This is a genomic window from Muriicola sp. E247 (assembly GCF_041358175.1).
Lineage (GTDB): Bacteria > Bacteroidota > Bacteroidia > Flavobacteriales > Flavobacteriaceae > Muriicola.
Genome location: NZ_JBGKBE010000005.1, coordinates 1 through 57,671, shown reverse-complemented (window position 1 = coordinate 57,671; position 57,671 = coordinate 1). Strand labels below are relative to the sequence as shown.

The 57,671-nt window shown below is 42.8% G+C and carries 46 protein-coding genes and 2 tRNA genes (1 of these 48 running past the window's edge); 28 read left to right on the top strand and 20 right to left on the bottom strand.

Annotation, left to right across the window (positions count from 1 at the left end; translation table 11 throughout):
* Positions 1-1,564: the 3' portion of an amidohydrolase gene (locus ACA086_RS08970; RefSeq protein WP_371002984.1), read on the top strand. The gene continues 59 nt to the left of window position 1, outside the view; 1,564 of the gene's 1,623 nt are visible here — the last part of the coding sequence; its start codon lies beyond the left edge, outside the window; it ends in the stop codon at positions 1,562-1,564.
* Positions 1,565-1,620: 56 nt separating this feature from the next.
* Here the strand turns inward: ACA086_RS08970 and ACA086_RS08965 are convergent, their stop codons facing one another.
* On the bottom strand, positions 1,621-2,166 hold the full coding sequence (locus ACA086_RS08965) for a DUF2911 domain-containing protein (protein WP_371002983.1): 546 nt from the start codon (positions 2,164-2,166) through the stop codon (positions 1,621-1,623).
* Positions 2,167-2,406: 240 nt separating this feature from the next.
* On the opposite strand from ACA086_RS08965, the gene asnB reads away from it, so the two are divergent.
* A complete protein-coding gene (gene asnB, locus ACA086_RS08960; protein WP_371002982.1) occupies positions 2,407-4,077 on the top strand; it encodes an asparagine synthase B in 1,671 nt (556 codons plus the stop codon).
* Between the two features lie 86 nt (positions 4,078-4,163).
* On the opposite strand, the gene ACA086_RS08955 is transcribed toward asnB, so the two are convergent.
* A complete protein-coding gene (locus tag ACA086_RS08955; protein WP_371002981.1) occupies positions 4,164-5,609 on the bottom strand; it encodes a DASS family sodium-coupled anion symporter in 1,446 nt (481 codons plus the stop codon).
* Between the two features lie 327 nt (positions 5,610-5,936).
* On the opposite strand from ACA086_RS08955, the gene gyrB reads away from it, so the two are divergent.
* Together gyrB and ACA086_RS08945 are read left to right on the top strand one after the other, a co-directional pair.
* The gene (gene gyrB, locus ACA086_RS08950; protein WP_371002980.1) at positions 5,937-7,874 is read left to right on the top strand and encodes a DNA topoisomerase (ATP-hydrolyzing) subunit B; all 1,938 of its coding nucleotides are present in this window, start codon (positions 5,937-5,939) and stop codon (positions 7,872-7,874) included.
* Between the two features lie 72 nt (positions 7,875-7,946).
* The gene (locus ACA086_RS08945; RefSeq protein ID WP_371002979.1) at positions 7,947-8,960 is read left to right on the top strand and encodes a DUF6588 family protein; all 1,014 of its coding nucleotides are present in this window, start codon (positions 7,947-7,949) and stop codon (positions 8,958-8,960) included.
* Positions 8,961-9,042: 82 nt separating this feature from the next.
* Here the strand turns inward: ACA086_RS08945 and ACA086_RS08940 are convergent, their stop codons facing one another.
* On the bottom strand, positions 9,043-9,414 hold the full coding sequence (locus ACA086_RS08940; RefSeq protein ID WP_371002978.1) for a hypothetical protein: 372 nt from the start codon (positions 9,412-9,414) through the stop codon (positions 9,043-9,045).
* Positions 9,415-9,724: 310 nt separating this feature from the next.
* Between ACA086_RS08940 and mdh the strand changes: the two genes are divergently transcribed.
* Positions 9,725-10,651 (top strand): malate dehydrogenase, encoded by a 927-nt coding sequence (gene mdh, locus ACA086_RS08935; protein ID WP_371002977.1) that lies wholly within the window; start codon positions 9,725-9,727, stop codon positions 10,649-10,651.
* A 193-nt stretch (positions 10,652-10,844) separates the two neighbouring features.
* Positions 10,845-13,793, top strand: a complete 2,949-nt coding sequence (secDF, locus tag ACA086_RS08930; protein WP_371002976.1) for a protein translocase subunit SecDF — start codon at positions 10,845-10,847, stop codon at positions 13,791-13,793.
* 62 nt (positions 13,794-13,855) lie between these two features.
* On the opposite strand, the gene ACA086_RS08925 is transcribed toward secDF, so the two are convergent.
* From ACA086_RS08925 to ACA086_RS08905, 5 genes are all read right to left on the bottom strand, one after another.
* Positions 13,856-14,233, bottom strand: a complete 378-nt coding sequence (locus ACA086_RS08925; RefSeq protein ID WP_371002975.1) for a hypothetical protein — start codon at positions 14,231-14,233, stop codon at positions 13,856-13,858.
* 38 nt (positions 14,234-14,271) lie between these two features.
* The gene (locus ACA086_RS08920) at positions 14,272-15,510 is read right to left on the bottom strand and encodes an ATP-binding cassette domain-containing protein (RefSeq protein ID WP_371002974.1); all 1,239 of its coding nucleotides are present in this window, start codon (positions 15,508-15,510) and stop codon (positions 14,272-14,274) included.
* Positions 15,511-15,631: 121 nt separating this feature from the next.
* Positions 15,632-18,142 (bottom strand): TonB-dependent receptor plug domain-containing protein, encoded by a 2,511-nt coding sequence (locus ACA086_RS08915; RefSeq protein WP_371002973.1) that lies wholly within the window; start codon positions 18,140-18,142, stop codon positions 15,632-15,634.
* Positions 18,132-19,043, bottom strand: coding sequence for a FecR family protein (locus ACA086_RS08910; RefSeq protein ID WP_371002972.1), 912 nt, complete (start codon positions 19,041-19,043; stop codon positions 18,132-18,134). The genes ACA086_RS08915 and ACA086_RS08910 overlap by 11 nt, the downstream gene beginning before the upstream one ends.
* Positions 19,044-19,090: 47 nt before the next feature.
* The gene (locus ACA086_RS08905; protein ID WP_371002971.1) at positions 19,091-19,615 is read right to left on the bottom strand and encodes an RNA polymerase sigma factor; all 525 of its coding nucleotides are present in this window, start codon (positions 19,613-19,615) and stop codon (positions 19,091-19,093) included.
* Between the two features lie 117 nt (positions 19,616-19,732).
* Between ACA086_RS08905 and ACA086_RS08900 the strand changes: the two genes are divergently transcribed.
* From ACA086_RS08900 to ACA086_RS08890, 3 genes are all read left to right on the top strand, one after another.
* Positions 19,733-20,809, top strand: a complete 1,077-nt coding sequence (locus ACA086_RS08900; RefSeq protein ID WP_371002969.1) for a hypothetical protein — start codon at positions 19,733-19,735, stop codon at positions 20,807-20,809.
* Between the two features lie 96 nt (positions 20,810-20,905).
* On the top strand, positions 20,906-21,382 hold the full coding sequence (locus ACA086_RS08895) for a hypothetical protein (RefSeq protein WP_371002968.1): 477 nt from the start codon (positions 20,906-20,908) through the stop codon (positions 21,380-21,382).
* Between the two features lie 298 nt (positions 21,383-21,680).
* A complete protein-coding gene (locus tag ACA086_RS08890; RefSeq protein ID WP_371002967.1) occupies positions 21,681-22,388 on the top strand; it encodes a DUF4382 domain-containing protein in 708 nt (235 codons plus the stop codon).
* Between the two features lie 63 nt (positions 22,389-22,451).
* Here the strand turns inward: ACA086_RS08890 and ACA086_RS08885 are convergent, their stop codons facing one another.
* The 5 genes from ACA086_RS08885 to folE form a co-directional block, all read right to left on the bottom strand.
* Positions 22,452-22,952: a DUF192 domain-containing protein gene (locus ACA086_RS08885; protein ID WP_371002966.1), complete on the bottom strand. Its 501-nt coding sequence runs from the start codon at positions 22,950-22,952 to the stop codon at positions 22,452-22,454.
* A gap of 12 nt (positions 22,953-22,964) precedes the next feature.
* On the bottom strand, positions 22,965-23,921 hold the full coding sequence (gene lgt / locus ACA086_RS08880) for a prolipoprotein diacylglyceryl transferase (protein WP_371002965.1): 957 nt from the start codon (positions 23,919-23,921) through the stop codon (positions 22,965-22,967).
* 107 nt (positions 23,922-24,028) lie between these two features.
* Positions 24,029-24,250: a membrane protein insertion efficiency factor YidD gene (yidD, locus tag ACA086_RS08875; protein WP_369748969.1), complete on the bottom strand. Its 222-nt coding sequence runs from the start codon at positions 24,248-24,250 to the stop codon at positions 24,029-24,031.
* Positions 24,247-25,728 (bottom strand): cysteine--tRNA ligase, encoded by a 1,482-nt coding sequence (cysS, locus tag ACA086_RS08870; RefSeq protein WP_371002964.1) that lies wholly within the window; start codon positions 25,726-25,728, stop codon positions 24,247-24,249. The genes yidD and cysS overlap by 4 nt, the downstream gene beginning before the upstream one ends.
* Positions 25,729-25,743: 15 nt before the next feature.
* Complete coding sequence (gene folE, locus ACA086_RS08865) at positions 25,744-26,424, bottom strand: GTP cyclohydrolase I FolE (protein ID WP_371002963.1); 681 nt, start codon at positions 26,422-26,424, stop codon at positions 25,744-25,746.
* A 139-nt stretch (positions 26,425-26,563) separates the two neighbouring features.
* Between folE and ACA086_RS08860 the strand changes: the two genes are divergently transcribed.
* Together ACA086_RS08860 and ACA086_RS08855 are read left to right on the top strand one after the other, a co-directional pair.
* Positions 26,564-28,369: a T9SS type B sorting domain-containing protein gene (locus tag ACA086_RS08860; RefSeq protein ID WP_371002962.1), complete on the top strand. Its 1,806-nt coding sequence runs from the start codon at positions 26,564-26,566 to the stop codon at positions 28,367-28,369.
* A 128-nt stretch (positions 28,370-28,497) separates the two neighbouring features.
* A complete protein-coding gene (locus ACA086_RS08855; protein WP_371002961.1) occupies positions 28,498-29,910 on the top strand; it encodes a T9SS type B sorting domain-containing protein in 1,413 nt (470 codons plus the stop codon).
* Positions 29,911-29,958: 48 nt separating this feature from the next.
* On the opposite strand, the gene ACA086_RS08850 is transcribed toward ACA086_RS08855, so the two are convergent.
* Both ACA086_RS08850 and ACA086_RS08845 read right to left on the bottom strand, forming a co-directional pair.
* Positions 29,959-31,467, bottom strand: a complete 1,509-nt coding sequence (locus ACA086_RS08850; RefSeq protein WP_371002960.1) for an OmpP1/FadL family transporter — start codon at positions 31,465-31,467, stop codon at positions 29,959-29,961.
* A 33-nt stretch (positions 31,468-31,500) separates the two neighbouring features.
* Positions 31,501-32,883: a hypothetical protein gene (locus tag ACA086_RS08845; protein WP_371002959.1), complete on the bottom strand. Its 1,383-nt coding sequence runs from the start codon at positions 32,881-32,883 to the stop codon at positions 31,501-31,503.
* 95 nt (positions 32,884-32,978) lie between these two features.
* On the opposite strand from ACA086_RS08845, the gene proS reads away from it, so the two are divergent.
* From proS to rpsT, 4 genes are all read left to right on the top strand, one after another.
* Entirely contained in the window at positions 32,979-34,454 is a 1,476-nt protein-coding gene (gene proS, locus ACA086_RS08840; RefSeq protein ID WP_371002958.1) for a proline--tRNA ligase, read from the top strand.
* 82 nt (positions 34,455-34,536) lie between these two features.
* Positions 34,537-34,608 (top strand) — tRNA-Glu (locus ACA086_RS08835).
* A gap of 49 nt (positions 34,609-34,657) precedes the next feature.
* A tRNA-Glu gene (locus ACA086_RS08830) sits at positions 34,658-34,729 on the top strand.
* A 48-nt stretch (positions 34,730-34,777) separates the two neighbouring features.
* Positions 34,778-35,029, top strand: a complete 252-nt coding sequence (gene rpsT, locus ACA086_RS08825) for a 30S ribosomal protein S20 (protein WP_371002957.1) — start codon at positions 34,778-34,780, stop codon at positions 35,027-35,029.
* 136 nt (positions 35,030-35,165) lie between these two features.
* Here the strand turns inward: rpsT and rho are convergent, their stop codons facing one another.
* Positions 35,166-36,785 (bottom strand): transcription termination factor Rho, encoded by a 1,620-nt coding sequence (gene rho, locus ACA086_RS08820; RefSeq protein ID WP_371002956.1) that lies wholly within the window; start codon positions 36,783-36,785, stop codon positions 35,166-35,168.
* Positions 36,786-36,975: 190 nt separating this feature from the next.
* On the opposite strand from rho, the gene ACA086_RS08815 reads away from it, so the two are divergent.
* Complete coding sequence (locus ACA086_RS08815) at positions 36,976-37,386, top strand: DUF4293 domain-containing protein (protein ID WP_371002955.1); 411 nt, start codon at positions 36,976-36,978, stop codon at positions 37,384-37,386.
* Positions 37,387-37,505: 119 nt separating this feature from the next.
* Here ACA086_RS08815 and ACA086_RS08810 read toward each other — a convergent pair whose 3' ends face one another.
* Positions 37,506-38,000: a metallophosphoesterase gene (locus ACA086_RS08810; protein WP_371002954.1), complete on the bottom strand. Its 495-nt coding sequence runs from the start codon at positions 37,998-38,000 to the stop codon at positions 37,506-37,508.
* A 41-nt stretch (positions 38,001-38,041) separates the two neighbouring features.
* Here ACA086_RS08810 and truA point away from each other — a divergent pair, with 41 nt between their 5' ends.
* On the top strand, positions 38,042-38,794 hold the full coding sequence (gene truA, locus ACA086_RS08805; RefSeq protein ID WP_371002953.1) for a tRNA pseudouridine(38-40) synthase TruA: 753 nt from the start codon (positions 38,042-38,044) through the stop codon (positions 38,792-38,794).
* A complete protein-coding gene (locus ACA086_RS08800) occupies positions 38,787-40,553 on the top strand; it encodes an ABC transporter ATP-binding protein (protein ID WP_371002952.1) in 1,767 nt (588 codons plus the stop codon). Before truA ends, ACA086_RS08800 begins: the two co-directional genes overlap by 8 nt.
* Positions 40,554-40,567: 14 nt before the next feature.
* Here ACA086_RS08800 and ACA086_RS08795 read toward each other — a convergent pair whose 3' ends face one another.
* Genes ACA086_RS08795 through folP form a run of 3 tightly spaced genes read right to left on the bottom strand, consistent with a single transcriptional unit; the run spans position 40,568 to position 42,999 of the window.
* Positions 40,568-41,335, bottom strand: a complete 768-nt coding sequence (locus ACA086_RS08795) for a DUF3667 domain-containing protein (protein ID WP_371002951.1) — start codon at positions 41,333-41,335, stop codon at positions 40,568-40,570.
* A 1-nt stretch (position 41,336) separates the two neighbouring features.
* Positions 41,337-42,122, bottom strand: coding sequence for a diadenylate cyclase CdaA (gene cdaA, locus ACA086_RS08790; protein ID WP_371002950.1), 786 nt, complete (start codon positions 42,120-42,122; stop codon positions 41,337-41,339).
* Between the two features lie 43 nt (positions 42,123-42,165).
* On the bottom strand, positions 42,166-42,999 hold the full coding sequence (gene folP / locus ACA086_RS08785) for a dihydropteroate synthase (protein ID WP_371003115.1): 834 nt from the start codon (positions 42,997-42,999) through the stop codon (positions 42,166-42,168).
* Between the two features lie 169 nt (positions 43,000-43,168).
* Between folP and ACA086_RS08780 the strand changes: the two genes are divergently transcribed.
* From ACA086_RS08780 to ACA086_RS08735, 10 genes are all read left to right on the top strand, one after another.
* Positions 43,169-43,714, top strand: coding sequence for a DUF1599 domain-containing protein (locus ACA086_RS08780; protein ID WP_371002949.1), 546 nt, complete (start codon positions 43,169-43,171; stop codon positions 43,712-43,714).
* A gap of 17 nt (positions 43,715-43,731) precedes the next feature.
* The gene (locus tag ACA086_RS08775; protein ID WP_371002948.1) at positions 43,732-44,832 is read left to right on the top strand and encodes a BT_3928 family protein; all 1,101 of its coding nucleotides are present in this window, start codon (positions 43,732-43,734) and stop codon (positions 44,830-44,832) included.
* 14 nt (positions 44,833-44,846) lie between these two features.
* A complete protein-coding gene (tpiA, locus tag ACA086_RS08770) occupies positions 44,847-45,599 on the top strand; it encodes a triose-phosphate isomerase (protein ID WP_371002947.1) in 753 nt (250 codons plus the stop codon).
* Position 45,600: 1 nt separating this feature from the next.
* Positions 45,601-46,437: a 50S ribosomal protein L11 methyltransferase gene (gene prmA / locus ACA086_RS08765; protein WP_371002946.1), complete on the top strand. Its 837-nt coding sequence runs from the start codon at positions 45,601-45,603 to the stop codon at positions 46,435-46,437.
* Between the two features lie 113 nt (positions 46,438-46,550).
* Entirely contained in the window at positions 46,551-46,826 is a 276-nt protein-coding gene (locus ACA086_RS08760) for an ATP-dependent Clp protease adaptor ClpS (RefSeq protein ID WP_369748949.1), read from the top strand.
* A gap of 71 nt (positions 46,827-46,897) precedes the next feature.
* A complete protein-coding gene (locus tag ACA086_RS08755; protein WP_371002945.1) occupies positions 46,898-49,708 on the top strand; it encodes a triple tyrosine motif-containing protein in 2,811 nt (936 codons plus the stop codon).
* Between the two features lie 363 nt (positions 49,709-50,071).
* On the top strand, positions 50,072-53,245 hold the full coding sequence (locus ACA086_RS08750) for a glycoside hydrolase family 2 TIM barrel-domain containing protein (protein ID WP_371002944.1): 3,174 nt from the start codon (positions 50,072-50,074) through the stop codon (positions 53,243-53,245).
* 11 nt (positions 53,246-53,256) lie between these two features.
* Complete coding sequence (locus tag ACA086_RS08745) at positions 53,257-54,675, top strand: glycosyl hydrolase family 16 (protein ID WP_371002943.1); 1,419 nt, start codon at positions 53,257-53,259, stop codon at positions 54,673-54,675.
* A 47-nt stretch (positions 54,676-54,722) separates the two neighbouring features.
* Positions 54,723-55,607 (top strand): family 16 glycosylhydrolase, encoded by an 885-nt coding sequence (locus tag ACA086_RS08740; RefSeq protein WP_371002942.1) that lies wholly within the window; start codon positions 54,723-54,725, stop codon positions 55,605-55,607.
* Positions 55,608-55,617: 10 nt separating this feature from the next.
* Positions 55,618-57,671: PKD domain-containing protein (locus ACA086_RS08735; RefSeq protein ID WP_371002941.1), on the top strand; the 2,054-nt coding region annotated here is incomplete at its 3' end.

The window sequence follows — 57,671 nt, the reverse complement described above, 5'->3', positions numbered from 1 at the left end:
GGATTCGGCAGACTTACTGCTAATCAATGCTAACATTTATACAGTAAATGATTCTTTTGATACGGCTGAAGCCCTGGCTGTTAGTGAGGGTAAGATCATCGCTGTAGGTACAAATGAAGAAATACAGGGAAAATACCAGGGGGATAAAGTTATCGATGCCAGTGGGAAAACGGTTATACCCGGTCTCATAGATGCACATTGTCATTTTTACGGTTTAGGGCTGAACCAATTAAAAGTAGATTTGGTTGGAACCGGTAGTTATGAAGAAGTATTGGAGCGGGTAAAAGAATTTCAGAACCAGAATCCTTCGAACTTCATACAGGGCAGGGGATGGGACCAGAACGACTGGGAAGTAAAAGAATTTCCTACCAAAGAAGAACTGGATGCGCTTTTTCCTGATACTCCCGTGGCCCTTGAAAGAGTTGACGGGCATGCATACCTCGTGAATCAAAAGGCACTCGACCTTGCGGGGATTACCGAAGCAACTACAGTTCAGGGAGGGGAGATCATTAAAAAGAATGGAAAAATAAGCGGGGTGCTGGTAGACAACCCCATGGCCTTGATCGACCGGATAGTCCCTCCTCCAACGCTGGAAATGAACATAAAGGCTTTGAAAGATGCGGAAGAACTTTGTCTGGAATATGGCCTTACCACAGTAAATGATGCCGGACTCATGAGAGGTACCATTGAGCTTATCGACAGCCTTCAGCAAAAAGGAGAACTATCAATTCGGGTATATGCCATGGTGAGCAACTCTCCGGAAAATGTAGATCACTTCCTTAAGAAAGGAATAGTAAAGACAAACCGACTCAATGTGAGATCGGTAAAAGTTTATGGAGATGGGGCATTGGGTTCAAGGGGAGCTGCTTTAAGGGAGCCCTATTCAGATCAGCCAGGGCATTTCGGAGCCATGGTTACCCCAGTAGAAGATATTGAAGCCCTGGCTATGCGTATTGCAGCTTCAGATTACCAGATGAATACACATGCGATAGGAGATTCAGCCAATATCGCAGTCCTAAGGGCGTACAAAAAGGCACTTGCAGGGAAAGAAGACAGGCGCTGGAAAATTGAACATGCGCAGGTTATTTCTGCTGAAGACTTTGATTATTTTAAGGAAGGAATAATTCCTTCAATCCAACCTACTCATGCAACTAGTGATATGTACTGGGCAGAAGACAGATTGGGGCCAGAGAGGGTGATAGGAGCATATGCCTTTAAAACATTATTGGACAAGGCTGGGATGGTGGCCCTGGGTACTGATTTCCCGGTGGAGAAGGTAAGTCCGTTCCTCACCTTCTATGCATCAGTAGCAAGGAAAGACTTAGAAGGGTATCCGGAAGGAGGCTTTCAGATGAACGATGCCTTATCGAGGGAAGAAACTCTGAAAGGAATGACTCTGTGGGCCGCCTACTCAAACTTTGAAGAAGAAGAGAAAGGAAGTCTGGAAGTAGGAAAAGTGGCCGATTTTGTGATCTTAAGTGAGGATATAATGGAAATACCACTGGAAAAAATCCCGAATCTGGAGGCGGAAAAAGTCTTTATCAATGGGGTTCAGATGAAATAGCTAAGCAAAAAAAAGCCGAAGCAGTCCGCTTCGGCTTTTTAATTCTTTTTTTGATTTTACATTACAAAAGAGATAGGTACTGCAACACGGGTTGTACCCCATCCCATGATAAGGTGAACACCGTTGTCAACTTCTTTGAAAGTCATCGAAAAGGCCTCCAGGGAATCGGATGCATTGGAAACCATTCCCTTGGCTCTTGCAACATCTCCGGAATCATCGTAGAAATATGAACCCCACTGATTCAGGTTTTTATTAAGGATGACTGTCCATCCGTCTTCTCCGGGAACGGTAAAGAGCGAATACGTACCCGCATCAACTTTTTGACCACCAACGGTAGCACCTTTGTAGAATGTAATTTCTGCCGCCTCGTTGGCGCCCGTTCTCCATACCTTGCCCGCCGGAGCGAGGTCGTCGAGAGATCGGCCTTTAAGTTGAGGTCTGCTGTAGATCACCCTGACTGCCTTGTCAGAATTTTTGTAATCTGAAGGATAAGAGGCCATATCCATTGGACTTTTATCCATTCCGCTAAATTCCTGTGCTATGGCATCACCTGAAAATACCAGGGCGCATACCATTAAAGTAAGTGTAAGTAAATTTTTCATAAGTATCGATTTTTAGTTCCTTCAAAGCTAATGGCTTCAACCGTCGTATTTTTATAAAGAGTCGTTAAAATTTTCACATCTTACAATTTTTAAGCAAATTCGTCCATCTAAGATATATACATGTTAAATTGTATAATAATATCCATATTTAGTTATAAATTATAACTATTTAATGCTATTATATTTTATAATTAAAAGTATTGCTTCATCTTTGCCTATCATAATCTAATATAGAATTGTATGTGCGGAATTGTTTGTGCCTTTGATATTAAGGAAAGTAGTGAAGTGTTAAGGCCTCAGTTATTGGAAATGTCCAAAAAGGTACGGCATCGGGGTCCAGATTGGAGCGGTATTTATTCAGATGACAAAGCTATCCTTGCTCATGAACGACTGGCGATAGTTGACCCGGCCTCTGGCAAGCAACCCTTGCTTAGTCCTGACGGGAAACTTGTCCTGGCAGCCAATGGAGAAATCTATAATCATCGGGAGTTGCGTAAACAATTTGAAGGAAAGTATCAGTTCAAGACCGAATCGGATTGTGAGGTGATATTAGCTTTGTATCAGAAAAAGGGTCCTGCCTTCCTCGATGAGATGAATGGCATCTTCGGGTTTTCGATTTACGATAAGGAGAATGACTCCTATTTTATCGCCCGGGATCATATGGGAATTATCCCTTTGTACATGGGATGGGACAAGAACGGTACATTCTATGTTGCCTCAGAATTAAAGGCGCTTGAAGGTACTTGCACCAAGATCGAATTATTTCCTCCCGGGCATTATCTGCACAGCGATGACGGAGAATTAAAGCGATGGTATACGCGCGATTGGATGGAGTACGATGCCGTTAAAGACAACCAAACAAGTATTCAAGAAATACGCGAAGCGTTGGAGGCAGCGGTACATCGTCAGTTGATGTCGGATGTCCCTTATGGTGTTCTTTTATCCGGCGGATTGGATTCCTCGGTTACCTCAGCCATTGCTAAAAAATACGCTCAGAAGAGGATTGAATCTGACGATACTACAGAGGCATGGTGGCCACAGCTGCATTCCTTTTCGGTCGGACTCGACGGTTCACCCGACCTTGCGGCGGCCAGAAAAGTGGCAGACCAGATAGGTACCGTTCACCACGAAATTAAATTCACTATCCAGGAAGGATTAGACGCCATTAAGGATGTTATTTACAACCTGGAAACCTATGATATCACTACAATAAGGGCTTCTACGCCTATGTACCTGATGGCCAGAGTGATCAAATCTATGGGAATTAAAATGGTTTTGTCAGGAGAAGGAGCCGATGAATTATTCGGGGGGTATCTTTACTTTCACAAGGCACCTAATGCAAAGGAATTCCACGAAGAGACCGTAAGGAAACTCGATAAACTTCATATGTACGATTGTCTCAGGGCAAATAAATCCCTGGCGGCCTGGGGTATTGAGGGAAGAGTTCCCTTCCTCGATAAGGAATTCATGGATGTCGCTATGCGGATCAATCCCAAAGACAAAATGATCAACGGGGAAAGAATGGAAAAATGGGTTGTGCGAAAGGCTTTCGAATCCTATCTCCCCGAAAGTGTTGCCTGGAGACAGAAAGAACAATTTTCGGATGGTGTAGGGTACAGTTGGATTGATACGTTGAAGGAGATGGTTGCAAAAGAGGTTAGTGATGAGCAATTGGCAAATGCAAAATTCCGTTTCCCGATTCAGACTCCTTCTTCCAAGGAAGAATTTTACTATCGTTCCATCTTTGAGTCGCATTTCCCTTCTGATGCCGCAGCACTATGCGTGCCTCAGGAAGCTTCTGTGGCCTGTAGTACTAAAATCGCCCTGGAATGGGATGAAGCATTTAAGAATATGAACGACCCTTCAGGAAGGGCCGTGGCAAAGGTGCATGAGGATGCCTATGTTAAATAGTCTGTTCAAGGATTGAATCAGGTTTTGTATTGAATTTTCAGGAAGCACCCCAATGGGTGCTTCTTTGATTTCTGCCTGCCCACGGCTTACAAGAATACAAAGGTGATTAAGACGATGGCAGTAATTATGAGCGGACCTAAAACTCCCATTAAAAGTCCGCCATACCTGAAGTCTTTTTGTTCAAGCCTTCCCGTACTGTACGCAATGGCATTGGGGGGAGTTGATATGGGCAGGAACAAGGCAGTTGAAGCACATAGCCCAATTACCAAAGGCAGAACAATGGGATTCTGATACGTAAGAATGATTCCCAGGGGGATCAAAACGGTGGCTGTAGCCGTATTGCTCATCACGTTAGACAAAAAGACTGTTAAAAAGGCAAACAGTAACACCAGGACAATAAAATTTAGTTCAAATTGTGCGATTTTTTCCACGTAATAATCTGCGAGCCCCGTTTCTTTAATTGCCAACCCAAGTGCGAGTCCACCCGCCACAAGCATCAGGGTGTCCCAGGGGAGTTTCCGAACGTCATCGGCCGTGACAATACCTGTCATGGTCAATAGGATAATAGGCAGCAGGGAAACTACAGAGGCTGGGATGCCATGCAATTTCTCCGTAAGCCATAAAATGAGGGTAAGTGACAGCACCCCGATCACGATACGCTTTTTGATTTTTTCAAAACGATACGATTCGTCATCGGCCTGTGGTATATCCTCGTCTATTGCGATTACAATTTTTTCTTGTTTGGCAATGTATTTTCTGGTGAGCAGATACCAGAACAAAACCGTAAGAATCAAAGCCAGGGGAAAACCAATCACCATCCATTCAAGAAAACCAATGTCGATACCATGGTTATTCAATGCCTCAACGGCGATGGCGTTTGGAGGCGATCCAATGAGCGTCCCCATCCCTCCGATTGTTGCTGCCCCGGCTATTCCAATTAAAATAGCCTTGGACATAGGGGCATTTTTATCGATAGTGTTCAGAAAGGGCAATACGGAAGCAACCATCATAGCCGTAGTGGCCGTATTAGACATGATCATTGAGAAAAGGGAAGTGGTAAGCATCAGTCCGAGGAGAACCATTGTGGGTGATGTTCCCATCCGCGATATACTTATCCGGAAGACTACTTTGTCTAATTGGGTTTTGCTCATGGCTTCGGCGATAAAAAAGCCACCGAGCATTAACCAAATTACACTGCTCGACCAGGAATTAATGTAGCCTATATAATGCGAGCGGACATTATCAGGATCTACCTGGGAATAATGGCTGTTCATCGCAAAAATGAGAAAACCAAATACCATCAGGCCAACCGCAAAAGGCGGAATGGCTTCGGTAACCCATAAGCCGATAGCCAGGAAAAGGAGAAAAAGGACATAGATCTGTGCCTGGTCAAGACCGGGCTCGTACATCGCATAGGTAAGGCCAAAGGAAAAAATAATACAGAGCAGGAAATAGATGACCCTGCTTTGCACATCGACCACCTTTTGAATATGTGACATCAGTTTCAGAGAAACGCCTCTGGAATCGCTCATGGTCTGCTATTTTAATTAGGTGTAAAATTAATCTGCGATACAGGAATAAAACCTAATAATTATCATATAAAATTAATTTTTTCCACCTTGCTTGAAAAGGCAGTAAATTGTTGTTAAAATGTTAATAACTTCATAGCTAACACCCTGCCTCATCCCTATATTTCACGGGCTTTTCTTTATATTTGTGAGATTGTAAAAATTTAGACAGTCCAAGGGGTTTTAAAGAAGATAAATCCATCAGATTTTGAAACTTTCGGGATTGTTTTTGCTTTTAGTGAAGAATGGTTCCATGCGAACTTGAAAAACAGAGAAATTTTAATCGATTTTATGAGCGAAGAGAAGAAAAATAAATATTCAGCAGATAGTATTCAGGCCCTTGAAGGGATCGAACATGTAAGAATGCGCCCTTCAATGTATATTGGAGATGTAGGCGTCAGAGGTTTACACCACCTGGTTTATGAAGTGGTGGATAACTCCATTGACGAGGCCATGGGAGGTCATTGTGATACCATCAGTGTAATTATCAACGAGGATAACTCCGTTACCGTAAGGGATAATGGACGGGGAATCCCCGTAGACCTTCACAAAAAGGAAGGTGTTTCTGCCCTGCAGGTTGTGATGACAAAGATTGGAGCCGGAGGGAAATTCGACAAAGATTCGTATAAAGTTTCTGGTGGACTTCACGGGGTAGGGGTTTCGGTTGTTAACGCACTCTCCAACACTCTTAAGGCTACCGTTTTCCGGGATGGAAAGATCTGGGAACAGGAATACGAAAGAGGGAAGTCGCTCTATCCGGTAAAAAGTACCGGCACTACCAAAGACAGGGGTACGGAGGTAACCTTTCATCCCGATGAGCAAATTTTCTCTCAGACTATTGAATTCAGTTATGAGACACTCTCCAACAGGATGCGGGAACTCGCCTACCTGAATAAAGGAATTACTATTACCATAACAGATCGCAGGCAGAAAGATAAGGATGGCGAATTTGTATCAGATGTCTTCCATTCTGAAGAAGGTCTGAAGGAATTTATCCGATTTCTCGACGGGAACCGTGAATCCCTTATTCAGAATATCATTGCCATGGAAGGGGAAAAGAACGATATCCCTGTGGAAGTAGCAATGGTTTACAATACCGGGTATACGGAAAACCTTCACTCTTATGTGAACAATATCAACACTCATGAAGGAGGAACCCATTTATCGGGTTTCCGAAGGGGGCTTACGACCACCTTAAAGAAGTATGCCGATGCTTCAGGCATGCTCGATAAACTCAAATTTGAGATTCAGGGGGATGACTTTCGGGAAGGCCTTACCGCAATTGTTTCTGTAAAGGTTGCAGAACCTCAGTTTGAAGGTCAGACCAAGACAAAGCTGGGAAACAGGGAAGTATCCTCAGCGGTTAGTCAGGCAGTATCAGAAATGCTGACCAATTATCTTGAAGAGAATCCGGATGATGCCAAAATAATAGTACAGAAAGTAATTCTTGCGGCCCAGGCCCGTCATGCGGCTACCAAGGCCCGTGAAATGGTACAGCGGAAGAATGTGATGTCAGGAGGCGGGTTGCCGGGAAAATTATCCGATTGCTCGGAACAGGACCCAGCCCTATGCGAAGTATTCCTGGTGGAGGGAGATTCTGCAGGGGGAACGGCCAAACAGGGTCGGGATCGTAATTTCCAGGCCATTCTGCCATTGAGGGGAAAAATCCTTAACGTGGAGAAGGCCATGCAGCACAAGGTATTCGAGAATGAAGAGATTAAAAACATTTACACTGCCCTGGGTGTTACTATTGGAACCGAAGAGGACAGCAAGGCATTGAATCTTGAAAAACTCCGCTACCACAAGGTGATCATCATGTGTGATGCTGATGTGGATGGAAGTCATATTGAAACATTGATCCTAACCTTCTTCTTCCGTTATATGAGAGAATTGATAGAGGCAGGACACGTTTACATAGCTACCCCACCCTTGTATCTTGTGAAAAAAGGAAGTAAGAAGAATTATGCCTGGAATGACAAGGAACGAGACGAAATAGCAGAAAGCTATAAAGGTGGAGTGAGCATACAGCGGTACAAAGGTCTTGGGGAAATGAATGCTGAACAGCTTTGGGATACCACAATGAATCCTCAGTTCAGGACGCTAAGGCAGGTAACTATTGACAACGCTACAGAATCAGACAGGATTTTCTCCATGCTGATGGGGGATGAGGTACCTCCAAGAAGGGAGTTTATCGAGAAAAATGCGGTTTATGCCAACATTGATGCATAAAAAAGAGCGTTACACAACAAAAACTCGCACCCCAGGTGCGAGTTTTTTAGTTTTAGGCAAAATTTAATCGATATGAAAAATCTATTGCTTGCTATGATGGGATTTTGTGTTCTGACCGTTCAGGCGCAATCTGATGTCAATGATCTTTTTGCAGCCGGGGTGGAGGATGCTGAAACCTTTATGAACGACTATCTCGCTCCAGTATCAGAAGGAGCTATTTACAGTATTTCAGGTTCCTGGTTCAATACCGGTGATGCCAAGCCCCTGGGGGGCTTTGAAATATCTATTATTGGGAACATAACCGGATTTAAAAACAAGGAAGATAAAAAGGCCTTTGTTCTGAACACAGCCGACTACGAAAACCTTCAGTTTGTTGACGGCAGTACTTCCAGAACTGTGTCGACAGCACTTGGGGATATTGAAGGTGTGCGCGTATTTGTGGAGGCCGAAGTTGCCCCCGGTGTAACTTCAAGAGAAGAGTTTGATCTCCCTTCTGGTTTAGCCGCAGAGAATATCAACTTCATTCCCTCGGGATTTATTCAGGGAAGTGTTGGACTTATCAAAGGAACTGAGCTCAAGGCCCGATTTCTTCCCAAAATAGATACAGACGATGTTGCGGTTAGTCTATATGGAGTGGGGATTCAGCATGAATTTACAAAGCACCTGCCTGCGGATAAGATATTACCTGTAGCTATCTCGGGCGTTATTGGCTATACCCATATTAATGGTACCTATGATTTTACAGATACCAGTATTATTGCCGGTTCTGATCAGAAAATTGATGCAAAGATCAATACCTGGGTTTTTCAGGCTGTGGTCTCAACCAAGCTTCCTGTGATCAATTTTTACGGTAGCCTTGGGTATATGTCGGGAAAATCTGAAACGGCCATCCTCGGTACATACGATGTACAATCTGGGCCATTTCAGGAGACTTATACCGATCCCTTTACTTTAAACAAAGATGCGAGTGGCGTTACAGCCAACGTGGGTACAAAACTCAAGCTGGGCTTTTTCAGATTACATGCTGATTATACCTTAGCGGAATTCAACAACTTTTCCTTCGGTCTGAGCTTCGGTTTCAGATAGAAACTACAGTTGATTGCAAAATAAAACAGCCTTCCAATCGGAAGGCTGTTTGCATTTATATAAAAAAAAAGCAGGGGATACTTTATTCTCTGAGCGCAAGGATGTTACCCTGAACATCTTCCAGTACTGTTCCTTCATCCGAATTTTTCAAGCTTACCTGGTGCGCAGGCATATCCGTTCCTGGATAAGAAATAGTATATACGCCTTTGTCCTGTGTCCAGCTAAAATCTGTTTTAACCGTTAACTGGTTTCCGTCGTAAGAATGGTATCGACCCAGGTAAACGTCGTTAAAAATCCATTCCTGCCGATTTGTTTGCCTTCCGGTTTCTGAATTTTCAGCAAATTCGACTTTTGACCAAATCCCGATTATGGGATCATTGTTTTCGGGGATTCTGGTACAATTACTCACCGAAATTATGGTGACAATGGCCATGAGGGAAAATAGCTTTTTCAAAATGTAGGTTTTTAGATTTGGGATCTGTTGCAGGAAGCTAACGCCTCAAAGTAAGCCTGTATTGCCATTTTTCGACGAACAGCACCTTCCATACCAATAAATTCGATGAACGTCATCAGCCCCGTATCAAAAAAGCATTATGAATGTTAATTGGAAAAATCAAATCATTAAAAATAATCCTTGCTTACTAACGGTCTAGTACAAGAGAATTTCCTATTTTTGCTACGCTTTTTAGTCGACAAACAAGTCCAGTAAAATAAGGCGTTTACGGCTAATTTGTAGAGTTGAAAACAAGCTAAAGAATACAGATATGAAAATTACAGTTGTTGGTGCCGGTGCCGTAGGTGCAAGTTGCGCAGAGTACATTGCTATTAAAGATTTTGCTTCAGAGGTCGTACTTCTTGATATAAAGGAGGGATTTGCTGAAGGAAAGGCAATGGATCTGATGCAAACTGCCTCCCTTAACGGTTTTGACACCAAAATTACGGGAACAACAAGCGATTATTCAAAAACTGCGGGAAGTGATATTGCCGTGATCACCTCAGGGATTCCTAGAAAACCGGGAATGACGAGAGAGGAATTAATAGGAATCAATGCGGGAATTGTAAAAACGGTAGCCACAAGCCTGATTGAGCATTCGCCAAATGTAATCCTGATTGTGGTGAGTAATCCAATGGACACTATGACTTACCTGGTGCACAAGGTTACAGGCCTCCCTAAAGAACGAATTATCGGGATGGGTGGAGCGCTTGATAGTGCACGATTTAAATACAGATTGGCAGAAGCGCTAGGAGCCCCTATATCGGATGTGGATGGTATGGTAATAGGAGGACATAGCGATACTGGCATGGTGCCTTTGGCAAGACATGCGACGAGGAACAGCGTTAAAGTATCCGAATTCCTTTCCGCTGATCGATTAGCTCAGGTGGTTGAAGACACCAAAGTAGGGGGTGCTACCCTGACCAAATTATTGGGTACAAGCGCCTGGTATGCTCCGGGTGCAGCCGTTTCCGGACTGGTTCAGGCCATTGCCTGCGATCTGAAAAAACTCTTCCCATGTTCAACCTTCCTGAACGGAGAATACGATTTGGAGGATATCTGTATCGGAGTACCTGTGATCCTCGGAAAAAACGGGATAGAAAAGATTGTTGAAATTGAACTCGATCAGACAGAAAAAGACAAAATGCAGACAAGTGCCGAAGGTGTTAGAAAAACCAACGGTCTTTTACAGGTCTAAGCAGCAGAACACAGAATTAAAAACAGCGTTCCCTACACGGGAGCGCTTTTTTTATGGCCTATTCTGTGTCTTACCCATCTTAGGTACAGGGCTGTATTTCGCCTATAAATCATTTAAATAAATTGTCAGTTCCTCTTGGAAATGATATATTTGCACGCTATTTACGGATACCATCAATTAATTCAAAACTCAGATGCAGAATAAAGGACTGATTAAGCTTTTTGCTTTTTTGTTCGGGATTGTAAGTATTTATCAACTTTCTTACACTTTCATTACAAGTAAACTAGAGGATGAGGCAGAAACTTTTGCCGCCGCAAAGATCCCTTCAACCGTAGACAATTATGTTGCAGAGCGTGAAGCCCTGGAAGCCAGTTACCTTGATTCTATAGGGGATAATCCGGTATTGGGATTCACCTCTTACAAAGAAGCCAAAAAGAAGGAGCTTAATAAAGGGCTCGACCTTAAAGGAGGTATCAATGTTACCCTGCAGATTTCTGTAAAGGATATCCTCAAAGGGTTGGCAGACAATACTAAAAATCCTGTTTTTAACAAGGCTCTGGCCGATGCAGACCAGGCTTCAAAAAGCAGTGATGATACTTACCTCGACTTATTCTTTGATGCCTTTGATAATATCAAGGGTGATACCAAGCTGGCGTCCCCTGATATCTTTGCAAATAAGGCCCTGAGTGATGAGATCAATTTCCAGATGACGGATGATCAGGTGAAACCGATTATCAGGAGGAAAATAGACGAGTCGATTGTATCTGCCTTTGAAGTACTGAGGGAACGTATTGACGGTTTTGGGGTTACCCAGCCGAATATTCAACGTGAAGGTACTTCCGGAAGGATATTGGTAGAATTACCAGGAGCCAGAGATATAGCCAGAGCTCAGGACCTGCTTTCAAGTACGGCCCAGCTCGAATTCTGGGAGACCTACGAACCGGGAAATCAGCCTTTGATCAACTTCTTTATTCAGGCAAATGAAAGGCTTAAAACCCTGGTTGAGGATACTTCAGAAGAACAGGTTAAAGAGGCGTCAGAGATAGATACCCTGCTCTCGGATGTGGCCCAGGATTCCCTGGATCTTACCGCCGAGCGCAACCCGCTTTTTGAGAAATTACAATTAAACGGCCCAGGCTTTGCCATAGGCGTCGCTGCAGTTAAGGATACTGCAGAAATCGGTTCCTGGCTGCGTATGCCCGAAATTAGAAGGTTACTCCCTTCAGAAGTACAATTCACTAAATTTCTATGGGAACGTCCCTCTCAGGATTCTGAAGTGGCTTCTCTGTTTGCTTTAAAATCGAATAGAGACGCACTCCCTCGTATTAGCGGTGATGTGGTGAGTGATGCCCGGGACCAGTTCGATCAGTTTAACCGGCCCGCTGTTGGAATGGATATGAATGTGCGTGGCGCCAAGGAATGGGAAAAACTCACGAATGAAGCCAACCTGAATAATACCGGTATTGCCATTGTCCTCGACAACAAAGTCTATACTGCACCAGGGGTTTCCCAGGTGGGAGGAATTTCAGGAGGAAGTTCAGAAATCACTGGGACTTTCACCGTTAATGAAACTAAGGATATTGCCAATGTCCTGCGAGCTGGTAAGTTACCGGCTTCTGCTGAAATTATCGACTCATTTGTTGTAGGCCCGTCCTTAGGGCAGGAAGCCATAGATAGTGGTTTTACCTCTTTCCTGATCGCCATGATATTTGTATTGATCTGGATGCTGTTTTACTATGGAAAGGCAGGTATTTTTGCTGATATAGCTTTGGTATTTAACATCGTGCTCATTTTTGGCGTACTGGCAAGTTTGGGAGCCGTACTTACATTACCCGGAATTGCAGGTATTGTATTAACCATTGGTATGTCGGTGGATGCAAACGTTCTCATCTTTGAGAGGATTAAGGAAGAATTACAGAAAGGGAAAGGCAAAGGACAGGCGATTAATGACGGATTTAACAATGCTTTGTCCTCCATTCTCGATGCCAATATCACTACAGGTTTAACAGCATTGATACTGCTGGTTTTTGGATCAGGTCCGATTAAAGGATTTGCCACCACCCTGATCATCGGTATCCTTACTTCTCTTTTTACGGCCATATTTATTACCCGATTATTAGTTGACTGGTATATCTCAGGAAAAGGGAGAACCCTTACCTTCTCAACCGCCATTACTAAGAATCTGTTCACAAATATGAACATCAATTTCTTAAGTAAAAGGAAGATTGCCTATGTCATCTCAGGGATCATTGTGATCTCAGGAATCGTTTCTCTAACTACCCGTGGTTTAGATCAGGGGGTCGACTTTGTAGGAGGGCGGAACTATCAGATCCGATTTGTGGATCCTGTAAGTCCCTCGGAAATAACTGCCGACCTTTCTGCCGCCCTGGGAAGCGCCAGTGCCAAAACCTTTGGGGATGCCAATCAGATTATGGTTACCACCAAATACAAGGTAGATGTGCAGGGAACTGAAGTAGATGATGAGATTTTAGGAATATTGTTCACTACGCTTCAAAAATATTTTCCTGACGGTGCCTCTTATGAAGACTTTGTTCCCGGGGGAACCAACGAGGATATTGGGGTAATGAAGTACAGAAAGGTTGGACCTACCATCGCCGATGATATTAAAAAGAACGCAGTATGGGCGGTATTTGGCTCCCTGGCTGTAGTATTTCTTTACATTCTATTGCGATTCAGGAAATGGCAGTTCTCACTGGGAGCGGTTGCGGCTGTATTCCACGATGTACTTATTGTGTTAGGGGTCTTTTCATTCTTTAGTCCCTATATGCCTTTTAGCATGGAAATCGACCAGGCTTTTATTGCAGCTATACTCACTGTGATCGGTTACTCTTTGAATGATACAGTTGTTGTATTCGACCGGATCCGGGAGATTGTAGCCGAAAAAGGATTTAATGCAGGTATCAACATCAATGAGGCCCTAAACAGTACTTTGAGCAGGACATTGAATACCTCTTTAACTACCTTAGTGGTACTCTTGTCTATCTTTATTTTTGGAGGCGAAACCCTGAGGGGCTTTATGTTTGCCATGATTGTGGGTATCATTGTGGGTACTTATTCCTCCTTATTCATAGCTACCCCTGTGATGTTTGATACACTGAAAGAGAAGATCACGAAAAAGTAATAAGTATTGAAATAAAAAAACCGCTCTCAGAGCGGTTTTTTTTATGTCTTTATTTTACAACATCAGGTCAACAACCATTTCCGGGCCTCCCGTTTATTCGTAAAGAGTTTCATTTCATATCCCAAATTATTCATTACGGTTTCTGTAAAGGACAAGTGTTGAAATTGCTGTTCCGTTTTTACTACCAATGATAATTTATAGTCGGGTTGCCATCCAAAGGTAGAAGCTGCATCCACCAGATTGAACTTGGAACTCGTTGAATGCTGCCCTTCCAGATCGATAAAAGTTAAAATTAAATTTCTATCCTCTTGTTTACACAGCTCAGCTACTTTAGACCATCGTTCTATAGCTTCCTTTAACTCCTTTCCTGGTATTAGGGTGCCCTTAATGTGAACTTCAAGGTATTTGGGAAGGACACGGTATTCTATGGTGTAAGGCATAGTTGAACGAAATTTCTTTAAAATAGTAAAATAAGAGATTACGACAAAATTTTTGCAATTGATCCCTGATTTGTAGGAATCAATTCCATAATTGATTCAGGCCTCAAACCCGGCTCACTTCTATGAGAGACAAATACTATGGCTGTATTGCTTTCATTTCCTAATTTGTTCACCAGATGTACTACCAATTTGGCTGCCTTATCATCGAGGTCGGCAGTAGGTTCATCAAGAATCAGGAGTAATGGCTGCTTAATCATGGCCCTCGCACACATGATCAGCCTTTGTTGTCCTTTGCTCAGATCGTGAAAGTATGTGTCCTTGAGATTTTCGAGATTGAGCAACCTGAGCCAGTCTCTGGCCAGACTTTTTTGTTGTTCTGTGGGGCGGGTGTAGAGTCCGATAGAATCTACCAGGCCGGAGATCAGCATATTTTCCAGGCTGTGGTATCCTCTGAAACTGTCGGTGAGGGCAGGTGTGATATACCCAATACGTTTTTTGATATCCCAGACACTTTCTCCGCTTCCTTTCTTTTGGCCGAAAAGTATAATGTCTTGTCCGTAAGCCTTAGGGCTGTCGCCTGTAATTAAAGATAGTAAAGTGGTCTTTCCACTGCCATTTGCACCCCTTAACTCCCAAAAATCTCCTCTTGATATCTTCCATGATACATTCTTGAGAACGGGCTTGTCATGAAAAGCAACAGAGACATTCTTTACTTCCACCAAATTCTCTTGTTGATAAGAATTGCTTTCAAGGGATTCAGGCAAATCATATTGAAATAATTCATTCTCCTCTGAACTAGTTCCCGAGCGTGACGGTATTTCACTTGTCCATTGAAGTTCCTGTTTTTGCCATAATGCATACCTTTTAATTTCAGGAAGCAAATCATCTGTACGACTAAGGATCTGGATAAGACTGGTTGTTTGGGATAAGTCGTTGATCTTATTCAAAAATTCTGCTCGTGCAGAGGGATCGAGATTTTCGAAGGGGTTATCCAGGATCAGGTAATCAGGCTTTTCAGATAATATATAAGCAAAAAGCACTTTTTTACGTTCTCCGCTCGACATGGACTGAAGGCTTTGGGTGTGGTTTCTGGTCAGTATTTTACGATCGTGTCTGCGCTCTTCATCCATCCATTTCTGAATTTCAGCAGTGGAGAAAAGTGCTCCTTTCTTGTTCTCTAATGACTTAAAACCCTCAGGCAGTGGTCCGTTGAGCAACTTATCCAGCAAGCTGGTTATGGGGGTTGAATTCTCCGTAAAAATTGCCCAATGGAGCATGGTTGACCTTATTTTCAGTTTTGCGAATTACGATAAATAATAAATGCAAATATAGGTCATGAGGGAAAAGGGAGTATATTAAGTATTGTGATTCTACCATGATCTTCACCCATTTTTCACTTTAAAAGCTTAGTCTGAATACGGCATTAGGGGTTATCCCCAGGGAGTTTTGTGAAAAAGCATTGGCTTCACCAAGGCCATTGGGCCGGTAAAATCTGCTAACTGTATTTTCCCGATTTAAGAGATTCCACACTGAAAACCCTATCTGAGCTTTCGTCCCGGAACCTGGGGTAAAGGCATATAAAGCTGATAAATCGACACGCATATAATCCTGAAAACGATCTGAATTACTGGGTTGAAAATTCACGGTATTGTTCACTACAGGAGAAGTGTCATCAGGTTGAGTTGTGGGTTTACCTGTGCGCCAGTTCCATCCCGCAGCCAGACGCAAATGATCATTTTGATAGGTTAGGCCGAAGGTCAGCGTATGGGTGATATCGTAATTACTGGGGAAAACTCTTTCGGGCAGCTCAGTAAAATTATACTCCGCATCCAGATAAGAGTAGCTTAGCCATGTATTTATGTCTTTAAATTGTTTGCGAACCAAAACATCCATTCCTGTAGCAGTATAGCTTCCCTGGGCTTTGGTAAATTCATACTGATTCTGAAATCCCTGACTTTGGGCCGTAATACCATCCACTTCCTTATAAAAGCCTACGATGTTCGTCAACCAGCCTGATCTGTTAAAACTCAGCCCTGCGGACGCCTGATTACTTGTTATGATGGGAATTTCAACTTCATCAGACAACTGCCAACGCCGTTTTTCAATACCTAGAAAATCATTTTGGAAATTGATTACCTGGGAGGTATACTGATTTTTAGATTCTCCCAGGATTTCAATATTAAACCATTTTGCAAAACGGTGATTAATACTCAGTCTCGGCTCATAAAGTTTCCGATCAAATTTATCCAGGTAATTAAATCGAAGCCCAAGGCGTGCACTGGTAGTTCTGTTCTCGGAAAAAAGCCCCAGGGAGGTGTACCCGCTGTGTACACGGAGAACATTTCCCTCCAGCCTTCTGAAAACAGGGTCGTCAATATCGTCGAGATTGGTTACTTTGGTCTCAGTGAATTGATACCCGGATATCCAGTGCAGACGGCTATTCAAGCGGATAGTTGTGTTGATTCTGGCAGCCGTTTCTGAAACCTTATTTTCCTGAAGAAAGCGTTGATTTGCCTCAATATTGGCATTAATCGCTTTCAGATTGTAATCGGTATTGTATAGGTCAAGCTCTGTACTAACTTTTTCAGACCATTGTCGCTGGTAGTTAAAACCTCCTGCAATCGTTCCCTGAATTAGGCTGCTTTCCCGGGAAACAGGGGCATTGTCAATATCAGCATTTTCATTGAAGACGAGTTCATTTCTGGCACGAATAAAATTTAATCGAACCCGATCCTTGGAGGTAGGATGCCAAAGCCATCTTAAGGAGGTGTCGTAAAAATCAAAGGTTTTATCAGAATTAACCACATTGATCGTATTGTTTTCGACCTCGGTATCCTGTGAAATTCTGGAGAAATACTCTGTATAGGTCGGACTTTCAACAAAATCATTAATTGCTTTTCTGCCAGCCACCTGAAGGGAGGAGTTATTTCCAAGAGGGGTATCGACAAAACCGCTGACATCAATAAAATTCATACCCAGGGAGCCACTGAATTTCTCATTGATCTCATTTGAAGTTTCCATAGAAATAGTACCGGAAACTCCATCAGTCATAAAGGCTGGGGTACCGTTCTTCCGCAGGGCAACTTTTTGGGTGATCATGGGGTTGAACATAGAGATCAAGCCGAAAAAATGCCCGGATTGGTACATTTTAATCCCATCCCATAACAGCAGGTTCTGATCGTTAGTCCCTCCCCTGATATTGATATCGGATACAGTCTCATTGACACTTTGTATACCGGGGAAAGCCTGTACGGCCTGTAGTACATCCGTCTCGATTAAACCGGGTAATATACTGAAGCGGTCAAAATCTATGAGATAAGATCCATCGTCGAGCTGGTCTATTCCTTTGATAAGGAAGTCGTACAAAACAATTTCCTGAAGTTCCAGTTGTTGGGGGATCAGAAGGATGTTGATGCAGGGAACGGAATCAGATTTACCAGTAGGCGCCTCATAATTTCGATAGCCAATAAATCGAACAGAAATCACATCGGATATTCCATTGATATCGAGTTCAAAATACCCATTTTCATCCGATATGGCGGATCCCAGGCTGCTTTGAACGGTTGCAGAAGTCAGGGTTTTACCGGTATTACGGTCTTTAATATAACCACAAATAGTTTTTACGGATTTTTGTATGGAGATGAATTTATTGGGTAATTCAGAATATAGTAGTCCGGTTTGATCTGAGAGATAGGTGAGAATTTTGTCAATGGTCCATTGTTTATCCGGAGGTATTACCTGAATATCACGAATGGTTGCTGTGGCGTAGTTAAAGCGATATCCGTGAGAAAGGGTAATATCTTCGAGTACTTGCTGCAGAGGCAAGGTATTTTCTGGTTCCTGAGAATATCCGGTGGTACCGAACCACAAGAGCAGGACTACAAGTATTGAAGACCACTTAATTTTCACGTTTGCTTATTGTCACCAGCTGGTTTTCCGAAATACTGAAGCTAAGGCCAAAAGGTTCCGTAACGGAACGCAGGGCATTTTCGAGGTCATTGTGTACAAAGCCTCCTGTAAAGAGACTTTCCCCGGAGACTTCATTAAGGATTACTTCTACATTATACTGCCTTTCGAGTTCCTTTATTACTTCAATAAATGGGGATTCTATAAAGTCGCTTACCCCGGAACTCCATTGAGGTTCCGCCATTGCCGATTTACTCCTGATCAATTCGCCTTTGTGTAGTCTCAGTCGGTCACCGGCTCTTAGTTCTTCGGTAAAATTCCCGGAAACTACCTTCACAATCCCTTCAAAGCAAATCACTTCGAAGTTTTCTTCTCTCTGTCTGACATTAAATTCAGTGCCCAACACTGAAACCGATCCTTTTTCAGTGATCACATCGAACCTGGCCCCTTTGGCAACATCGAAGAAAGCCTCTCCTTTTAGCGTTAACGATCTGTTTTTATTCCACTTTTTCGGCGAATAAGTGATTTCAGAAACGGCGTTAAGAGTAACCAGGGATGCATCCGGTAACTCAACGATGGTTTTTTGCCCCGCCAGGGTTTCAATTTTTACTTCAGATTTAAGTTGAAAAAAATAAAACAAGGCAAAGCCCAGGACAAAAACACTGGCTATTCTTAAGATCCACCTTGTGGGATTCAACTTTATAACAGGTACTTCTCTTTCAGGAAGACGTTGTTTGAGCGATTCAAAATTGGATAATTGTGAAAAATGGGAAGCCTTAAAAGAGGATGCATCAGCTATTAGTTTTTGGTAAAAAGGATATTCCTCCGATTTCTGAAATGTTTCCATTTCAGCCTCGGAAAGACTGTTATTCAACCACTTTTCTATTAAAGAATTCTGATCCATATTTCTTTTACCTATCTATATAACAACCATATCGCCGTTTTTCCTGATTATTTTATCCTAAAATTTTCCAATTCCTCTCTAAGCACCTTAAATGCCGAATAAATACGGTATTCAACAACTTTTCTTGTAACTCCCAGGATCTGAGCTATCTCTTCATGTTTTTTTCCCTCCACTTTATTGAGCATAAAGGCTACCCGCTGTTCTTCTGAAAGTTTGGCAAGTGTCTGCTGGTATTTTTTAAAATACTGCTCCTCTTCCATAAGAAATTCCGGATTTTCATTTGTGCGATCTACGGGTTTCTCTTTCTGGTAACGCAACACCACTTTGCGATGTTTCAGGTCGTTGAGAACCATATTGTTCGCTACTTTATAAAGAAAACCCCTGGCTTTGGAAAAGACTACCTTCTTACAGTTTTCCCATAACTTCACAAAGGCATCCTGGGTCTTGTCATTGGGATTGCAGCTTTCACCAAATTTGTAGTACAGGTAGTTGTGCAGTTCAGTGGCGTATGAATCGTAAAGATGTTTATAGGTATCCTCTTTGCAGATATCTTGATTTAGGTCCTCGGTCAAAACATAGCTCTTATTAATACGTTAAATGTAGAAATTAAATTTTTAAGTTTTTTTTCAGGAGAAAGGATTCCTTAGTTGTTTTATTAGTAAACAGTTTAATTTAAATCTTAGTATGCTATGCAAAATGTATTGAAACTATTAACCGTATTAATGTTCGTCCCCCTGCTTTTAACCTCATGCCGGGAGGAAGAATCAGTTCTTATTGAAGGGCCTCAGGAAGAGGTTCTCAAAGCCAACTCTGCCGTGGCAAACTTAATGCAAAGGACGGCAATGAACGATGGTTCGGACGATAACATCGTAGACCAGGCCAATTGCTTTTCCCTCGATTTTCCTTTTACCGTAGTAGTTAATGGAATGGAAATCACAGTAAATTCAGAAGAAGATCTCGATACCGTAGAGGACATACTGGATGAATTTGACGATGATGACGATACCATTGAGATAGAATTCCCAATTACTATAATTCTCAGTGACTTTAGTGAGGTGGAAATCAATTCCGTCGAAGAATTTGAGAATTACGCAGATGACTGCGAAGGGGAAAACGAATTCGATGATGATATTGAATGTGTCGATATCGCCTATCCCATCACCGTATCCGTATTTGACACGAATAATGAGTTAATTGATACAATTACCATTTCTAGTGATCAGGATCTGTATTTCTTCCTGGAAGAACTCGATGAGGATTTAATAGTAAATGTGGAGTTTCCAATTACACTTGTGCTGTCTGACGGCACCGAAGTGTCCGTGGCCAATCTAGACCAGCTCGAAGATGTCATCGATGACGCCAAGGATGATTGCGATGAAGATGATGATTATGACTACAACGATGATGATTGTGACAATTGCACCACAGAACAACTATCCGATTTCATTACCGGATGTGATAGCTGGTATGTGAAGGATTTTGAACGTAATGATATGGACCTCGATGAGCAATATGTAGGTTATACCTTTACTTTCCTTAGTGACGGTACCCTTACCGCAGATACAAACACCGAAAGCTTTCCGGGAACCTGGTCGGCTAGCGGATCTTCAAACGCGATTACTGTGACTATCAATATTCCTGACTTGCCAGATTTTAATGACGATTGGATGTTGCATGAACTCGGTCAGGATGGAGATGAACTCGAAGTAGACCTTCGCCTGCCAAATGACGATGAACTGGAATTCAGGAGTTCCTGTAATCCTTAAGAGAATACCCGGGCAATGATCCTGATTTGTAAAGGGAGCGAGAACAGCAGGGATCATTGCCTTCTTTATCACAATAAAACTTAAACTTTAATAACTATGAAAAAGTCTTTTATTTACTCCGTTTTAATGGGTCTGGCGATTGTACTTAACGCATGTTCTTCTGATAGCAGTGATGAAGAAATGCAAACAAATTCAGAATCTGTTCAGGCAGTTTCCAACTTAGTAATATCAGGAAGCTGGAGCATTACAAGCTATGTGGATTCGGGTACTGATGAAACCAGTGATTATACGGGTTACTCTTTCACTTTTAATGCCGATGGGAGTCTGGATGCCGTAAACGGGAGTACGATGATCACAGGGACATGGTCAGTAACCAGTGATGACAGCTCAGATGATGACGATTACAACAGTTCGGATGATATTGATTTTAATATTTTCTTTTCTGCACCCCCCAATTTTGAAGAACTTTCTGACGACTGGGATATTGTTTCCAGGTCTTCTACCCGAATTGAACTGATTGATATCAGTGGAGGGAATGGAGGAACGGATACTCTTACTTTCGAGAAAAACTAGGAACCCCTTTTTTGCCCCAGCTTTCTTACTTGTAATGCTGTGATATAAACTGCCCCATTTTTGGGGCAGTTTTCTTATGCAAAGATTTATTTCAGACGAAAAAGGCTAACAGAACTGGATAATTTCCACCGTTTCTATTCGTTATTACTCATGGTAATATGTAAGTCAGTTTAGTTAAAACTGATTTTTTATCAGGAATCTTGGCCCCGAGATTGTTTTAATTATGTGATCAGACTTTATTAGGACTTTACTTCCAAAAAACTTTTGAATATAGTTTATTAACCTATTTATCAATATTATGAAAACCTTTAACAAAATTATCGTATTTGCCTTTGCTTTTGCTATCGTTAGTTGTTCAAACGAAGACGAAGGTGGAAAAATCCAATTGAGACTGTCTGCCGTAAATGGTAATGCAGGGAAGACCGCAGTATTAACCGGGAAAGGAAATGAGAATGTTATTTTTACCGATTTTAAAATCTCAATAAGGGATGTTGTCTTTAAGAACGATGATGACCCCAATAGTAACCTGGACACCGATGAGATCCAGTTCAGAGGTCCTTTCCAGGTAGATTTGCTGGATAATGCAGATGCATTAACTCAAACCATAGGAACTGCTTTTGTCCCAGATGGAATGTATAAGGAATTGCGCTTTAAATTTCACAAAGATGAAGACCTGCCGATGGAAAATGACCTTTTTGACAAGTCGATCTTTATCGAAGGAACTATTGATGGAACTCCTTTTGTGTTCTGGCATGATACCAGCGAAAATCTTGACGTGGGAAGAAGTACAGGAGTTGAAGTGATTGACGGTACTGTGAACTTCACGGTAACGTTTGATATTTCTCAATTTCTAAGCTCTTTTAACGAGATTGATTTAAGTGCGGCTACAGACAACAATCAGGACGGACTTATTGAAATATATCCCAACGATGAGGACGGAAACAGGGAAATGGCAGATCTTCTTAAAGAAAATATTAAAGCTACAGCTGATATAATTAATAAGTAGTACCCCCTTGAGAGAATGATATTTTAAATCCAGCAGGATTCCCTGCTGGTTTTTGATTTTGGATTAGTCTGAAATTAGTCTTTGGAAGACGATCTTATCTCCATTTTCCAGCTGCCAGCGATCTGTTAGCCCCGCATTGACTTCTAACACGTACATTACCGGATTTTCAGAAGGTAATCCCGCTTCATTCATGGGTTGTGCATTTTTTACAATGCTGGTTACCATCAGATCTTTATCGATATAAATAATATCCAGAGGGAAGCGGGTATTTTTCATATAGAAACTGTGGTACGCCTCTTCAGGGAAAATAAATAACATACCCTGATTCTGTTCCATACTCTCCCGGTACATGAGTCCGGTTTGTGTCTCATAATCACTTTCGGCAATCTCTATGTCGAGTTCAGTCAGGAGGGTATCCGACTCTGCCCTGTAGAGCGAAAGTGTCCCTTCTTTGGTAAAGGTAACCGGTGTCGTGCTAACAGACTTTTTAGCCTCTTGTTTGCAGCTTCCGGAGATAAATAATACTGCGGTAAAAATCAGGAGGAAATAAAAAACTCTTTTCATCGCGAATTCCTTTTACCCTCTTCTGGGTTTAAACATAAAGAACAGCCCGATGAGGATAAAAGGAATACTCAGCCACTGACCTGTTGAAAGTAGTCCCAGGGATTCCTCAAATCCCCCCTGACTTTTCTTGACGTATTCCACGAAAAATCGGATCGTCCATAGCAGGACCAGAAACAAGCCAAAAAGATAACCGGGATGGTTTTTTTTCTCTGTCTTCCAATAGAGGAAATGCAGGATAAGGAAAACAAAGATATAGCAAATCCCTTCGTAGAGTTGTGCTGGATGCCTGTATGGGATGGCTTCCAGATATTCCGAAAACTGGGGGTTGTTCTCCAGCGCTTTATAAGCGGCATTAACGGTTTTTTCCTTAGTGATCCTCATGACTGAGGACGCCGGCATATCATCACTGTCGCGAACGAATTTAGTGGCAAAAAGGAAAGATTTCTCCACTATTTTCCCATTGATCTCTGAATTGAAGAAGTTGCCCAGGCGAACGCAGAAGGCCCCTATGGCAACAGGAATGACAACCCGATCGAGGATCCAGAGCATTTTAAAGCCTTTGTGTTTTCGGGTATAAAGGTACATGCCTATGATAATTCCGATAGCCGCCCCATGGCTAGCCAAACCGGTGAAACCCGTAAACTCATATCCATTGATAAGACCAAATAAGCTGCTTCCTGCCCTTTCTCTAATCGGGAGCAGTATCTCGAGCAAATGATTGGAGTAATACGGCCAGTCGTAAAAAATAACATGACCCAGTCGCGCTCCCAACATGGTAGCAATCACGGTATAGATAAAAAGGGAGTCGAGTTCCTGAACTGTTTTTTTCTCCTTGAGGAAGATCCTCTTCATAATGAACCAGCCCAAAGCAAAGGCTATGATCCACAGCAGGTTGTAATACTTGATCTGGAGAAATCCGATCTTAAAAAGTGTGTCAGCCGGATTCCAGATAAAACCTAGGAAATGCATAGGATATTTTTTTAAGCGACTAAGATAAGGAAATACGAAGAGAGCAAAATAGATTATCGATGCTTCTCACGGAAAAAAACAATTTTCCAGAGAAAATCACAAACGTTTTATGGAACGGGATCATAACCACTTCCACCCCAGGGATGGCAACTGAAAATTCGCTTTATAGATAACCAACCACCTTTGAACAAGCCGTGTTTTCTGAGGGCTTCAAGAGTGTACTGGGAGCAGGTTGGGGAATATCGGCAACTGGAGGGTAAATAGGGCGAGATCAATAATTGATACCCGCGTACCAGGAAAACAAATGGGGCTATGAGGATTTTTTTCATGTGATACTAAAGGTAGTACCTTCTTTTCCGTCCATGAGTTGAATCCCCATATCGGCCAATTCATCTCTGATCTTATCCGAAGTGGCAAAATCCTTATTGGCCCTGGCTTCATTGCGCAGTTGAATCAGCAGAGCTACCACCCCACCCAATTTGTCTGAAGATGCAGTAAGCTGTGTAGTGGATTCCAGTCCAAGGACATCAAACACAAATTGGTTCATGGTTTCGGAGAGAATCTTAAGGTCGGTCTCGGAAACTTGTGCTTTACCCTCTTTAATCAGATTGATAAATTTCACTCCTTCAAACAATACGGCAATCAAAACCGGAGTATTGAAGTCGTCATTCATAGCGTCATAACACTTCTGTCTCCAGGCAGGCATATCTATTCCTGATGTATTCGAACTTGTTAAACCATCGATTAAACTTAAGGCGTCCATCAATCTGTGATAGCCTTTTTCAGAAGCCAGTAAGGCCTCATTACTGAGATCGAGGATGCTGGTATAATGTGCCTGCATCATAAAAAAACGAACTATTGAAGGCGCAAATGGCTTGCTTAATATGTCGTTTTCTCCGGAAAAAATCTCATTGGGTAAAATATTATTCCCGGTAGATTTTGCCATTTTCTTCCCATTCATGGTGAGCATATTGGCATGCAACCAATATTTTACGGGGGAGTTGCCATGTGATGCCTCAGATTGAGCGATCTCACATTCGTGATGAGGAAATTTGAGGTCCATACCACCTCCGTGGATGTCGAAGGTTTCCCCAAGGTACTTTGTACTCATCGCTGTACATTCCAGATGCCATCCCGGAAATCCATCCCCCCAGGGGGAAGGCCATCGCATAATGTGCTGTGGTTCTGCCTTTTTCCAGAGGGCAAAATCCTGAGGATTTCGCTTTTCATCCTGGGCGGTGAGCTCACGGGTATTACTGATCATATCTTCCAGTTTTCGCCCGCTTAACTTTCCGTATTCATGCGTTTCATTAAATTTTACAACGTCGAAATAAACCGATCCGTTGATCTCATAGGCATATCCATTTTCAAGGATTTCTTTGATGATTTCAATCTGTTCAATGATATGCCCCGTTGCTGTAGGCTCGATACTTGGAGGGAGAAAGTTAAATTTCTGCAGAATGTTATGGAAGTCAACTGTATATCTCTGAACAACTTCCATAGGCTCAATCTGTTCCAGTCGGGCCTTTTTGGCGATCTTATCTTCCCCTTCATCTGCATCGTCTTCCAGGTGACCTGCATCGGTGATATTCCGGACATATCTGACCTTGTAATCGAGGTGTTTCAGATAACGAAAGATCATGTCAAAAGACATAAACGTGCGGCAATTCCCAAGATGTACATTGCTGTACACGGTAGGACCACATACATACATGCCTACATGACCTTCATTGATGGGGATGAATTTCTCTTTTTTTCCCGAAAGGGAATTGTAAATTCTAAGTTGTTGTTCCTGATACTTCGCCATTAGGATGCCCGGAGGTTAAAAGGTCGTATCCAGATTAATGTATTCCAAAAATTCCTTGCGTATGGCCTCTTCCTTAAATCGGCCACCGTATTCTGCTGTAACTGTACTGCTGTCCACATCCCGTATTCCCCTTGAATTCACACAGAGGTGTTTGGCGTCTATCACACAAGCGACGTCCTCTGTTCCCAGCACTTTTTGAAGTTCCCGAACAATCTGAATATTCATCCGTTCCTGAACCTGTGGTCTTTTTGCAAAGTAATCAACGATCCTGTTCATTTTGGAAAGGCCAACCACGGTTCCGGCAGATAAATACGCAATATGGGCTTTCCCTACTATAGGAAGCATGTGGTGCTCACAGGTAGAATATACAGTGATATTCTTCTCCACCAGCATTTCTCCATACTTGTACTTGTTTTTAAAGGTCGATGCTTTGGGCTTTCTTTTGGGATGTAAGCCACTGAACACTTCTTCCACATACATTTTTGCCACGCGCCTCGGGGTTCCTTTTAAACTGTCATCGTCCAGGTCGAGACCAAGAGTTAACATGATATCTCTTACGTTGTCTTCAATGCGCTCAATTTTCTCTTCATCAGACAGGACAAAGGCATCCGGTCTTATAGGGGTGTCTTCAGCTGAAGAACTGTGATCTTCCCCAACAGACTCAAAATGATCTTCCAAAGAACTCTTTATTTTCATTAAATCGGGTCTTAAACAAAGGGCAAAGATATACATAAAATGGCACTTTATGCGCCGTTACGGCCTATACACAACATAAATTAGTGTTAAGGTGACAGCTCCTTTATTTTAGGGATTTACATGTAAACCTTAGTCATTCATGAGAATACCTCTGGGTCTTCTTTGTATTTTCTTTGTTTTTATACTGAACAACGCAGCTGCTCAGGTTGCTGACGATTGCCTTAATGCGATTCCCATTTGCAATAATACGCCTGTTAATGGGGGGACCTCAGGCTATGGAACCGACGATTTCAACAATGCGCCTAACTCCGGATGTCTGGAACCTACCATAACAGGATTTATCGAATCCAATTCGGCCTGGTATAGATTCAGGACCAGTGCATCGGGTCAGCTTGGATTTAACATTGGCTTCGACACCTCCGAGGATTGGGATTTCGCCCTCTACAGGTCTTCGAGCTGTGCAGCCCTGGGGGACCCTATCCGATGTAATTTTTTTGATAACGGGGATGAAGATGCCTATATGGGAGTAGGGGAAGACCCTACAGGAAACACTGGCAATGTGCAATACGAAGACTGGATACAGGTAGCACCAGGCGAGGATTACTATCTCCTGATTAACAATTTCAGCAACAGTAATTCAGGGTTTTCTATCCAGTTTTCGGGCCAGATCTTTGTTACAAACCCCAATGATGCACTTGATTGTTCAATAATCAATAACCTGCTCGGCGCTCCCATTGCAGCCTGCGATAACGAAACTGTCACTCTGGATGCAACAACGACCAATGCCCTCGGCTACACCTGGTATAGCGATACGGGCAGTGGTTATCAGGTTCTGGCCGGTGAAGTATCACCCACATTGTCTGTAAATAGCTCCGCCATGTACAGGGTAAGAGTTAGTATGCCGGCACCTCCGGATATTATTAGTGACGTACAGGTGGCATTTTCTGTAGCCCCCGTCACCCATCCTCTTGCAGATGAAGCCCTATGCGTGGAAAACGGAACATTCAACCTGGAAGTAAAGGATGCTGAAGCCCTGGGCCCACAAGATCCTGCAACACATCTGGTAAGTTATCACTCTACCTTTTCGGATGCAGATAATGGCCTGAATCCCCTTCCAAAATTACACACCATAAATTCGGGGAATGAAACGATCTATGTAAGAGTATCAAGTCTTGAGAATCCAAGATGTTACGATGCTTCTGAACAGTTTATTTTGGAAGGAGTAGTGACTCCTGTGCTCACTTTTGAGGATGAAGTCTTTATTTGTGAAAATACAGCCGGTGAGATCATAGGCGAGTTATTTCCGAACGCCCAATACATATATTCCTGGGATAGCGGGGAGACAACTCCCAGTATTTCGGTCACACAGGCTGGTAACTACACCCTCACAGTAACCAATACTACCGCAGGTTTAAATTGCTCGGCCAGCAGGACAGTGAGTGTATCGGTATCCGAACCCCCTGTAATTTCTGAGGTCCTGATCGATGATCTTCAGACCGCAAATACGGTAGAAATTGTAAATAATGTACCTGGAAACTTTGAGTACCAACTAGACACCGGGCCGTTTCAATCTTCCCCTGTTTTCAGGGAAGTAAGCCCGGGTATGCATACAGTGACCATCAACGACCTTAATGGATGTGGCACGGTAACAGACAATATAATTGTGGTGGGTTTTGCTACCTTTTTTACTCCCAACAGTGACGGATCAAACGATTTCTGGCAAATCGTGGGTATTGAAACACTGAGGGAACCCGTAGTACAGATTTTTGACAGGTACGGAAAACTACTTGCAGTTATGGAAGAGGATTATCTCGGATGGGATGGAACTTACAACGGTGCCCCTGTCCCTTCCACGGATTATTGGTTTAAGATTTCTTTTCTGGACGACAGTAACCAACGGGTGGAAGCCAGGTACATCAACAATCACTTCTCATTAAGACGATAATTCCCATACGGGTAACTAAGACCATCCGTTCATCGATTAAGAGTCAAAAAAGTAGGATGAAATTATACTAAATTTCCCCCCTCCCAGTTATACATACTGTTTAACCCTCGTTAAATAGCCCCATTTCTATGCAAAAATACCATTGGTATACGGCTCTTGTCTTTTTTTGCACCGTTGGCCTGTTTGCTCAGAATTCTCCGGATTGCCGGAGTGCTATTCCTGTGTGCGCCGATGCTCCTATCCTCTCGTTTGCCGACGGGGGAGGGGATATAGACGATTTTGATCCTGATGTAATCAGGCAGAGTGGGTGTCTGGAAAAGGGTAGCGTAAGTTCTGCAAATATCGAGAACAACACTTCCTGGTACGTATTCCGGGCAGGAACACGGGGGCAGATCGGATTCGATATTGAAGCCCTTCCGGGAACCAGTGGAACAGTAACGGCTGAATGGGATTTTGCCTTATACGGGCCTGATGTGGATTGTGGGAGTATCAGTAATGGAACTGCCCAGCCTATACGATGTAATTATGAGGTTAATGACACCAATTTTACCGGGATCGGAGTAAATCCCGAAAACGGTCAGGAAGGTGCTCCGAACCTTACCGGCAGTCAGAATACCTACGATGAATGGCTCATTGTGGAAGAGGGTGAGATCTATTACCTTCTGATCAATAATTTTAATACCAATTTTGACGGGGATCCGGAACCTTTTTCTCTGACCTTTACAGGGTATTCGGTAGATCAGGACCAGAATACTGCTCTCGATTGTACTTTGAGAGATGAATTCCTGGGTCTGGATATTGTGACCTGTGAGGGCGTCCCCGATATAGTACTGAGTGCACTGAATTCGCCTGCCGGACCGGATATTGCCAACGTTACCTGGAGTGTGGATTACGAAGATGACGGGGTTATAGACCAGGTATTGGCTTCAGGGCCCACAGAGACCACATATACTGTTACAAGCCCAAATTCAGGGCGCTATTTTGTTGAAATCATTACCAATCTGGCTACCACCATTACTGATGATATTCTGATCACATTTTACGGCACTCCTGTTTTACAGGAAGTGGTTATCCTCGATGATCTTTCGGATAGCAACAATATTGAAATAATCGTAGACGGAAACGGCAGCTATGAATACGCTATCAATGGGGGAGATTTCCAGGATTCGGCTATTTTTTACGATGTCCCTCCGGGTGAGAACACGGTAATTATAAATGACAAAATCGGCTGTGGTACTACCAATCCTATTCCATTTCTGGTAGTAGGTTACCCCAAATTCTTTACTCCTAACGGGGACGGTATTCACGACGCCTGGAATATTCTTGGAATTGAGACCCTCACAGACCCTGTAGTCTTCATCTTTGACCGTTACGGAAAGTTGCTAAAGCAACTGGATGAAACAACTATTGGATGGGATGGGACATTCAATGGCCGACCTATGCCTTCTTCTGATTATTGGTTCCGGCTGGATTATTCTCGCGATGAACAGGGGATAGTAGTGGCAAATACCATCAGGACACACTTTTCCCTGGTTCGATAAAAAAAGCCGGCTTCCACCGGCTCATTCTTATTTCAATTATACAATTTCTTAGAGGTTGAGCGTATAGCCCAATAAGATGTTTGTATTGATATTGTTTACTAAAGAAGGAGAAGGGAACCCAGTAGAAAACAATTGCGACTGAGCATTTTGTTCGGATCTGCTATAGGCCAGGTCGAGTCTGCTTCCACCAAAATTAAAGCCCAGTCCGAAAGATACTGCTTCAAGATCACCTATGGTAACCCCGTCAACATAGGGGCTGCTTTCAAAACGATAACCGCCGCGGAGGCTCACGTTATCAATTCTGTATTCTCCCCCGATCCTATACGTGTTTACTGTACCCAACTGGGCAGCGATAAAGCTGTTTTCATCACTAAAGCTGGGATCAGACAGAGGCCTTAATTCTGCCTGGGACATATCCTGGTAGCCGTAATCAAAACTCAGTAATCCCTGGGGTCCGAAAACAATTGCCAGGCTACCGGTAAGTTTTGAGGGGGTTTTTATGGTGTATTCGTCAAATAGATTCACAATATTAAAGTCGATAAACCCGATCTCAGAATCTGCCAGATCCGAATTGATCCGCTGAGAAGTATCATCCAGGAGTCGGTACCAGGTAGGTGATTGGTAACTTCCTCCCAGGCGGACATTTTCATTTAACAAGGCAATAGCCCCCAGGCTAAAGGAAAAGCCGGAGCCTTCTGTACGCAGGTAGTTGTCAAAATTTACGAATTGAATTTCAGAACCGGCATCATATCCTGTTTCTGTAAATTCGGTATACTGATCGTAGAGAACAGTGTGAAAGTTAAGGGAAGCTCCTATAAACAGATTTTGCTGATATTGTCCTGAGAAATTCATGGTGAGTTTACTATTATACCCGTTGGTCCTTTTAAAATATTCCTGATCAACTGTATTATATTGGGCATTAGAAACATAGGCTGTGTTGTTATTATCCGATTCATCTACCGGATCAATAATTCCGCCGTAGTATCCTAAAAAGGCCTGTTGCTCCCTGAATCCCAGGTTGGCACCGATATCGAGATAGGCTTCTTCAATGAATTCTCCATCTTGTATCTGAAGTGGGCCAAATGGTACTCCATTCGCAAAGTTCAGGAAGTAATTGTCTATTCCCTGATTACCGTTTCCAAAGGTATAGACTTCATTGTCGAAATTCCTGGCCATATCATAATTAATAGCCAGGGCAATTTTCTGCCAGGGGGAATTCGAATTTCTGCTGTTAAAGACAAAGACGCCTCCCAATTGATTGATGTCTACAGAATTACGCACTTCAGAACCCAAGGAACCAAAATAGGTAGATTCGTTGTTCTGGTGATAATTTGCTCCGGTAATGGTGAAGAGACTATTGGCAAAGATGGAAGACCCGGCAGGGTTAATGTTTAATGCCGACATATCGCCACCCAGGGCCCCAAAAGCCCCCGCCATTCCCTGAAAACGAGCTGTTCCCTGTAGATTTTCTGTGCTGTACCTGAGTACGTCATCGATGTTCTGAGCCGTTGCGCTAAGGCATAACAAACCCGTAATGAACGTTAGAAATTTTTTCATTGTCCTGTCTTTTATTTATTGAACGTAAAAGGATTATTGGTTTCTTCCGCCCCTGCTTCCAGATGATCTGCCACCAGAAGATCGGCCACCGGATGATCGGCTGCTTCCCCTGGAACTGCTTCTTACACTCCCACTGGAAGATCGTCCACTACTTGAACTCCTGTAGCTTCCGGAGCTGCGACTGCTGCTGCCTGAGCTTCGGTAGTTACCTGAACTTCTTGAACTTCTGGAAGATCCTGAGCTTCTGTAGGCACCATTACTCCTTGAGCTTCTAGTGCTTGAAGATCTGTAGCCCGAAGATCGCTGGGATCCTGAGGACCTGTAAGATCTGGATGAAGGTCTTGTGACATTCCCGCTACTTCTTCGGTACATGTTACTTCTTGATGCGGAGTTTCCACTATATCTATTTTGTGCAGAACTGCGGTTATAGTTCGGGGAAACCCTGGAGCTTCTGCTTGTTCTGTAACTCCTGTTTCTGCTGATAGCATCGGCACTCACAGAACGTCTCGCTGTGGTTCCTCCCCTGTAAGCAGAGGATCTGCGAGCTGTGCTTCGTGATGAAATGTTCGATCTGCCACTGTTATTTCTCAAACGTGTACTTGCACTTCGGCTGTTAAGGTTGGACCTTCCCCTTAAAGAATTTGAAGAAAGCGTATTCCTGTTGTAATATCCTCTTCGGGAGTTGTTAGAGGCGTATCGGTTATAACCACGTCCAAATCTGTTGTAACCGTAGTAGGGATATCCAAAGCGATTGTATCCATTCCAGCCCCAATTGTTCCAGCCTCCCCAGCCGTAATTCCAGGCCCAGGCACCACCCCAGCCCCAGTTGTTCCAGCCAAAGCCTCCCCAGCCCCAGTTGTTCCAGCCGCCGCCCCAGCCGTAATTCCAGCCCCAGCCCCAGGGGTTTCTCCATCTCCACGGACTGTATAATCCACCGTAGTACCAGCCACCGGCGCCCCAGAAAGGATCAGCCCAGCCCCAGTTATTCCATCCCCAATTATCATTAAAATTAATAGTGACGTTGGTAGGATTATCTCCCCATCCGGGATTTCCGGCATAGGTGTTATTATTGTCAAAATAATTCTCATTCTCTATAAAATCGAGACTGTCATTCTCTACTCCGCTGTAGTATTCATCAACATCCGTAAAGATCTCATTTTCCATGAAATCGTCGATTTCCTCAGCCTTACGCCCGAAGTAATCTCCGTAGATACCATCTTCGTTCTCTTTAGGTGCTTTCTGAACAGTCGTTCTAGGAGTAGTGTAGACTGTTTGTCTTTCAACTCCTGAAGGGTATATTCCGTCATTATCGTAATACGATGCCTGCTGATACGATCCACAGGAGACCATCCCAAAGCCTAGAAGACCAAGGACAATCATATTGATGGTTTTTTGGCGGGGTAAGGAATCTATCATGAGTACAAATTTATATTGTTGAACATATTAAAAATAGTTAGTTTTGCCCAACTATTCTTGATAATTGATACAAGTTTTGTGCCAAAGTACATTAGATGGGAAAAAAATTAACGACGCGATCCGAGGATTATTCCAAGTGGTATAACGAGCTCGTAGTAAAGTCTGATCTCGCAGAAAATTCGGGTGTTCGGGGCTGTATGGTGATTAAACCATATGGCTTCGCTATCTGGGAAAAGATGCAGGCGGGGTTGGATAAGATGTTTAAGGAATCAGGTCATGAGAATGCCTATTTTCCAATTTTTATTCCGAAGTCCTATCTCAGTAAAGAAGCCAGTCATGTAGAAGGTTTTGCCAAAGAATGTGCTGTAGTGACACATTACAGGCTCAAAAATGCCGAGGATGGGAGTGGTATAGTGGTCGATCCTGAGGCGAAGCTGGAAGAAGAACTCATTGTACGCCCAACCTCTGAAACCATTATCTGGGATACCTTCAGACGCTGGATTCAATCCTACAGAGATCTGCCGTTGCTGATCAACCAATGGGCCAATGTGGTGCGCTGGGAAATGCGTACCCGACTTTTTTTAAGAACCGCTGAATTTCTATGGCAGGAAGGACATACAGCCCACGCTACCAGGGAAGAAGCTGTAAAAGAGGCAGAGACTATACTGGATATCTATTCGGAATTTGCAGAAGAGCATATGGCTGTACCTGTGATTAAGGGAACAAAAACAGAAGGAGAACGCTTTGCCGGGGCTGTGGAAACTTATTGTATAGAAGCCCTGATGCAGGATGGGAAAGCCCTGCAGGCCGGAACTTCTCATTTCCTCGGACAGAATTTTGCCAAAGCATTTGACGTAAAATTCGCCAACAAAGAGGGGAAACAGGATTACGTATGGGCTACATCCTGGGGGGTTTCTACCCGACTAGTGGGTGCCCTCATTATGACGCACAGTGATGATAACGGACTGGTACTACCCCCAAAACTGGCTCCCATACAAGTGGCAATTATACCTATCTACAAAGGGATGGAGCAATTGGAGACCATCTCTGAAAAGGTATTGCCTCTGGTAAAAGAGTTGAGGTCTAAAGGGATTTCGGTAAAGTTCGATGACAGGGATACGCATAAGCCCGGATTCAAATTCAATGAATACGAATTAAAGGGAGTACCGGTTCGCCTTGCCATCGGGCAGCGTGATCTGGAGAATGATACTTATGAAGTTGCGAGGCGGGATACCCTTGAAAAGGAGACCGTGGGGGCTTCAGGAATAGTAAGTCACATTGAAAACCTGCTCCTTGATATACAGGAGAACATTTACAAAAAGGCACTTAACTACAGAGAACAGCATATTACACGTGTAGATTCTTATGAGGAGTTTAAGCAACTTCTTGAGTCTAAAGGCGGATTCTTCCTCGCTCATTGGGACGGAACCGCAGCAACTGAAGAAAAAATAAAAGAAGAGACGAAAGCCACCATTCGCTGTATCCCTCTGGGAGACAAGAAGGAGGAGGGGAGTTGTATGGTTACCGGTAAGCCAAGCCAGCAAAGAGTACTCTTCGCTAAGGCCTATTAAACAGCCTATTAAAAAATAATGTGAGGGGGTTGCGGTAGTAAAAAATAATTGTATTTTTGCATCCGCAATTGCACCTACCTTTGGCCCGTTCGTCTAGGGGTTAGGACGCCAGGTTTTCATCCTGGTAACAGGGGTTCGATTCCCCTACGGGCTACTAAAATTGATCGTGCTTTGGAAAAAAGCAGGATTAGGGTTATTAATTTGGCCCGTTCGTCTAGGGGTTAGGACGCCAGGTTTTCATCCTGGTAACAGGGGTTCGATTCCCCTACGGGCTACAGGAAGACTGTCGGAAAAGGCAGATAAAAAATATAATTAATAGAAAGATGGCAAATCACAAGTCGGCATTAAAGAGAATCAGAAGGAACGAAGCAGTGCGCCTGCGTAACAGGTATCAGCACAAAACCACTCGTAACGCAATCAAGAAGTTACGAAGTGAAACAGATAAGAAAAAGGCGAATGCCTTATTGCCTTCAGTGATCAGTATGATCGATAAATTGGCTAAAAGAAACATCATTCATGATAATAAAGCGGCCAACCTTAAAAGCAAGCTGACGAAAATGGTAGCTACCATATAAGCTATTCACTAATAACATTTTGATAAAAACCCGGCAAAAGGCCGGGTTTTTTATTTTCTAAACATCCGTTAATAGGCAAAAAAAATCCCGGAACACTTTATGTCGCGTTCCCGGATTTTATATCTGGAAGATTTCCTTACTGACTCATGGTCATCAGGAATTCTTCATTGTTTTTGGTCTGTTTGATACGTTGTTCCATAAATTCCATGGCCTCAATAGGATTCATATCGGCCAGATACTTACGCATAATCCACATCCTCTGGATAGTATTTTCGTCTAGTAACAGATCGTCCCTTCTTGTTGAAGAAGAGATAAGATCGATAGCAGGGAAGATTCTCCTGTTGCTGATTCGTCTGTCTAACTGCAGTTCCATATTTCCTGTTCCCTTGAACTCTTCAAAGATTACCTCATCCATCTTGGAACCGGTTTCTGTAAGTGCCGTCGCAATGATTGTAAGGGATCCACCGTTCTCGATATTCCTGGCTGCTCCAAAGAAACGCTTAGGTTTGTGCAGGGCATTGGCGTCAACACCTCCACTTAAGACCTTTCCGGAAGCTGGCTGAACCGTGTTGTAGGCTCTTGCCAATCGAGTGATAGAATCGAGCAGTATTACTACATCATGCCCGCATTCAACAAGTCGTTTTGCCTTCTCAAGAACAATATTAGCGACTCTTACGTGCTCCGTGGCTTCCTTGTCAAAGGTAGAGGCCACTACTTCCCCTCGTACATTCCGCTGCATATCAGTTACCTCTTCAGGTCGTTCATCTATTAAAAGGATGATCTGATATACCTCCGGATGGTTTGCCGCAATTGCGTTCGCAACATCCTTTAATAACATGGTTTTTCCCGTCTTAGGTTGGGAAACAATCATTCCTCTTTGTCCTTTACCTATAGGGGAGAACAAATCGATGATCCTCGTTGAAATGTTGCTTTGCCTTTCAGCAAGCTTAAATTTTTCTTTTGGGAAGAGAGGGGTAAGGTGTTCAAAGGCAACTCTGTCGCGAACTACCTGGGGATCTTGCCCATTAATTTTATTCACCTTAATTAAGGGGAAATACTTTTCCCCTTCCTTAGGAGGCCTTACATTACCAAGCACCGTATCTCCTGTCTTTAAGCCGAACAGTCGGATCTGCGACTGGGATACATAGATATCGTCAGGAGATGATAGATAATTGTAGTCAGAAGACCTGAGGAATCCATACCCATCCTGCATAATGTCAAGAACTCCTTCACTTGCTATGATGCTGTCGAATTCGTACTCAGGTTGTTTGTATTTGTTTTTCAGGTCTTTGTCGTAGTTGCTCGACTTTTTATCCTGTCCGTTGTTCTGGTGATGCTTTTTGGGGGAACCCTGTCCTTTAGAAGTGTTCCCAGAATGTTCTTTTTTTGGATGTTCCTTTCGGGGATGTTCTTTTTTCGGCTGTTCGTTTTTTGCCGTTTCTTCCCCTTTGTCCTTGGATATAGGTTCTTTTTGTTTCTGAGCAGGCCTGGTGTCTTTCGCATCAGGGGAACCATCATTCCGACTTTTTCTCGGTCTTGGTTTAGGGCTTCGTTCTCTTGAACGGTCCTGTGGGGCAGAACCTTCTACCACTTCTGCGGTCTCTTTAACCATCTTTGGGTTGCTGGCCTGCAGATCCAGGATTTGATAAACAAGATCTAATTTTTTAAGGCTCTTGTATTTGGGAACTTTTAGAGTTTCGGCAATCTTCTGAAGCTCAGGTAGCTTCATTGCCTTTAAATCGGAAATCTCAAACATTGAGTTTTGAATAAGTTAAACGTGGTTATAAAATTTAGAAGTATTTGTTACTTGGATTTACTTGGGAATGAGATCCCAGTGGGTAAGTACTATCAAGAATAACATTGTAAAATTACAAAATATTTTCAATAATTCGTCTTTAATTTTTAAAAAGACCTTTATTTTTGCAGCGCGAACTAACAATGTCACAATGATACAACGTATTCAGACACTCTATATGGTTGCCGTTGTCCTACTGGGAGCGGTTCTGCCATTTTGGGTGGCATTGTGGACTGATGCTCAGGGAATTGTGGTTTTTGCAAAGAATGAAATTGCGATTTCGATAGCTTTTTACGGTTCGGCTTTGCTGGCAGCCCTCGCTATTTTCAGGTACAGGGATAGGAAAAGCCAGTTTGTACTGAACCGACTAAATATGATACTTAATCTTTTTTTACTGGGATTTTTCGTTTACCGGTCGCTAAACTTATCCGGAGAGGCTTTGGTCTCTGAGAAGGGTATTGGGATGCTGATTCCTGTATTTTCTATCGTTTTTCTGGTCCTGGCCAACAGGGCTATCAAAAAGGATGAGGATCTTGTAAAATCTGTTGACCGCTTACGTTAAACCTAACATCTTAGTAGTATTAGTGCGTGAAACCCCGGTTGCCATACCGGGGTTTTTTGTTTTTTGTATCGTTTGGATGACCGCAATGTTATTTTACTGCATCGGAAACTTAAACTTCTTCAGCGTTTGCCGAGCTCTATCACTTCCAGTTTCTGTATTTCTTTTTCATTGATTTCAAAGCGGAGCATGGTTCTCATCTGATGAAACCCCTGCTTCCCACAAGCTCCTGGGTTCATATGTAGCAAATTGAGCTTTTTGTCCCACATCACCTTAAGAATATGAGAATGACCGCTGATAAATAATTGAGGAGGGTTTTGAGCGATCTGTTGTTTAACACGGGGACTATATCGGTTGGGATAACCACCGATATGCGTAATCCAAACATCCACCTTTTCACAGAAAAAACGTTGATCCAAGGGATATTCGCCCTGTATCATCGCATTGTCAATATTTCCGTGCACAGCGTTTAAAGGTCTGATTGCAGCCAGCTTATCGGCAACCTCTATAGTGCCGATATCTCCTGCATGCCAGATTTCATCAGCTTGCCGTGCATATTTAAGAATTGTCTCATCTAAATGCCCGTGGGTATCTGAAAGCAATAAGATTTTGGTCATGAAAGGGGTATATTTGTACCGGACAAAAATAAGATTTCACCTTGAGATATTTTATTGAATTTTCTTATAACGGCAAAGCTTATCACGGATGGCAAAGACAACCCAAAGCCCGGAGTATTCAGCAAACTATGGAAGAGGCCATGTCCACGCTACTAAGGGCAGAGATACAACTTGTAGGAGCAGGTAGGACCGATGCCGGGGTGCATGCACGGCAACTTTTTGCTCACTTTGATGTCGACAATAGACTGGAAACGGCTGAATTGGTGCACAGACTCAATGCTTTTCTTCCTGAGGACATTGCTGTTCGTGAAATCAGGGAGGTGTTACCAAAAGCCCATGCCCGTTTTGATGCTCTTGAACGAACCTATGAATACCGTGTGGTAAGCCGAAAAGATCCTTTTTCAGCAGATTGGGCCCACTACATTCACCTTCCTCTTGATATGGAAGCGATGAATCTTGCCTCAGCGGAGTTGCTGAAGCACAGCGATTTTGAATGCTTTTCAAAATCGAATACAGATGTAAAGACATATGTCTGTCGTCTTAAAGAAGCAAAATGGCGTAGAGAAGGCGATACGCTGATTTTTACCATAACCGCAGACCGCTTTCTGAGGAATATGGTGAGGGCTGTAGTAGGAACCCTTCTGGATGTGGGTCTTGGGAAATCAACGGTTGAGAATGTTAATAGTATTATAAAAAGCAAAGACAGGGGGGAAGCCGGTGTTTCAGTGCCTGCAAAAGGGTTATATTTGATGAAGATTAGATATCCCGATACCCTATTTCAACTACATGGATAAGGAAACAGGCAAAGCCTTTGACTATAATTTATTTAAACGATTACTCGCCCAGACAAGGCCGTACAGGCTCACTTTTTACGGGGTTGCCATAGCGGGTATCCTACTCACATTTTTTGCTGTCCTTACTCCCTACATTCTTAGGAATATTATTGATGACGCCATCAATGTAAGGGATATGGATAAGTTGTTGGTTTTATCCCTCGCCATGCTTGGTGTACTCGTGGGACAGGTGGTATTTCAACTGCTGTTTAACTATTACGCAAACTGGCTTGGAGAGTCGGTAATTAAGGATATCCGGATTCTGCTCTTTAAAAGGATGCTGGGATTCAGGATGAAGTATTTCGACAATTCCTCCATTGGGGTACTGGTTACCAGGGCAGTTGCAGATATGCAACGGATAGGAGAGATATTTAGTCAGGGTTTTTTCACCATCGTCTCGGACCTGCTCAAGATGTTTGCCGCAGCCAGTATGATGCTTTGGATGAACTGGAGGTTGTCGTTACTTGTATTTGCTATACTCCCTATAATCCTTTATGCAACACGCCTCTTTCAAAAGGCCATGAAAGTCGCATTTATTGAAGTCAGGGCACAGGTCTCCAACCTCAATTCCTTTGTGCAGGAACGTCTTACAGGGATGAAGATCGTACAATTATTCACCCGGGAAAAAATTGAAAGCGCCAAATTCAGGGAGATCAATGAAAAGCACCAGAATGCCTGGTTAAAGACAGTCTGGTACAACTCTTTCTTTTTTCCCGTTGCGGAGATCGTTACCTCCATCGCCATAGGCATGGTAGTCTGGTATGGAGGACTCCAGAATATCGCTAATATTGAGGTAGACATTGCCGGAACTATTTTTGCCTTTATTCTTTATATAGAAATGCTTTTCAGGCCTTTGAGGCAGATTGCGGATAAATTTAACACCCTTCAGATGGGAATGGTTGCTGCCAACCGTGTATTTAAGATACTGGATACGGATAGCAGAATTCAGGATGACGGCACTGTACAGAAAACTCCGGTAGCTGGAGATATCAGTTTTAAGGATGTGCGTTTCGGTTACCTGGAAGACGAAGAAGTATTACATGGGATCTCTTTCGATGTCAGGGCCGGAGAAACCGTAGCCATCGTGGGCGCTACAGGAGCGGGGAAATCAACCATCATCAACCTGCTCAACCGCTTTTACGAGATCAACAGTGGTTGTATCAGTGTCGATGGGATTGATATCAGAGATTTTACGCTAGCCTCCTTGCGTAAGAATATCGCCATTGTACTTCAGGATGTTTTTCTGTTTGCCGATACGATTGCCAATAATATTACCCTAAAGGATGAGTCCATCTCTAAAGAAACCATAGAAGAAGCAGCAGAACGGATTGGGGTTCACGAATTTATCAACTCATTACCCGAAGGGTACGACTATAACGTAAAGGAAAGAGGAACGATGTTGTCAAGTGGGCAGCGTCAGCTTATCGCTTTCCTCAGGGCCTATGTCATCAATCCCAGTATTCTTGTGCTTGACGAGGCGACTTCCTCAGTGGATACTTACACAGAAAAACTAATACAAAAGGCTACCGACAAGATCACAGAAGGCCGAACCTCCATCATCATCGCTCATCGCCTGGCTACCATAAAGAAGGCAGACAAGATCATTGTAATGGATGCCGGACAGATCGTAGAGATCGGTACGCATAAGGAACTCCTTAAGAAAGATGGGTATTACAGCAAACTCTACGAAGCCCAATTCCTGGCGGAAGAAGTGGCTTAAGTTGTTTCATTTTTTTATCCCTTTGGCATATAATCTTCCAATGTTATTACACCGGATAGCAGAAAAATTATATTCAAAAGGATGCCCAGAGCAAAAAATCCCAGACCAAAACCAAAGAAAAAAAGTAGGGTCCTAAGCCAATAGAAACCATGGATTTTTGAAGCTACATATATGGCATACAATGCCATCAAAGCAATGATAGGGAAAGACAGGTCGAAATAATAATCAGGAGCCAGTAGGAGAATAATCAGAGTAACCGGTGTTGTGAAAATGCTATAATGGCCCAAACTATAGGTACCCTGAACTAGATATTCTGACAAAAGATAACTTTTCCAGTTGTAGACTACCCATCCAACCAGAGTAACGACGGGGATATAGAGTAAGAAAAGGAAGGAGTTGAAATCCATAGAAACCAGCATCATTTTTCGTGCTAATTCAGGATCGAAGTTATCAAATGGCAAATCAAAATTAATTTTATCTAAGAAGTACTTCCGAAGTAAAAACAAGAGAAGTCCCGATAAAGTAAGGGCAATACCCATATAGCTGATGGGATCCATATACTTTTTCCTAACCCCGGAAATATAACCATCAACTACAAGATGAGGCCTGAGGAAAAGATCTTTAAATGTTCGGAAAAAATTGTTGTCCAGATTTAAGACTCTTTCTTTAAAATCATTCCATAAATTTTTGAAAGTAAGTCGGTTGCGCATAACCTTTGCACCGCAACTATGGCAAAAGTTTTCATCAGTTTGTAACTGTATCTGGCAATTCTTGCAATTCATTTTATTGAAGGTCTTTTTTCAGAAGAGTTTCCAGTTCTTTAATGTCTTTATACATAATGAATTCCCCGTTCTTGATATACGATATACTTCCGGTCTCTTCACTGATCACAAGGGCAAGGGCATCTGTTTTTTCAGTGATTCCTATGGCAGCCCTGTGGCGCAGTCCGAATCTCAATGGGATATTTCGCTCCTGAGACAAGGGGAGGATTACCCGGGTGGCGATGATGCGGTTTCCCCTCAGGATGGCAGCCCCATCGTGCAGCGGACTGTTCTTAAAGAAGATACTTTCGAGCAGAGGGAGGTTTACTTCCGCATTCATTTTATCGCCTGAAGATTTGATAAAATCAAGGGAATTGTTACGTTCAATGACCAGGATAGCCCCGGTCCTGCTCTTAGACATTTTTTCACAGGCCTCGAGTACCACTCCAATATTCAGATCCGGAATGATCCCATCCTGCTTCAGCCAGCTAAAGCGTTTTCCGAAAGTGCGTTTGTTGGCCAGATTTGTTGAGCCGATCATCAGCAGGAATTTCCTTATCTCCTGCTGGAACACAACGATCAATGCGATAAGCCCTACCTGCATAAATCCGCCTACCACACTACTGATCATCTTCATCCCCAGGAGCTGAGTGAATTTCCAGAAAGCCCACACAAAAACAATCCCCAGAAAGATATTTACCGCGGCAGTACCCCGGACTAATTTATAGATATAGTAAAGAAGGATGGCGACAAGAAGGATGTCTAGCAGGTCTGTAATCTTAAAATCCAGAAAATTTAGAAAGTCCAATCCGGTCGTTTTTGTAAAATTAGAAAAAATAGTCTATTCGAAGCTATGATGTCTGTGTGTTAAGTTGATTATAAAGGCTGATGCATTCCATTGCCTCTTTAACATCGTGCACTCTCAATAAATTTGCCCCTCCCTGCAAGGCGATCATATTAAGGGCCGTAGTACCGTTGAGGGCATGGTCAGGCGAAACACCCAAAATTTTGTAGATCATCGACTTTCTGCTGAGACCGGCAAGAACAGGAACGCCAAATGTCTTCAAAAGTGAAAACTTCCGGAGCAGATCGAAATTCTGACTGATATTTTTGGCAAAACCAAAACCGGGATCAATAACTATATCGTGTATGCCCATTGTCCTGGCCTTCGCAATTCTTTCAGAAAAGTAAAAACGTATGTCTTCAAGCAGGTCTTTATAAGTATTCTTCTCCTTCATGGTCTGGGGCGTCCCCTGCATATGCATCATAATATAGGGTACTCTTGCTTCCGCCACCGTTTCCATCATATGTGGATCGAGTTTACCCGCTGAGATATCATTGACAAGAGCAGCTCCTTCTTGAAGGCATTGCCTGGCTACTTCACTTCTGAAGGTGTCTGTACTAATCAGGATTTCAGGGAAGTTTTGTATCAGGAGTTTTACCACAGGAAGAATACGATTTAGTTCTTCTTTTACTGCAATATCCTCTGTACCGGGACGTGAACTATAAGCTCCGACATCAATAAACGTTGCTCCTTCCCGAAGCATTTTTTCAGTTTGTAAGAGAATGCTCTTTTCTTCTTTGTACCTCCCGCCGTCATAAAAAGAATCTGGAGTTAAGTTTAAAACACCCATTACCCTGGGTTTAGTGAGGTCGATTAAGGTTCCTTTGCAATTTAATGTCATCATTGGAGGGCAGCCTTTTATCTGCGAGAATTCATTTTGCCGATGCAATTTAATGTCATCATTGGAGGGCAGCCTTTTATCTGCGAGAATTCATTTTGCCGATTTAGATTAATCTACGACCTTTGAGGCCGACAGTATTTTGAACGAAATGTACGCAAAATAGAAGGATATGCAGCATACTTCTGAACAATACGATGCCATATTAGAACGGTGCAGGGAGTTGTTCGTTAAAAAAATGAAGGATTACGGTTCTGCCTGGCGAATCCTGAGACTACCTTCCCTTACAGACCAGATATTTATCAAAGCTCAACGGATCAGAAGCCTGCAGGAGAAAGAGGTGAGAAAAGTAGATGAGGATGAACGTTCAGAATTTATTGGGATAATCAATTATTCTATAATGGCCTTAATACAGATCGAGAAAGGGGTAGTGGAACAACCCGACCTTAGCCCTTCACAAGCCTCCGATCTTTATGACAAATACGCCTCTACCACCAAGAAACTGATGGAGGATAAAAACCACGATTACGGTGAAGCCTGGCGTGAGATGCGGGTAAGCTCATTAACCGATCTTATCCTTCAGAAATTACTGAGGGTAAAACAAATTGAAGATAACAAAGGAGTAACCCTGGTAAGTGAAGGCATTGGTGCCAATTATCAGGATATTATTAATTATGCAGTCTTTGCCATGATCCATCTGGAAGAGGAAACTTCCTGATAATTTAAATGCGAACTATGAAGATTATTGTCACTATTTCAAGAATTTTCGTCGGGGTGCTGTTTATCCTTTCGGGTCTTATCAAACTCAACGACCCTGTTGGCTTTTCCTTTAAACTGGAAGAGTATTTCAGTCCGGCAGTACTCGACCTGACCTTCTTTACACCCTATGCCCTGGCCCTGGCTATCTTCCTTGTAATTTTTGAGGTAGTTCTGGGGGTTTTACTTTTACTCGGTTACCAGAAGAAGATCACCTTGTGGAGTTTACTGGGGATGATAGTATTCTTTACTTTCCTCACTTTTTACTCGGCCTACTTTAATAAGGTTACAGATTGCGGGTGTTTCGGGGATGCGGTAAAACTCACCCCCTGGGAATCCTTTACCAAGGATGTGGTACTTTTAGTTCTTATCCTACTATTGTTCTACGGGAGGAAGTACATCCAGCCGATTTTTAAAGCAAAAACTTCAATAGTAATTCTCCTTGTTTCTCTCCTGGCCTGCGTGTTGTTTGTCAACCAGGTGATCAACCATTTGCCCTCTATCGATTTCCGACCCTATAAGATAGGAGCAAACATTTCTGAAGGCATGAGCGTCCCTGCTGATGCCCCTAAGGCTATCTTTGAATATGCCTGGACTTTCGATGTGGATGGGGAGCAGACTACTGTAGTAACCCAGGGGGAGTATCCCACAGTTGACGGGGAATTTATAGAAGTAGAGACCAAGGAAATCCAGAAGGGGTATGAGCCGCCCATCCATGATTTTACGATCGAAGAAGTAGGCGTTGATATGGCTGAACAACTTCTCTCTGAGGATAATCTTGTTATGGTAATTGCCTATGATCTTGCTAAAAGTAATTATAAAGTCTTTCAGGAAGTGAAGGATGTGACTGATATAGCAATATCCAAAGGCTATAAGGTCATTGGGATGTCGGCTTCTAATGAAGAATGGAGTTCTCGGGTAATAGATGAGTATGGTCTTGATTTTCCTTTTTATTTTACGGATGAAACTACTCTTAAGACCATAGTGCGCTCCAATCCTGGTGTCCTCGTTCTTGAAAGAGGTACTATAATTCAAAAAGTCCATTACAATGACCTGGATGAACTTCTATTCTTAAACTGATCAAAAATAAAATTATGAGAAATAAAATTGTAGCCGGAAACTGGAAAATGAATAAGAACAGGGCAGAAACGGCCCAGCTGATCGAGGAGTTAATGTCGGCTGTTACCCCATCTACTGCCGAAGTGATGATAGCCCCCACCTTTGTGAATTTGGCGGAAGCCGTTACTCAACTCGATGGTTCTTTTATAGAAGTGGCTGCCCAGAATATGCACTTTGCCGAAAGTGGAGCCTACACGGGTGAGATCTCTGCAGACATGCTTCAGTCAATAGGAATAAATACCGTGATTCTGGGCCATTCTGAACGAAGGGCTTATTTTGGGGAAGACGATGCGCTTCTGGCTAAAAAAGTCGATGCCGCCCTCAATGCGGGAATGCGGATCATCTTCTGTTTCGGGGAGGAATTACAGGATCGGAAAAGTGGAGATCATTTTAAAGTAGTGGGAAGTCAGTTGAAAAACGGCCTGTTCCACCTCGATGGCGATTCCTGGAAAAATATCGTCCTGGCTTATGAGCCCGTTTGGGCTATAGGCACAGGGGAAACTGCATCACCAGAACAGGCACAGGAAATGCACGCCTATATCCGTAAGACTATCGCAGAAGCCTATAATGATCAGATAGCTCAGGATGTAACCATCCTCTACGGGGGGAGTGTAAAGCCGGGCAACGCAGAAGAGATCTTTTCAAAACCAGATGTGGACGGCGGATTAATTGGAGGGGCTTCCCTAAAAGCAGCAGATTTTGCTGCCATCGTTGCCGCAGCTCAATAAGATGAGTAGGGTCTACCTGGAATACCATTTTATAATAGATCCGGTAGTACCGGGTAGTGAAATACTTCTTGCAGAATTGGCAGAATTACCCTTCGAGAGTTTTGAAGAAACTGAGAATGGCCTGAAAGCTTATGTCCGCAGGTCCGAATGGCAGGAAGAACTGCTTGGGCAGATCAGCCTTTTGGACAACCCCGCTTTTCAAATTCATTACCAATCCCGCGAAATCCCGGCAGAAAACTGGAATAAAAAGTGGGAGACACATTTTAATCCCATTGAGATAGACACCAGATGCAGGGTTAGGGCCCCTTTCCATGCAAAAGAAGAAGTGTCCTTTGATATTGTGATCGAACCAAAGATGAGTTTTGGAACCGGGCACCATGAAACCACCTATTTGATGCTAAAATTCATTCTGGACATGGACCTCAAGGGTAATTCTGTACTCGACATGGGTTGTGGGACAGCTGTTTTAGCTATACTGTCTGCATTGAAGGGTGCCGGATCTGTAGATGCTATAGATATCGATCACTGGAGTTACGTCAATTCCCTGGAAAATGTAAAAAGGAACAGCCAGGAACAGATTCGGGTTCTGGAAGGGGATGTAAAGGCTATTCCCGAAAAGAAATACGACCTGATTCTGGCCAATATAAACAGGAATATTTTACTGTCTGATATTCCTGCCTACTCAGAGCATTTGGAAGATAAAGGACAATTACTGCTAAGCGGGTTTTATAAAGCAGATTCAGAAATGATAAACCTGAAGAGTGCGGAAGCCGGACTACGGCTAAAAACACAGGAAGAAAAAAATTCCTGGATGGCTATTCTTTATCAAAAAGACTAACTTTAAAATAAGTTCCTGTACAGCCCACAAAGCTGTAAAACAAATGGATTTATGAAAATTCCATACGGAATGTAAAGTCGGAAAAATTACTATATTAGTAAAAATTCTTCGCTATGGGACAAAAAGAAAAATTTTCAGAAGAGCTGCTTCTAGAAGAAGTCACAGTAAAACAACACGAGATCGTCCTGTTTAATGATGATGTGAATACTTTTGATCACGTTATCGAAACTCTTATTGGTGTTTGCGACCATACCCCGGAACAGGCAGAACAATGTTCTCTTATCGTTCATTACAACGGGAAATGCACCGTAAAAACAGGAGAATACGATGATTTAAAACCACGCTGCAGCAAATTGCTCCAGGCAGGTTTGAATGCCGAGTTGGTCTGAAGACAGCATTTTGTTACTTTCTTGCTGTAATCCGTTCAGAGACCCGGATCAACCTTATAAATCATAGCTTTTTGAGAGTAGGTTTAACAGTACTCACCTTTTGTTTCAGTGTGATTTGCTTCGCGCAGGAACTCCCCCCCATTCAGAATTTTGCTCCTTCCGACTATAATGCCGAGAACCAGAATTGGTCTATTTCCCAGGCTGAAAATAAACATATGTACATCGCCAATAGCAAGGGGCTATTGGAATTTAATAGTGCTTCCTGGGAACAGTACGCCCTACCTAACGAAAGTATCGTAAGATCGGTTAATGCCCTCGGAGATAAAGTGTATACCGGGGGATATATGGAATTTGGCTTCTGGGAGAGGAAAGAGATTGGGGTATTGCAATATTCTTCATTGTCAGATTCCATTAAGGAAGACCTTTTGCCGGATGAAGAATTCTGGAATATCATAAAATTAGATCGATTCATTGCCTTTCATTCTCTCGATAGGATCTATTTGTACAATCTGCAGGATAATTCAATCACATGGATAGAATCTGATACCTCCCTGCCTAAGATATTTAAGATCGGACAGACCCTTTATTATCAAAAACTCAGGGAAGGAATATTCAAAATAGAAAACGGAAAGGCCGTTTTGGTGTACGACTTTGATATTTTTCAGGATGATGAGGTAGTTAATATTTTTGAAAGGGAAAAGGACCTCCTGATTCTCACCCGTCACAATGGGTTTTATATTATCAGGGACGGTGTCCTGAATTCTTGGGATGCTAGTGCAAATTCATTGATATCGGAGATGAGTGTGTATTCTGCAGAACAATTGAAGAATAAAAACTACGCGCTTGGAACCATTTCCAATGGTTTAATCCTCCTCGATGAAGAAGGATCTCTGATATTTAAGGTGGATCAGTCGGGCGGACTTCGAAACAATACTGTTTTGTCTGTAAGTGAAGATATGGATGGGACCCTTTGGTTAGGTCTTGATAACGGAATTAGCTTTCTAAATCTTAATTCTCCGTTCAGGATATATCAGGATCTGAGCGGACTTACCGGGAGTGTTTATGCGATTCAGTCCTTTAATGATATTCTCTATCTGGGAACTAATCAGGGATTGTTTTATAAAAACCCCTCCTCGGAATCTGGCTTTACAATGATACCCGGTACTGAAGGGCAGGTATGGGCCCTGGAAGTTTTTAATGGGAAGTTGTTTTGCGGTCATCATGAAGGGACATTTCAAATTGAGAATAAAAAAGCGAGGAAAATTGCCGGAATTCCCGGTACCTGGAAGTTTAGTACAATCCCAAACAGACCTGATTTGCTGATGCAGGGTAACTATGGAGGACTAAATATATTGGAGTTTAACCAGGGTGAATGGGGATTGAGAAATGCCCTGGAAAATTTTGATCACTCCTCCAGGTTTTTTGAGATACGGAACAATGAAATATTCGTAAATCACGAATACAAAGGTTTGTTTCGTATTAAGGTTGATGAGGACTTCCGACAAGCACAAACAATAGAAGTTGATACTGTACATCGGGGTGTGAACTCTGGCTTGGTCAAATACCGGAACGACATTCTCTTTGCTTATAAGGAGGGGATCTTCAGGTTTGATGCCTTAAATGAAGACTTTGTAAAAGACACTTTGCTGAGTGACATTTTCGATAAGGGAGGATACGTATCTGGTAGATTGATTACAGATAATAGCGCGGACAAGCTTTGGGTGTTTACCGACAAAAATATTAGTTATGTTACCCGGGGTAATCTCGACAATCGCAATGTTATTCAATCTATTCCACTGACAGAATCGGAAAGAAGGGGGATCAGAGGATATGAATCCATTTATGGACCTGGAGATAATGGAGACTATTTTGTCGGTACTAGCAATGGTTATGTGAGGCTTCATACAGATAAGATTTCAAAGAGAAATTTCGAAATTCGCCTGAGTGGGATCTGGGTATCTGACAGGAGTGGGAAAACAACAGAGAATTCAATGATTGATCCCGGGGACGAAGCTGAATTCAGAAATAAAGAAAATAACCTGCAGATTTATTATTATTCTCCCGAGTACAAGGCGCTTGTTAAACCACATTATCAATATCAACTTCTGGGGATGTATGATGATTGGAGTGATTGGACAGAAAATACTTCCGTTACTTATTCCAATTTGCCTCATGGATCGTATACCTTTAAGGTAAGGAGTAGGGCCGGGAACAGCGAATCTCTGAATACGGCCAGTTTTTCATTTTCGATCGCCAGACCCTGGTATCTCACAGGACTGGCCTTTATCACCTACTTTCTTCTGGCCATAGTGGGTTCCGTTCTTATTCACAGAACATACAGGCGATATTACAGGGGACATCAGCAGGCACTCATCGAAGAAAACAAACGGGAACTGGCACTGGCTAAGGCGCGGAATGAAAAGGAAATTATCAAGCTGAAAAACAAACAGCTTAAAAAGAAATTTAAAAATAAGAATAATGAGTTGGCTGCATCTACGCTGAGTATAATAAGAAAGAATGAACTTTTGTCGAAAGTAAAAGAACAATTACTCAGCTCAGAAGACCAGGGGGCTACGTCGGTGAAACAGATTGTAAAAATCATCGATAAAAGTATCAATCGGAACGATGATTGGGAGATGTTTATGAAAGCGTTTAACCATGCAGACCGGAAATTCCTTAAGAAATTGAAGAAAGTCCACCCGAATCTCTCCCCTAACGATATTAAATTATGTGCTTATTTACGACTCAATTTATCCTCCAAAGAAATAGCCCCACTTCTTAACATTTCACCCAGAAGTGTAGAAATCAAACGTTATAGATTGCGAAAAAAAATGAATTTAACCCATGATTCTAACCTCACCGACTATATTCTGACGCTATAACATCCTCTACATTTTTTTCTTCCTACCTCAACATCACCTATACAACTTAAATTTTTCTGCCGATATCCTCAATGACAATACATTGTTAACGCCCATTTTTAGGAGATCATTATCAAATTCGTAAAAACATTGCCTAAAAAATACACTGTATACTTTTTGTAGGGGTAAAATTTATGGTATTGATAAATAATTAGGATAAGTTTAACGGTTGGTCAAAGTAAGATCTTTTGATTTCCGGTTTTCATCCGGGTTTTACAAATACTTTGTGACCGGCACTCGAAAAAGGAGATGAAAATATTGCAGATTCTGATCTCCATGTGAAAAGTCATTTTACCGAAAGCTCAACTTAAACAAAATATCACTATGAAGAACATTGTACTAAGAGCACTACTTTTCTTATTCACTTTGGGTATCTACGCCCAGACAGATCAGGTCTCGGTCGTCCAGAATGAGGAAGGAGCTAAATTGGTCGTGAATGGAAAGGATTTTATGATCAACGGGATGAATTGGGATTATATCCCTATCGGCACCAATACGGTAAATGCCGAATTCTGGAAAAAACCGGACGATATTATCAAAGCCGGTTTGGATACAGAAATGTCACTTCTGAAGAATATGGGCGTGAATGTAATACGTCAATACACCGGAGTACCTGCCAGATGGATTAAATACATCTACGAAAATTATGGGATTTATACCATGTTAAATCATTCCTTCGGAAGATATGGTTTGACCTTGGACGGGGTTTGGACTCCGGTAACTATTTATTCTGAGCCGAGAACACAGGAATTTTTGATGAGTGAAGTAGAGAATCTGGTAAGGGAATACAAAAACACTCCAGGCTTACTCATGTACTTGTTAGGAAACGAAAATAATTACGGTTTGTTCTGGCAGGGTGCAGAAACAGAAGATTTTCCGGATGATGAAGAAGAAAAGAAGTTTATAGGAGAATCCAGAGGGCGTCCTATGTATAAACTTATGAACGATGCAGCTGTGCTGATGAAGTCTATGGATTCTGCACATCCCGTGGCCATTTGTAATGGGGATGTTCTTTTTATTGATATCATAGCAGAGGAATGTAAGGATGTAGATATCTATGGTACCAATGTCTACAGGGGTGTTTCTTTCGGAGATATGTTTGATGTGGTCAAAGAAAAACTCAACAAACCATTGATGTTTACCGAATTTGGCGCGGATGCATTTAATGCAATTGAAAATGCAGAAGATCAGAAATCACAGGCTTACTATATGGTAGGTAACTGGGAAGAGATCTACGAGAATGCCGCCGGATTAGGCAAAGCGGGTAATTCAATTGGAGGTTTTACCTTCCAGTTTAGTGATGGCTGGTGGAAATACGGTTTTGACGATAGGAAAAACGCTGATGTACACGATAATAATGCTTCCTGGGCCAATGGGGGATATGCTATTGACCTTGCCCCTGGAGAAAATAACATGAATGAAGAATGGTTTGGTGTTTGTGCCAAAGGACAGACCAATCCACGAGGCCTCTATGATCTTTATCCCAGAGCTGCTTATTATGCCCTGAAGGAAGCACACAAGTTAAACCCTTATGAAGAAGGTGTCACCCTTGATTTTATAGAAAACTATTTTGACAACATAAGCCTTATGGATGCAGTCCTGAAGGCAAGAGGCGATAAAGCCGCCCTGGTGGGTGAGAAAGCCAATATGTTAAGGGTGAGTAAGATGGAGGCCAGGTTTACTACATTTAATACAGGGGGTAGCCTGATTACAACACCCCAGAATGCAGATCCTGATGAAACTGTATATCCCAACCAACTCGGTTTTGATCATATGCAATCATACTTCGTAGGGGTGGAAGGGAATCCTGCGCCCAATATGAAGGCGAATGTGAATGTCAATATCCTGGGTAACGTAGCCCAGAATCCAATTGACGAGATTTTTTATGAAAACAGAGGTCGACCTGTAGTTGTTGAAACGGATGAGGGAGATGTAGTTCTGGGCGATGTCAATCGGGTTCAGATTTACAATGCGTCCTACGAATGGAAAACCAAACAATTTGACATAAGGGGATTCTACCGAACCGGACATTATCACTGGGGATATGAAGGAGATTTCTTTGGGCTGTATCCCGAGGCGAATTACGGGCCTAACCTCGACATATATAATGGGGAGATCAGTGGATTTGAATTAGATGGTAAAAGTTTTTTAGATGGTTTTAAAGCTGCCTTCGGGCCGCAACTATGGTGGGGAGCCAACCCTGCCGTACTTCTGAAGTACAGCAAATCTCTTGGAAATTATCATTTTACGGGGATATTTCATGAAGACATAGACAACTTTGGAAATATCGTGTCCTCTCTGGCGGTACCTATGCCAAGGACAAGGCGTGCTACACTCTATGTGGAGCGGGAGTTTGGAAAACTTGGAATAGAAGTGGGAGGAATCTGGGGAGGTCAGCCGCTTAATGGCAGAGAGTTTCAGATTGCCGAAGACAATCCCAATTACGATCCTGAAAATCCGGGATCTGAATCCAAGTATATTATTTACACCGATGAGGTAAATTATAAAGACAATTGGGGAGCCAAGGCCAAGATTACTTATGCCGGAGGGAAATTTAATTGGTATGCCCAGGGAGCCGTTCAAGGCCTGGTAGCTGGCGGTGGTGCTGACCAGACCCGGACCTTTACGGGCTGGAGACTCAAAGACACCGGAAGTGGAAACCAGACTAATTTCCTTTCAGGCTTTACGTATCAGGTAGGGGATTTTCAATTAGCTCCCAACTTTATGTGGCAAAAACCTATAGTAGGGCCAATGCCTAACGATGTAGATGGCCCCGGAAGGTTGAGAAATATTCTGGACGATCCATTTGTGGTAAGGTCAAACAGGGAAACCACGGGCGTGGAACTGCTTATCTCTTACGATCCTACACCGGGAACATGGATGTACGAATGGGACAATGACAGATCAGAAGATGCGAAGTTAGCCTTTAATGTAGGCTTTGTATACCGCCATCTTCCAACTACCATGGATGCTGCAATTGGGTTTTTAGCTGATCGTACCTTATTTGCTTTTCCAAATTCAGTACCTGAACAGGACTTATGGGAAGTCCACTCAAGGATAGTATCCAAGGCTGGTCCGGATCTCGGATTGATCGCCAACCTTTATTTTGGAAATGCGCAGGCAAGGGGTAGTGATCCAAGACTGATAGACCGCATTGGTGGAGATGTCAGGATGATCTATAAAAAAATTAAGGTCCAGCACGGCTGGAAGATCAATGACTGGGGACCTTTTGATTACCACAGGGATTTTAACCTCACCTTTCCCGTTCAGCTGATGCTGGATATATCTACTAGTCTTGGAAAGCCAGATTGGTTTATTCTGCCAAGTACGCAGATTGGGATACGCGGTACATGGCGTAGTCTTAACGAATTTTCAAATCGTTATTCCCCTAACAACGCTGCGGAATTTGCAGACGACTCTTTTATTAGTCCGGTTGGTTTTGGCAATGGAAACGAATGGGAGATCAGGACATACATACACATCAATATTGGTCAATAAAAAAAAGGAACATGAAAAACAGAAAAAATATATATCTAGGCAGCACCCTGTTAATGGGCTTCATCATCCTATTTATGACAGGATGTGAAAGAGAGGTATCGGATGATGTGGATTTTGCCTCATTTTCAAATAATCCGAACGTTTTTATAGATGGCTTTAGTGCAGGTTTGGAATACCTCCCTTTTGGCGGATCCAAGCTGGATGCTTTTAGTGTAGATAGCGAAGTGAAATACAAGGGATCGGCTTCCATGAGGTTTGACGTCCCCAATTTCGGTGATCCTGCAGGGTCATTTGCCGGGGCCATCTTTCCTGATATGGGAGGACGGGATCTTTCGGAATACGATGCCCTCACATTTTGGGCCAAAGCCACCAGGGCAGGGACTATCAATGAAATAGGATTTGGTAACGATTTTGGAGAAAATAAGTATCTGGTTACCAGACAGAATCTGAGAATTAGCACTACCTGGACAAAGTATACCATTCCCCTTCCCGATCCACAGAAATTATTAGCGGAAAAAGGAATGTTCTGGTATGCAGAAGGTCCTGAAGACGGTGATGGATATTCTTTCTGGATAGATGAGTTAAAATTTGAAAAACTGGGAACTGTTGCCCAGCCGAGACCTGCTATCTATGGGGGGGATGATATTGAAGTAGAAGCTTTTATCAATATACAGGGTAAAATTCCGGATGCCGGACTTACCCAAACCTTTAACCTGGCGTCAGGAGTAAATGAAACAGTTATAGCAGCACCTTCCTATTTTACATTCAGTTCTTCGGATACTGATGTAGTGATCGTAAGTGAATTAGGGGTACTTACTCCTATTGGAGTTGGTACAACAGAGATTACAGCGACCCTTGGTGGGGTTAGAGCGGCAGGGTCAGCTACCCTGGAGGTAAAAGGCGGATTTGAATTTGCCCCTATACCCCCGGCACGCGATCCGGCTTCGGTTATTTCAATTTTCAGCGATGCCTATGCCAATGTACCTGTAGATTTCTACAATGGCTTCTTCGCGCCTTTTCAAACCACATTGGGAGGTGCTGTCGAAATCAATGAAGGGGAGAACATCATTGTATATGAAGACCTCAATTTTGTAGCTACAGAATTTAAAAACCCAACGGTTAATGCCACGGCAATGACCCATTTCCATGTGGATATCAAAATAGATGAAACTATAGATTCCGCTGATTTTATTGCGGTAGAACTAGGTGATTTCGGTCCCAATGCTGCCTTCGGGGGCGATGACGATTCGAGTTCAAGGATAACCTTTGACAGCAGTGCACTGGTAAGTGGGGAGTGGATCAGTTTAGACATCCCGCTTTCCGATTTTACAGGCCTGACAAGCAGAAGTAATCTGGCACAGATATTCTTTATCTCGGATGCCACTATTTCCGGATTGCTGGTAGATAATATGTACTTCTATACCGAGTAAACCAGAACTTAAAAGGAATAAGAATGAATCAGATAAACCTATATAAAATGAAAAAGAGAATAATACCAAAAAGGTATTCATACTTCCAAAGCAATCTGGCAGGTACCCTGTCCGGCTTTCTTTGCGCTGCAGTTTTACTGTTGAATTCGGGATGTGCGGTAGACGATACCCAGACCGTTGCCCAGTTTACAGAGATTACCCTGCAGGATGAATTTGATACAGATGGTGCCCCTAACAGCTCAATCTGGGGCTTCGATATCGGGACCGGTCAAAACGGCTGGGGAAATAACGAATTGCAGTACTATACAGACCGTCCTGAGAATGTGACGGTAAATAACGGAGTTATGGTGATTACGGTGAGGGAAGAATCCTTCCAGGGATCTAATTACACTTCTGCAAGACTGATAACAAAAGGGAAATTTGAGCAAACGTACGGGCGATTTGAGGCGCGCATCAGGGTTCCTTACGGACAAGGTATCTGGCCAGCTTTCTGGATGCTTGGTGTGGAAGACAGCCCATCCGAAATCTGGCCGTTTATCGGAGAGATTGATATCATGGAAATGCGCGGACAGGACCCCACCACCTTAATTGGAAGCCTTCACGGCCCGGGATATTCAGCAGGAGAAGCAATATCGAAAGAATACGTTTTACAGAACGATCGACTTGACACTGGTTTCCACATCTATGGAATAGAATGGGGACCCGATTATGTAAACTATTACATTGACGATGTTCTATACAATCAAATCACCCCGGAAGATCTTCCAGAAGGATCGGAATGGGTATTTGACAATGATTTTTACATCCTGATGAATGTGGCCGTTGGCGGAAATTTTGTTGGTTCACCCAATGCAGAAACAGTTTTTCCTCAGACCATGCTGGTCGATTATTTCAGGGCTTACAGATATTCACGATACCCACTAACTAACTAAAAAAATAACTATGAAACAATTACTCAAAAAAGCAAAGGTCATTGCAGTTTTTGTACTGGCAATAGCCTATTTAGGATGTGAAGAAGTCACGAATATATTTCCGGACGTCACTTCTGCCTTTACCTATACTATTAACGAAGAAACCGGAACAGTTACGTTTATTAACGTTTCGGAGGAAGCCACAAGATACCTGTGGGATTTTGGAGACGGCGACAGTTCTGTTGAGATCAATCCTGTGAAGACCTATGCAGGAACCGGTACTTACACAGTAACCCTAACGGCATTTAATGTTGCAGGTGCTTCCGACGCATCCCAGGACCAGGTAACGGTTGTGATTACCACTGAAGAAGAAGAAGAGGAAGAAGAGGAAGAGGATTGTACAGCAGAGACCTCAGAAAATATTGATCCGGCAAATGGCGATCTAAACTGGACCTTCCAAACCGATGACGAGGCATTTGCTTTTTCAGCTTTTGGAAATACTTCAGGAGGCATTGTCTCAAATCCGGTTACAGACGGGATAAACCCCAGCTGTAATGTACAGCAGTTTGTTAAAACCACCGGATGTGAAACCTTTGCAGGGTTAGGTGTAGAATTGGCAACAGCTTTGGATTTTGGAGCTATTACGAATAAGGTATTTACCATGAAAGTTCTGGCCGAAACCCAGATAACGGATGTAACGCTCCGATTGGAAAGACTTCCTTTCCCTGATACAGAACCATCACAAGACAGGGTAGCTAGTATCACCGAAGTAGGGGTATGGCAGGAATTGACATTTGATTTCTCTGATGTCTCATCGGGCACTTTTAAAAGCATGATCATTTACTTTGAAAGAAATGCAGAATGTGATGGGGATGTTTATTATTTTGATGATATCACCCAAAGCGAAGGCGGTACTACCGCTGATTGTACTGCTGAAACTGCCCAATCTCTTGAAGCAACAGATTTCAATCTGACCTTTCTGACAGATCCCGGTACAGCGATCATTGAAGATGGCGGATCATATTCTTATATAGACAATCCGGATACGGACAATGCTGTTAATCCATCATGTAAAGTAGGTGAGATCGTCAGAGACGCATCACTTCCGTTTGCCAATAACCAGATCGAGTTCAATTCCAAATTTGATTTCACTGCAAACTCAGGTTTCAAACTAAAAGTTTGGGCACCAGCGGTGGGCACAAATGTGCTCTTAAAACTTGAAGACAAAACCGATGCCGGCATTAACACAGAAGTAGGAGCAGTAACCACCACGGCTAACGCCTGGGAGGAGTTAACCTTTAACTTCCCCGGATCAGAGAGTGGTAAATACGATAAAATAGTTTTGTTCTTTGATATTAATACCGATAGCGGAGCTACTTATTACATTGATGATTTTGCCCTGGACAGTGGGGGATCTACCGGAGGGACCAACGGTTGTAGTGGAACTCTTATTGCGGCTACAGCATTACCTGTAAATTTCGAAGGCTGTGAAACATTCTTGTCTTCCGCGAATTTTGGAGATGGAATCACCTCGGAGCTTACAGAAAATCCATCTAAAACGGGAATAAATACTTCAGATTTTGTACTACAGGTTGATAAACCCACAGGATCCAGCTTTTTTGCTGGAATTCAAAATACCTTTGCGAGTAATTTTGATTTGACTACCGATAATGTCTTCAAGATTAAAATTTATTCCACTAAGGCCAACGCGATTTTCCGATTTGAACTTTTAGCGGATCCCAATGATGGAAGTATAGGAAATCCATCCCCGGTTTATGCAACTGTACCGAATGCCAATGAATGGACAGAGGTAGAATTCGTATTTACCAATTTACCGGCGGCTCCAACGGCTTACAACCAGTTAGTCATAAAACCGGATAATGACCAGTCCGATAGTCCGATTGACAATGGAGCTACCTATTATTTTGATGATCTGACATTAAACGCACCTTCCGGAGGTGGCGGTGGAGCTGTTCCACCAACGGCAGGACCTGCTGCACCTACTCAGGATGCTGCAGACGTGATTTCTATCTTTAGTGACACCTTTACGGATGTCCCTAACGAGGGCTTCAACAACTATGGTTC

What these genes read in the sequence shown, in the direction of transcription:
- ACA086_RS08900 (WP_371002969.1), top strand. Translation starts at nt 19,733, where the DNA reads ATGCAAAATGTATTGAAACTATTAACCGTATTAATGTTCGTCCCCCTG.
- mdh (WP_371002977.1), top strand. Translation starts at nt 9,725, where the DNA reads ATGAAAATTACAGTTGTTGGTGCCGGTGCCGTAGGTGCAAGTTGCGCA.
- ACA086_RS08780 (WP_371002949.1), top strand. Translation starts at nt 43,169, where the DNA reads ATGCAGCATACTTCTGAACAATACGATGCCATATTAGAACGGTGCAGG.
- ACA086_RS08955 (WP_371002981.1), bottom strand. Translation starts at nt 5,609, where the DNA reads ATGAGCGATTCCAGAGGCGTTTCTCTGAAACTGATGTCACATATTCAA.
- ACA086_RS08745 (WP_371002943.1), top strand. Translation starts at nt 53,257, where the DNA reads ATGAAAAACAGAAAAAATATATATCTAGGCAGCACCCTGTTAATGGGC.
- ACA086_RS08760 (WP_369748949.1), top strand. Translation starts at nt 46,551, where the DNA reads ATGGGACAAAAAGAAAAATTTTCAGAAGAGCTGCTTCTAGAAGAAGTC.
- ACA086_RS08910 (WP_371002972.1), bottom strand. Translation starts at nt 19,043, where the DNA reads ATGGATCAGAATTCTTTAATAGAAAAGTGGTTGAATAACAGTCTTTCC.
- ACA086_RS08945 (WP_371002979.1), top strand. Translation starts at nt 7,947, where the DNA reads ATGAAAAATCTATTGCTTGCTATGATGGGATTTTGTGTTCTGACCGTT.
- ACA086_RS08860 (WP_371002962.1), top strand. Translation starts at nt 26,564, where the DNA reads ATGAGAATACCTCTGGGTCTTCTTTGTATTTTCTTTGTTTTTATACTG.
- ACA086_RS08885 (WP_371002966.1), bottom strand. Translation starts at nt 22,952, where the DNA reads ATGAAAAGAGTTTTTTATTTCCTCCTGATTTTTACCGCAGTATTATTT.
- yidD (WP_369748969.1), bottom strand. Translation starts at nt 24,250, where the DNA reads ATGAAAAAAATCCTCATAGCCCCATTTGTTTTCCTGGTACGCGGGTAT.
- ACA086_RS08965 (WP_371002983.1), bottom strand. Translation starts at nt 2,166, where the DNA reads ATGAAAAATTTACTTACACTTACTTTAATGGTATGCGCCCTGGTATTT.
- ACA086_RS08750 (WP_371002944.1), top strand. Translation starts at nt 50,072, where the DNA reads ATGAAGAACATTGTACTAAGAGCACTACTTTTCTTATTCACTTTGGGT.
- folE (WP_371002963.1), bottom strand. Translation starts at nt 26,424, where the DNA reads ATGAAAATAAAGAGTTCTTTGGAAGATCATTTTGAGTCTGTTGGGGAA.
- ACA086_RS08815 (WP_371002955.1), top strand. Translation starts at nt 36,976, where the DNA reads ATGATACAACGTATTCAGACACTCTATATGGTTGCCGTTGTCCTACTG.
- secDF (WP_371002976.1), top strand. Translation starts at nt 10,845, where the DNA reads ATGCAGAATAAAGGACTGATTAAGCTTTTTGCTTTTTTGTTCGGGATT.
- ACA086_RS08890 (WP_371002967.1), top strand. Translation starts at nt 21,681, where the DNA reads ATGAAAACCTTTAACAAAATTATCGTATTTGCCTTTGCTTTTGCTATC.
- ACA086_RS08850 (WP_371002960.1), bottom strand. Translation starts at nt 31,467, where the DNA reads ATGAAAAAATTTCTAACGTTCATTACGGGTTTGTTATGCCTTAGCGCA.
- cysS (WP_371002964.1), bottom strand. Translation starts at nt 25,728, where the DNA reads ATGGCGAAGTATCAGGAACAACAACTTAGAATTTACAATTCCCTTTCG.
- ACA086_RS08740 (WP_371002942.1), top strand. Translation starts at nt 54,723, where the DNA reads ATGAAAAAGAGAATAATACCAAAAAGGTATTCATACTTCCAAAGCAAT.
- ACA086_RS08855 (WP_371002961.1), top strand. Translation starts at nt 28,498, where the DNA reads ATGCAAAAATACCATTGGTATACGGCTCTTGTCTTTTTTTGCACCGTT.
- ACA086_RS08895 (WP_371002968.1), top strand. Translation starts at nt 20,906, where the DNA reads ATGAAAAAGTCTTTTATTTACTCCGTTTTAATGGGTCTGGCGATTGTA.
- ACA086_RS08920 (WP_371002974.1), bottom strand. Translation starts at nt 15,510, where the DNA reads ATGCTCCATTGGGCAATTTTTACGGAGAATTCAACCCCCATAACCAGC.
- tpiA (WP_371002947.1), top strand. Translation starts at nt 44,847, where the DNA reads ATGAGAAATAAAATTGTAGCCGGAAACTGGAAAATGAATAAGAACAGG.
- ACA086_RS08775 (WP_371002948.1), top strand. Translation starts at nt 43,732, where the DNA reads ATGAAGATTATTGTCACTATTTCAAGAATTTTCGTCGGGGTGCTGTTT.
- gyrB (WP_371002980.1), top strand. Translation starts at nt 5,937, where the DNA reads ATGAGCGAAGAGAAGAAAAATAAATATTCAGCAGATAGTATTCAGGCC.
- prmA (WP_371002946.1), top strand. Translation starts at nt 45,601, where the DNA reads ATGAGTAGGGTCTACCTGGAATACCATTTTATAATAGATCCGGTAGTA.
- ACA086_RS08925 (WP_371002975.1), bottom strand. Translation starts at nt 14,233, where the DNA reads ATGCCTTACACCATAGAATACCGTGTCCTTCCCAAATACCTTGAAGTT.
- rpsT (WP_371002957.1), top strand. Translation starts at nt 34,778, where the DNA reads ATGGCAAATCACAAGTCGGCATTAAAGAGAATCAGAAGGAACGAAGCA.
- proS (WP_371002958.1), top strand. Translation starts at nt 32,979, where the DNA reads ATGGGAAAAAAATTAACGACGCGATCCGAGGATTATTCCAAGTGGTAT.
- ACA086_RS08845 (WP_371002959.1), bottom strand. Translation starts at nt 32,883, where the DNA reads ATGATAGATTCCTTACCCCGCCAAAAAACCATCAATATGATTGTCCTT.
- ACA086_RS08795 (WP_371002951.1), bottom strand. Translation starts at nt 41,335, where the DNA reads ATGAATTGCAAGAATTGCCAGATACAGTTACAAACTGATGAAAACTTT.
- rho (WP_371002956.1), bottom strand. Translation starts at nt 36,785, where the DNA reads ATGTTTGAGATTTCCGATTTAAAGGCAATGAAGCTACCTGAGCTTCAG.
- lgt (WP_371002965.1), bottom strand. Translation starts at nt 23,921, where the DNA reads ATGCATTTCCTAGGTTTTATCTGGAATCCGGCTGACACACTTTTTAAG.
- asnB (WP_371002982.1), top strand. Translation starts at nt 2,407, where the DNA reads ATGTGCGGAATTGTTTGTGCCTTTGATATTAAGGAAAGTAGTGAAGTG.
- ACA086_RS08810 (WP_371002954.1), bottom strand. Translation starts at nt 38,000, where the DNA reads ATGACCAAAATCTTATTGCTTTCAGATACCCACGGGCATTTAGATGAG.
- ACA086_RS08800 (WP_371002952.1), top strand. Translation starts at nt 38,787, where the DNA reads ATGGATAAGGAAACAGGCAAAGCCTTTGACTATAATTTATTTAAACGA.
- folP (WP_371003115.1), bottom strand. Translation starts at nt 42,999, where the DNA reads ATGACATTAAATTGCAAAGGAACCTTAATCGACCTCACTAAACCCAGG.